Source organism: Pseudaminobacter soli (ex Li et al. 2025), assembly GCF_029892515.1.
Classification (GTDB): Bacteria; Pseudomonadota; Alphaproteobacteria; order Rhizobiales; family Rhizobiaceae; genus Pseudaminobacter; species Pseudaminobacter soli_A.
This window is the reverse complement of the sequence record NZ_JARXVF010000004.1, coordinates 173,015-230,685: the sequence shown is the minus strand read 5'-3', so window position 1 is coordinate 230,685 and position 57,671 is coordinate 173,015. Positions and strand designations below refer to the sequence as shown.

43 protein-coding genes and 3 pseudogenes (1 of these 46 cut by a window edge) are annotated in these 57,671 nt (G+C 61.3%); 26 read left to right on the top strand and 20 right to left on the bottom strand.

The window, feature by feature from the left end:
• Positions 1 to 642: 642 nt before the first annotated feature.
• Together M2281_RS18670 and M2281_RS18665 are read right to left on the bottom strand one after the other, a co-directional pair.
• Positions 643 to 768, bottom strand: a complete 126-nt coding sequence (locus tag M2281_RS18670; RefSeq protein ID WP_280822686.1) for a hypothetical protein — start codon at positions 766 to 768, stop codon at positions 643 to 645.
• A gap of 123 nt (positions 769 to 891) precedes the next feature.
• Entirely contained in the window at positions 892 to 1,272 is a 381-nt protein-coding gene (locus M2281_RS18665; RefSeq protein WP_280822685.1) for a hypothetical protein, read from the bottom strand.
• A gap of 63 nt (positions 1,273 to 1,335) precedes the next feature.
• Here M2281_RS18665 and M2281_RS18660 point away from each other — a divergent pair, with 63 nt between their 5' ends.
• Entirely contained in the window at positions 1,336 to 8,748 is a 7,413-nt protein-coding gene (locus M2281_RS18660) for an autotransporter outer membrane beta-barrel domain-containing protein (RefSeq protein ID WP_280822684.1), read from the top strand.
• A 34-nt stretch (positions 8,749 to 8,782) separates the two neighbouring features.
• Positions 8,783 to 9,376, top strand: coding sequence for an invasion associated locus B family protein (locus M2281_RS18655; RefSeq protein ID WP_280822683.1), 594 nt, complete (start codon positions 8,783 to 8,785; stop codon positions 9,374 to 9,376).
• A gap of 94 nt (positions 9,377 to 9,470) precedes the next feature.
• Here M2281_RS18655 and M2281_RS18650 read toward each other — a convergent pair.
• Positions 9,471 to 9,777, bottom strand: a pseudogene (locus M2281_RS18650) (DDE-type integrase/transposase/recombinase); the annotation flags it as partial.
• A 377-nt stretch (positions 9,778 to 10,154) separates the two neighbouring features.
• A complete protein-coding gene (locus M2281_RS18645) occupies positions 10,155 to 11,033 on the bottom strand; it encodes an ArgP/LysG family DNA-binding transcriptional regulator (RefSeq protein ID WP_280822682.1) in 879 nt (292 codons plus the stop codon).
• 101 nt (positions 11,034 to 11,134) lie between these two features.
• Between M2281_RS18645 and M2281_RS18640 the strand changes: the two genes are divergently transcribed.
• Both M2281_RS18640 and M2281_RS18635 read left to right on the top strand, forming a co-directional pair.
• The gene (locus M2281_RS18640; protein ID WP_280822681.1) at positions 11,135 to 12,097 is read left to right on the top strand and encodes an arginase family protein; all 963 of its coding nucleotides are present in this window, start codon (positions 11,135 to 11,137) and stop codon (positions 12,095 to 12,097) included.
• A gap of 32 nt (positions 12,098 to 12,129) precedes the next feature.
• Positions 12,130 to 12,882, top strand: a complete 753-nt coding sequence (locus M2281_RS18635) for an ABC transporter substrate-binding protein (protein WP_425537757.1) — start codon at positions 12,130 to 12,132, stop codon at positions 12,880 to 12,882.
• Between the two features lie 612 nt (positions 12,883 to 13,494).
• On the opposite strand, the gene M2281_RS18630 is transcribed toward M2281_RS18635, so the two are convergent.
• The 3 genes from M2281_RS18630 to M2281_RS18620 all read right to left on the bottom strand — a co-directional run bounded on the left by M2281_RS18630 (position 13,495) and on the right by M2281_RS18620 (position 16,731).
• Entirely contained in the window at positions 13,495 to 14,883 is a 1,389-nt protein-coding gene (locus M2281_RS18630) for an IS1182 family transposase (protein WP_280822679.1), read from the bottom strand.
• Positions 14,884 to 15,142: 259 nt separating this feature from the next.
• Positions 15,143 to 16,111: a quinone oxidoreductase family protein gene (locus tag M2281_RS18625; RefSeq protein ID WP_280822678.1), complete on the bottom strand. Its 969-nt coding sequence runs from the start codon at positions 16,109 to 16,111 to the stop codon at positions 15,143 to 15,145.
• A gap of 53 nt (positions 16,112 to 16,164) precedes the next feature.
• On the bottom strand, positions 16,165 to 16,731 hold the full coding sequence (locus M2281_RS18620; RefSeq protein WP_280822677.1) for a TetR/AcrR family transcriptional regulator: 567 nt from the start codon (positions 16,729 to 16,731) through the stop codon (positions 16,165 to 16,167).
• 55 nt (positions 16,732 to 16,786) lie between these two features.
• On the opposite strand from M2281_RS18620, the pseudogene M2281_RS18615 reads away from it, so the two are divergent.
• A pseudogene (locus M2281_RS18615) lies at positions 16,787 to 16,930 on the top strand (integrase); the annotation flags it as partial.
• 260 nt (positions 16,931 to 17,190) lie between these two features.
• Positions 17,191 to 17,838, top strand: coding sequence for a glutathione S-transferase family protein (locus M2281_RS18610; RefSeq protein WP_280822676.1), 648 nt, complete (start codon positions 17,191 to 17,193; stop codon positions 17,836 to 17,838).
• Positions 17,839 to 18,180: 342 nt separating this feature from the next.
• Here M2281_RS18610 and M2281_RS18605 read toward each other — a convergent pair whose 3' ends face one another.
• On the bottom strand, positions 18,181 to 20,688 hold the full coding sequence (locus M2281_RS18605) for an arylsulfatase (RefSeq protein ID WP_425537749.1): 2,508 nt from the start codon (positions 20,686 to 20,688) through the stop codon (positions 18,181 to 18,183).
• A gap of 659 nt (positions 20,689 to 21,347) precedes the next feature.
• Between M2281_RS18605 and M2281_RS18600 the strand changes: the two genes are divergently transcribed.
• Positions 21,348 to 21,980, top strand: coding sequence for a tyrosine-type recombinase/integrase (locus tag M2281_RS18600; protein WP_280822675.1), 633 nt, complete (start codon positions 21,348 to 21,350; stop codon positions 21,978 to 21,980).
• Positions 21,981 to 22,051: 71 nt separating this feature from the next.
• On the opposite strand, the gene speB is transcribed toward M2281_RS18600, so the two are convergent.
• On the bottom strand, positions 22,052 to 23,023 hold the full coding sequence (gene speB, locus M2281_RS18595) for an agmatinase (RefSeq protein WP_280822674.1): 972 nt from the start codon (positions 23,021 to 23,023) through the stop codon (positions 22,052 to 22,054).
• 648 nt (positions 23,024 to 23,671) lie between these two features.
• On the opposite strand from speB, the gene M2281_RS18590 reads away from it, so the two are divergent.
• The gene (locus tag M2281_RS18590) at positions 23,672 to 24,049 is read left to right on the top strand and encodes a RidA family protein (protein ID WP_280822673.1); all 378 of its coding nucleotides are present in this window, start codon (positions 23,672 to 23,674) and stop codon (positions 24,047 to 24,049) included.
• Positions 24,050 to 24,083: 34 nt separating this feature from the next.
• On the opposite strand, the gene M2281_RS18585 is transcribed toward M2281_RS18590, so the two are convergent.
• Positions 24,084 to 24,857, bottom strand: coding sequence for an IclR family transcriptional regulator (locus M2281_RS18585; RefSeq protein WP_280822672.1), 774 nt, complete (start codon positions 24,855 to 24,857; stop codon positions 24,084 to 24,086).
• 586 nt (positions 24,858 to 25,443) lie between these two features.
• Between M2281_RS18585 and M2281_RS18580 the strand changes: the two genes are divergently transcribed.
• From M2281_RS18580 to hisN, 5 genes are all read left to right on the top strand, one after another.
• A complete protein-coding gene (locus M2281_RS18580; RefSeq protein ID WP_280822671.1) occupies positions 25,444 to 26,532 on the top strand; it encodes an aminotransferase class V-fold PLP-dependent enzyme in 1,089 nt (362 codons plus the stop codon).
• A gap of 17 nt (positions 26,533 to 26,549) precedes the next feature.
• On the top strand, positions 26,550 to 27,416 hold the full coding sequence (locus M2281_RS18575) for an ABC transporter substrate-binding protein (protein WP_280822670.1): 867 nt from the start codon (positions 26,550 to 26,552) through the stop codon (positions 27,414 to 27,416).
• Positions 27,417 to 27,461: 45 nt separating this feature from the next.
• Entirely contained in the window at positions 27,462 to 28,427 is a 966-nt protein-coding gene (locus tag M2281_RS18570; RefSeq protein ID WP_280822669.1) for an amino acid ABC transporter permease, read from the top strand.
• Positions 28,424 to 29,200 (top strand): amino acid ABC transporter ATP-binding protein, encoded by a 777-nt coding sequence (locus M2281_RS18565; protein ID WP_280822668.1) that lies wholly within the window; start codon positions 28,424 to 28,426, stop codon positions 29,198 to 29,200. The genes M2281_RS18570 and M2281_RS18565 overlap by 4 nt, the downstream gene beginning before the upstream one ends.
• A gap of 140 nt (positions 29,201 to 29,340) precedes the next feature.
• Positions 29,341 to 30,153, top strand: a complete 813-nt coding sequence (gene hisN, locus M2281_RS18560) for a histidinol-phosphatase (protein WP_425537756.1) — start codon at positions 29,341 to 29,343, stop codon at positions 30,151 to 30,153.
• Between the two features lie 337 nt (positions 30,154 to 30,490).
• On the opposite strand, the gene M2281_RS29240 is transcribed toward hisN, so the two are convergent.
• Complete coding sequence (locus M2281_RS29240) at positions 30,491 to 30,688, bottom strand: DUF4158 domain-containing protein (protein ID WP_425537755.1); 198 nt, start codon at positions 30,686 to 30,688, stop codon at positions 30,491 to 30,493.
• 344 nt (positions 30,689 to 31,032) lie between these two features.
• Between M2281_RS29240 and M2281_RS18550 the strand changes: the two genes are divergently transcribed.
• The 3 genes from M2281_RS18550 (at position 31,033) to M2281_RS18540 (ending at position 36,583) form a co-directional block, all read left to right on the top strand.
• Complete coding sequence (locus M2281_RS18550) at positions 31,033 to 31,227, top strand: hypothetical protein (protein WP_280822665.1); 195 nt, start codon at positions 31,033 to 31,035, stop codon at positions 31,225 to 31,227.
• 63 nt (positions 31,228 to 31,290) lie between these two features.
• Positions 31,291 to 32,157 carry an ABC transporter substrate-binding protein gene (locus tag M2281_RS18545; protein WP_280822664.1) on the top strand — a complete coding sequence of 289 codons (867 nt, stop codon included), beginning with the start codon at positions 31,291 to 31,293 and terminating at the stop codon, positions 32,155 to 32,157.
• A gap of 1,363 nt (positions 32,158 to 33,520) precedes the next feature.
• The gene (locus M2281_RS18540; RefSeq protein WP_280822663.1) at positions 33,521 to 36,583 is read left to right on the top strand and encodes an autotransporter outer membrane beta-barrel domain-containing protein; all 3,063 of its coding nucleotides are present in this window, start codon (positions 33,521 to 33,523) and stop codon (positions 36,581 to 36,583) included.
• 426 nt (positions 36,584 to 37,009) lie between these two features.
• On the opposite strand, the gene M2281_RS18535 is transcribed toward M2281_RS18540, so the two are convergent.
• The 4 genes from M2281_RS18535 to M2281_RS18520 all read right to left on the bottom strand — a co-directional run bounded on the left by M2281_RS18535 (position 37,010) and on the right by M2281_RS18520 (position 39,899).
• A complete protein-coding gene (locus M2281_RS18535) occupies positions 37,010 to 38,026 on the bottom strand; it encodes an IS110 family transposase (protein WP_280822662.1) in 1,017 nt (338 codons plus the stop codon).
• Positions 38,027 to 38,150: 124 nt separating this feature from the next.
• Positions 38,151 to 38,405, bottom strand: a complete 255-nt coding sequence (locus tag M2281_RS18530) for a hypothetical protein (RefSeq protein ID WP_280822661.1) — start codon at positions 38,403 to 38,405, stop codon at positions 38,151 to 38,153.
• Positions 38,402 to 39,157, bottom strand: coding sequence for an NUDIX hydrolase (locus M2281_RS18525; RefSeq protein WP_280822660.1), 756 nt, complete (start codon positions 39,155 to 39,157; stop codon positions 38,402 to 38,404). The genes M2281_RS18530 and M2281_RS18525 overlap by 4 nt, the downstream gene beginning before the upstream one ends.
• A 7-nt stretch (positions 39,158 to 39,164) precedes the next feature.
• Positions 39,165 to 39,899, bottom strand: a complete 735-nt coding sequence (locus M2281_RS18520; protein WP_280822659.1) for a DUF4431 domain-containing protein — start codon at positions 39,897 to 39,899, stop codon at positions 39,165 to 39,167.
• Between the two features lie 785 nt (positions 39,900 to 40,684).
• On the opposite strand from M2281_RS18520, the gene M2281_RS18515 reads away from it, so the two are divergent.
• Positions 40,685 to 41,227 carry a hypothetical protein gene (locus M2281_RS18515; protein ID WP_280822658.1) on the top strand — a complete coding sequence of 181 codons (543 nt, stop codon included), beginning with the start codon at positions 40,685 to 40,687 and terminating at the stop codon, positions 41,225 to 41,227.
• 2 nt (positions 41,228 to 41,229) lie between these two features.
• A complete protein-coding gene (locus tag M2281_RS18510) occupies positions 41,230 to 41,832 on the top strand; it encodes an OmpA family protein (protein ID WP_280822657.1) in 603 nt (200 codons plus the stop codon).
• 106 nt (positions 41,833 to 41,938) lie between these two features.
• Here the strand turns inward: M2281_RS18510 and M2281_RS18505 are convergent, their stop codons facing one another.
• The gene (locus M2281_RS18505) at positions 41,939 to 42,262 is read right to left on the bottom strand and encodes a hypothetical protein (protein ID WP_280822656.1); all 324 of its coding nucleotides are present in this window, start codon (positions 42,260 to 42,262) and stop codon (positions 41,939 to 41,941) included.
• Between the two features lie 105 nt (positions 42,263 to 42,367).
• Between M2281_RS18505 and M2281_RS18500 the strand changes: the two are divergent.
• Positions 42,368 to 42,517: pseudogene (locus tag M2281_RS18500) on the top strand (integrase); the annotation flags it as partial.
• Between the two features lie 465 nt (positions 42,518 to 42,982).
• Here the strand turns inward: M2281_RS18500 and M2281_RS18495 are convergent.
• Positions 42,983 to 44,248 carry an alkyl sulfatase dimerization domain-containing protein gene (locus tag M2281_RS18495; RefSeq protein ID WP_280822655.1) on the bottom strand — a complete coding sequence of 422 codons (1,266 nt, stop codon included), beginning with the start codon at positions 44,246 to 44,248 and terminating at the stop codon, positions 42,983 to 42,985.
• Between the two features lie 334 nt (positions 44,249 to 44,582).
• On the opposite strand from M2281_RS18495, the gene M2281_RS18490 reads away from it, so the two are divergent.
• From M2281_RS18490 to M2281_RS18465, 5 genes are all read left to right on the top strand, one after another.
• Positions 44,583 to 45,203, top strand: a complete 621-nt coding sequence (locus tag M2281_RS18490) for a helix-turn-helix transcriptional regulator (RefSeq protein WP_280822654.1) — start codon at positions 44,583 to 44,585, stop codon at positions 45,201 to 45,203.
• Positions 45,204 to 45,270: 67 nt separating this feature from the next.
• Positions 45,271 to 46,404 carry an aminotransferase class I/II-fold pyridoxal phosphate-dependent enzyme gene (locus M2281_RS18485; RefSeq protein ID WP_280822653.1) on the top strand — a complete coding sequence of 378 codons (1,134 nt, stop codon included), beginning with the start codon at positions 45,271 to 45,273 and terminating at the stop codon, positions 46,402 to 46,404.
• Complete coding sequence (locus M2281_RS18480; RefSeq protein WP_280822652.1) at positions 46,404 to 47,381, top strand: ornithine cyclodeaminase family protein; 978 nt, start codon at positions 46,404 to 46,406, stop codon at positions 47,379 to 47,381. The genes M2281_RS18485 and M2281_RS18480 overlap by 1 nt, the downstream gene beginning before the upstream one ends.
• Before the next feature lie 333 nt (positions 47,382 to 47,714).
• The gene (locus tag M2281_RS18475; protein WP_280822651.1) at positions 47,715 to 48,167 is read left to right on the top strand and encodes a GNAT family N-acetyltransferase; all 453 of its coding nucleotides are present in this window, start codon (positions 47,715 to 47,717) and stop codon (positions 48,165 to 48,167) included.
• Between the two features lie 1,020 nt (positions 48,168 to 49,187).
• On the top strand, positions 49,188 to 49,448 hold the full coding sequence (locus tag M2281_RS18465) for a DUF982 domain-containing protein (RefSeq protein ID WP_342394267.1): 261 nt from the start codon (positions 49,188 to 49,190) through the stop codon (positions 49,446 to 49,448).
• Positions 49,449 to 49,707: 259 nt separating this feature from the next.
• On the opposite strand, the gene M2281_RS18460 is transcribed toward M2281_RS18465, so the two are convergent.
• The 3 genes from M2281_RS18460 to M2281_RS18450 are packed head-to-tail and all read right to left on the bottom strand — an operon-like array spanning position 49,708 to position 55,725.
• Entirely contained in the window at positions 49,708 to 51,945 is a 2,238-nt protein-coding gene (locus tag M2281_RS18460; protein ID WP_280822650.1) for a SulP family inorganic anion transporter, read from the bottom strand.
• A complete protein-coding gene (locus M2281_RS18455; protein ID WP_280822649.1) occupies positions 51,930 to 53,720 on the bottom strand; it encodes an ATP-binding cassette domain-containing protein in 1,791 nt (596 codons plus the stop codon). Before M2281_RS18455 ends, M2281_RS18460 begins: the two co-directional genes overlap by 16 nt.
• Complete coding sequence (locus M2281_RS18450; protein ID WP_280822648.1) at positions 53,710 to 55,725, bottom strand: cysteine peptidase family C39 domain-containing protein; 2,016 nt, start codon at positions 55,723 to 55,725, stop codon at positions 53,710 to 53,712. The genes M2281_RS18455 and M2281_RS18450 overlap by 11 nt, the downstream gene beginning before the upstream one ends.
• Positions 55,726 to 55,965: 240 nt before the next feature.
• Here M2281_RS18450 and M2281_RS18445 point away from each other — a divergent pair, with 240 nt between their 5' ends.
• Together M2281_RS18445 and M2281_RS18440 are read left to right on the top strand one after the other, a co-directional pair.
• On the top strand, positions 55,966 to 57,312 hold the full coding sequence (locus tag M2281_RS18445) for a tetratricopeptide repeat protein (RefSeq protein ID WP_280822647.1): 1,347 nt from the start codon (positions 55,966 to 55,968) through the stop codon (positions 57,310 to 57,312).
• 1 nt (position 57,313) lies between these two features.
• On the top strand, positions 57,314 to 57,671 hold the beginning of the coding sequence (locus M2281_RS18440; protein ID WP_280822646.1) for a FecR domain-containing protein. 2,228 nt of this gene lie beyond the right edge of the window; 358 of the gene's 2,586 nt are visible here — the first part of the coding sequence; its start codon is at positions 57,314 to 57,316; its stop codon lies off the right edge, out of view.

The following is a 57,671-nucleotide window of genomic DNA, read 5'->3' as shown; positions in this document are numbered from 1 at the left end:
TTACGGTCTCAGGGGCTTACAGTCCAATCGTTGAATGATCCGTGCACCAATGTCCCTGCTGGACCGTTCCAGGGAAACCGTCTGAGCGAACCGCGAACCGCGCGCGATTGGTGCAAGTGGCTGGCGTCCGCCCACTGACCTCTGTTGCAATTCAGTATCACCAAAGCTGTGGAATGTGGTGCCTGCCATTCGTTGGCATTGACAGTTCGAACAGTTTGCAGTGAGCTTATTCTGCTCAGATGTACGTGAGCCTTTCCTTTGGGAGGCAGTTCATCCGGCCTGAGCCTGGACGCAAGCTACAGAGCTTGCGACGGGCTCATTTGTTCTAAAACTGGCGCATGGCGTCAGCGCGCAGAGCCCTTTCCAGCCAATCAAGTCATTAGGCAACAAAAGGGCGCAAATGAAGTCGCTGCTTCTCACGACAACCGTTCTCCCTCTGGTCTCGGGCATGGCCTGCGCATGAAGCGAGCCGGAGCGGGCAATGACGAAATCGGGACCCTCCTCGACTACCGCCGCGTTGCGCGCTGTCCCGCCCGCGAAGGCTACTTGGCTCACGCGCCGCACGCCGAACGACCGAAACACTCCAAACCAAACTCGCGCCTTGTTGCGGGGCGGTTGAGCCTTCTTCTCTGTGCGAGCGCCTTAAGTGGCCTGGTCGCCTTCTGGCCTGGCGCGCTCCATGCCCAGCAACTGGTAATCGGCAGTGATGGCGGCCCAGGAGATGATGGCGCCGATGTCATCGGCAACTCGGATGCTGGGCCTGGTCATTCACCTGTCGCCTCTGCAGTCGCCACGAACCACGATCCCAGAACCACCGTCGGCCAACCGGCGGTATTGGGCAAGGCCAATGGCGGACCCGGCGGCAAGGGCGGTTCCGCCATTGAAGTTTGTCTATGCCTTCCTCCGGTCAGGTTGAGCGGCGGCAATGGCGGCGACGGTGGCAGCGGCGGCACAGTCGACGTCACCAACGCCGGTTCCCTGAAGACGACCAATGCCAACGCCTTTGAGGTTGGTGCAAACGGGGGAAAGGGCGGCGACGCAGGCTTTGCCCTTAAAGTCGGTCTCGCTCCCAGCGGCGGACATGGCGGACGTGGTGGCGATGGGGGCTCGGCGACGGGAACCAACGAGGCCGGTATCTCCATCGTAACGATTGGCAACAAAGCCAACGGCATGCAGATAACCGCAGACGGAGGCAATGGTGGCGACGGTGGCTTCGACCTTGACCTTGGCCCCGGCCATGGTCAAGGCGGCGCTGGCGGTGGCGGTGGCCAAGGCGGTTACGCCAGCGGTATCAACCGTGGAAGCATCCAGACTGGAGGCGACTTCTCGAAAGGTATGCTGATCAGGGCCGCTGGCGGGGTAGCAGGTGACGGCGCGGATGCGTTCGGGCTAAGCGCCGGCGGTGGCAATGGCGGACCTGCTACGCGCGGCGGCGAAGTATATGGCGAGAATGCCGGCAGCATTTCAACGACAGGAGATTTTGCCAGCGGCATGGTCGTGCAGTCTGTCGGCGGCGGCGGTGGTGACGGTGGCGGCTCGTTCGGTATCTTCAGCGGTGGCGGTTCCGGCGCCGACGGCAACGATGGCGGCAAAGCTACCGGCGTCAACACCGGCACGATCACTACCAGCGGCGTAGGCGCCATCGGCATGCTGGTCGAATCGGTCGGCGGCGGCGGCGGTGATGGCGGCGGCGCGGTCGGGTCGATTGCCTTGGGCGGGGCCGGCGGCGGCGGCGGCAGGGGCGGCGACGTTTTCGGACATATCGGCGGCCAGATCACGACCGGCGCCGACGGCAGCGGCGACGGCGCGCACGGCGTCGTCATCCAGTCGATCGGGGGCGGCGGCGGCAATGGCGGTTTCGCGTTCGGCGTCGGCGATGTCGTGGCCGTCGGCGTCGGTGGCTCCGGTGGCTCGGCCAGCAATGGCGGTATGGTCAACGTGCATCAGGTGGGCAGCGGCCCAATTGTATCGACGACCGGGGTCCAAGCCATAGGCATCCTGGCGCAATCGGTCGGCGGCGGCGGCGGCAATGGCGGCAGTGCCATCGCTGTTTCCGGCGTCGTATCTGCTGGCGTCGGCGGCAAGGGCGGTGCCGGCGGCGATGGCGGCAATGTCATCTACAATGTCGACCATTCGAAAGTGACCACCAACGGCACCGGATCGACCGGCATAGTGGCGCAGTCGGTTGGCGGCGGCGGCGGCAATGGCGGTTTCTCCGTGGCTATCGCAGGGGCGGCGACCGTTGGCGTCGGCGGTACCGGCGGTGCCGGCGGCAAGGGCGGCACGGTCAACATGACGACCGGCGGCACGGTCGAGACCCTCCAGGATCGCTCGGTTGGCATTATCGTCCAGTCGATCGGCGGCGGCGGCGGCAATGGCGGCGGCGCGGTGACCGGCAGCTTCGGTGTAGCGGTTGCCATTGGCAGGAAGGGCGCTGGTGGCGGCCTCGGCGATGCCGTCACCTTCGACGGCACGACGTCCAACGTCACGACGCACGGCAAGGATTCGACGGGAATTCTCGTTCAATCGGTAGGCGGTGGTGGCGGCAATGGCGGTTATTCGGTTGCCGTGTCGGGTGCCGTATCGGTCGGCATTGGCGGCAATGGCGGCGCTGCCGGCAAGGGCGGCGTCGTCGACGCCAAGTCGAATGGAAGTGTCGAGACGTGGCAGGATCGTTCCGCAGGCGTCGTTATCCAGTCGATCGGCGGCGGTGGCGGCAATGGCGGCATATCCGTCGGTCTCGGCGGCATCGCCAGTGTCGGGCTCGGCGGCGATGGCGGCGGCGGTGGCGAAGGCGATTCCGTCACGTACCGGACCGACAATTCGACGATAACCACGCATGGCGCGGATTCCGCTGGCATACTTGTTCAATCGGTGGGCGGCGGCGGCGGCAATGGCGGGTTTGAGCTAGGCCTCGCCTCGGTCGCTTCGCTGGGTATCGGCGGCAAGGGCGGCACCGGCGCCGACGGTGGCGTCGTCAAGGCCACGGTGACCGCCGGGACGATCCGCACCTATCAGGATCGCTCGAGCGGCCTCATCGCACAGTCGATCGGCGGTGGCGGCGGCAATGGCGGTGCCACGATCTCAGCCAGCACTGCGTTGAACATTGCCGTCGGCGGCAAGGGCTCGGGCGGCGGAAATTCCAAGACGGTCGACGTCACCAACGGCGCGAACATCACCACCGGCGGCGATGACGTCAATGTGGGCGTGCAGTCGCACGCAATTCTCGCCCAGTCGATAGGCGGCGGCGGCGGTTCCGGCGGTTTCGCGTTGGCGGTCGGTGGGCCGTCGCTGGCGGTCGGCGGTGACGGCAATGCCGGTGGAACGAGCGAGAAGGTGACGGTCACCAACTCCGGCACGCTCTGGACGGGTGGCAATATGTCGGTCGGCCTGCTCGCGCAGTCGATAGGGGGCAGCGGCGGCGATGGCGGCTTTGCCGGCGCGGGCGGCCTCTTCACGGCGGTGGGCGTCGGCGGCAATGGCGGCGCCGGGGGCAGCGGCGGCGAGGTCAGTGTGACCAACAACGCGAACATCACGACCAAGGGTTCCCTGGCGCATGGCATCCTGGCCCAGTCGGTGGGCGGCGGCGGCGGCAACGGCGGCAGCGCCGGTGCCCTGTCGGCGGGCGTTTTCGTGGGCGTCAGCGTCGCCGTGGGTGGCGCTGGCGGCGCCGGCCGCGATGCCAAGGGCGTCGAAGTCACGCATCACGGCGACATCAGCGTCAGCGGCGAAGGCTCGAAAGGCATCATTGCGCAATCGGTTGGCGGCGGCGGCGGCAATGGCGGCAAAGCCTATGCGGGGGCCTTTAGCGTCGGCCTCTACGGATCGGCCGGGGTTGCTGTCACTGTCGGCGGCTCGGGCGGCGACGGCGGCAGTGGCCGCAGCGTCACACTGAAGGCAGACGGCAACATCACAGCCGAGACGGACGCGGCTCAATCTGGTGGCATCTTGGCCCAGTCGATCGGCGGCGGAGGAGGCAATGGTGGCCGCGCCCTGTCGATGGCCGGCGCGGTCAGCACTGACGTAGCCGTCAATCTCGGCGTCGCGCTCGGCGGCAATGGCGGCAACGGCGGCCAAGGCGGAACGGTCAAGGTGGAGACCGGTCTGAACGGCGGCGGCTCGATCGTGACGTCCGGCTTTCAGTCCATCGGCATCATGGCGCAGTCGATCGGTGGCGGTGGCGGTAATGGGGGCGACACACTCGGCGGCGCTGGTGGCTTTGGCAACGATGTGACGGTCAGCGCCACGGTTAATATCGGCGGCCAGGGCGGCGGCTGCATCTACGTCCAGGACAAGCCTGACATCTGTAACAGCGCCGGCGACGTCCACGTCACCAACGCCATGTCGGTGACGACCGGCGGCGATTCCAGTAGCGCGATCGTCGCGCAGTCGATCGGCGGCGGCGGAGGCAATGGTGGTACGAGCGCCGGTGGCACGGCCAGCCTGGGCGGCGGCAGCGGCGTCAACATCGCGGCAAACTTCGCCATGGGCGGTGGCGGTGGCGCCGGCGCCTTCGGCAGTACGGTGGACGTAATCAATTCCGGCAACCTGATGACCACGGGCGCCTTCTCTTCGGGCATCGTGGCGCAGTCGATCGGTGGCGGCGGCGGTATCGGCGGTTCCAGCACGGCGAAGTCCTACAATGTCGGCGGCACCAGCCAGACCAGCGTTAGCGTCGAAATGGGCCTGTCCGGGCACGGCGGCACGGGCGGCTATGCCAGCAAGGTGACCGTAGACAACTCCGGCATCATCTCCACCCAGGGCTTCGGCTCGAACGGCATCATGGCGATGTCGGTCGGCGGTGGCGGCGGCGCGGCCGGCGCGGCGTCCGCGTCCGACGAGACCATCGGTGGCGGCGATAGCAACGGAGGCAGCGGCGGCGGCAGTGGAAAGACCTCGGTATCCATCGGCTTCGCTCTCGCGAGCGCAGGCGGCACGGCTGGCGATGGCGGCGCGGTCTCGGTCACCAACAGAAGCATCATCACCACCAATGGCGGCTTCTCCTATGGCATTAGCGCCAGTTCGATCGGCGGCGGCGGCGGCGTCGGCGGATCGGCCACGGCCGGCGCGCAGGCGACCTATGCGATCGGCGGCGCGATAGCCGGCAAGGGTGGCAGCGCCGGCAATGGCGAGTTGGTCGAAGTCACCAACGAGGCCTCCGGCCAGATCTGGACCAAGCAGGAGAATTCGATCGGCATCTTCGCGCAGTCGGTCGGCGGAGGTGGCGGTGTCGGCGGCGCCGGCAAGAGCACTGGCAGTGGTGACGCCACGAAGGTGGACGTCAAGTTTTCTATGGGCGGCGCTGGCGCCGGCGGCGGCAATGGAGGGGAGGTGCATGTAACCAACAGCGGTCTGATCCAGACCGACATGGCAAATTCGCATGGCATCATGGCCCAGTCGATCGGCGGCAGCGGTGGCGTGGGTGCAGCGGCGGGTTCGTCAGCGGCCGAAGCGAAGGTCACCATCGGCGCCTCGCTCGGCGGCGAGGGTGGCAGCGGCGGCAATGGCCAGTTGGTCCATGTTATCAACAACGCGTCCGGCACCATCCTTACCAACGGCGACAATTCCTACGGCATCTTTGCGCAATCGATCGGCGGCGGCGGTGGTGCGGCCGGCGCCGGCTCGACCAAGACAGGGGCCGCCAAGGAAGTGGCCGTCAACCTGTCCATCGGCGGCATCGGCGGAAACGCCAGCAGTGGCGGGGACGTCACGGTCGACAATCACGGCCAGATCACGACCTACGGCTACCTGTCGCACGGCATCTTCGCCCAGTCCGTCGGCGGTGGCGGCGGTGCTTCGGGCGCGGCGGCCAACGCGACAGAGGGAGACAGCCAGATCGGTGGCAAGGTGCTTGCGGTGGGCGTATCGCTGCCTGCCGGCGAAGGTGCCAATGGCGGCCACGTCATCGTCAACAATGACGGTGTCATCGAGACCACCAAGGCCGGCGCGATCGGCATCTTCGCGCAGTCGATTGGCGGCGGCGGCGGCTATGGCGGCACCGTCTCGACGAATGGCGCCAGCGACAACGCCTTCGCACTGCAGATCGGCGGCTTCGGCGGCAATGGTGGCGACGGCGGCAAGGTGGACGTCACCGTTTCAGGCGCCATCGTCACGCATGGCGCGCGGGCGCATGGCGTCGTTGCCCAATCGATCGGTGGCGGTGGCGGCTATGGTGGCGACGCCAACGGCAAGACGTCGAACGCGCTTGCCATTGGCGGCGTCGGCGCTGATGGCGGCAATGGCGGCGACGTCAGCGTCATTCGCACCGGCACCATCACCACCAATGGCGTCGATTCCATCGCCATCATCGCGCAGTCGATCGGCGGCGGCGGCGGCTTCGGCGGCGCCGGCTTTGGCCGCTTCGGCGCCGATGACGATGGCGGCGGTCCCAACGCCGTCGGGTTCAATTCACCGGGTGGCAGCAAGGGCGATGGCGGCAAGATCACCATCATCCAGTCCGGCGCAATTGAGACGAATGGCGACCGCTCGCATGGCATCGTGGCCCAGGCAGTCGGTGGCGGCGGCGGCGCGGGCGGCAATTCATCGCTCGACCTGAACCAGTCGGCCGCGGGCTCTCAAGGCGGCATAGGTGATGCCGCGGCAGCCGAAGCGAGCACCGACAGTCAGGTCTGGGTGAAGGGCGCCAGTTCCTACGCCATGTTCGGGCAGAGCGCGACCGGGCAGGGCAATTCGGACCTCGTACATCTGACCGCTGGCGGAAGCCTGTTTGCGCAGGGCGCCGATTCGGTCGCCGCCTATGGCGAGAGCACCGCCCGTGGCACTAAGGGCAACATCACCATCGACCTGAAAGGCCAGTACACGATCGGTGGGGCCAACACCGGCGTCGCCGTGATGCTGGTCGGCGGCGCCACGAACACGGTCAACAACAACAGCCTGCTGTATGCAACGGGAGCCAATCCCACATTCAGCGTGATGCAGTCGAGCTTCGCGGCCTTCAACGCCTCGCTGGCCGATCCCGGACCGTTCGTTCCCAAGGATGCTATTCTGCAGTCGCTGCTAGGCCAGTTCAGCCCGCTGTCGATCACTGGCACGTCCGGCGACGACACCATTAACAATGAGAAGAGCGCCATCGGGCTCGGCCGTGTCATCGGCAACATCGATCTCGGCGGCGGAACCAACGCCTTCAATAATTTCGAGAATTCCTCGATGGTCGGCCTCAAGAGCATCAATCTTGGCGGTGGACTGTTCAAGAATGCGGGCCTGATGACCAATCAGGGCATCGGTGTGGTCGCCACCGTCGACATCACCGGCGACTACACCCAGGCTTCGACAGGCGATTTCGTCACCGACATCGATCTCAACAACCAGATCACAGACAAGCTCGTGCTGACAGGCGCTGGCAGTTTTGACGGTACGGCGCCGCTCAACTTCCTGTCGATCGACAAGCTGTTCACCCACTACACGCTGGCGACGGGCGCTTCGATGACGGATTCCTACCTGACGCCGAAGACGTTGCATCCGGCGGTCGGGTTCAACTTCCTGACCCGGGTGGACAATGGGAAGGACCTCGTCATCTACGCCGACAACCCCACCTTTCTGCAATTGGCACAGAATCCGGGCTCCGGCACCACCGATCCGGGCGTGTACCAGATGGCGAAGTATCTCGACAACGTCGAAGCGTCATCCAGCCCGAACAATTCGATGGCGCGTTTGATCAACATGCTCCGCTTCTCGCAAACCGAGGCGGAGCTTGGCGCCGCCCTAACGCGGCTCACCCCGCATTATGCGGTGCACACGTTCGACATGATCAATCGTTCGGCTGACATCATGTTGGAATCGGCGCGGGAATGCACACGCGTTCCGGTATATGCCAATTCCGACGGCCGTTGCGTGTGGGCAAGTATCAGCCCGCAGGCGGAGTACAAGCGCGATACAGGCGCAGGAACGACGGACCGCGACGACGTGTTGAAGACGATGTCGTTGGGCGGCATCGGCGAGGTCGACCAGAACTGGTCGCTCGGTGCCACGCTCGGCCGCACGGAATTCGATTCCGATATCCACTTCAACCAGGACCTGCTGTCGGCCACGACGGGCGAATCCTGGCAGCTCTACGCGCTGGCGAAGTACGAGGACAAGAACTACTTCGTTGACTTCGCACTTGGTGGTGGCACCGGCTCGTTCGAAGGTAGGCGTGACACGCATGTCGATCAGGTCGGCTACATCCCGGGCGAAACGCTGGAGGGCGTCTACCTGCCCGAACTGTTGCTGGACGGAATCGGAAACAACGTCAGCTACACGCAGAAGACCGCCCAGTTCGGTGGCTCGGCGAGGCTCGGTTTCACCCAGCAGATGGGAGCCTTCTATCTTCAGCCGACGTTGCAGTTAGACGCCCGCTGGCTACGCGTTTCCGGCAGCGAGACGGGATCGGTCGCCGCCTTCACTTTCGACGGCAGCTCCAATACCTACTATTCGGCGACACCCCTAATAGAGATCGGCACCGACATCGCGCTGAGCGACATCGACAGCCTGCGTATCTACGGAAAGGCAGGCGCGGAATTCTCCAACAAGGAATGGGAGATCCAGGGACAGTTCACGGCTGCGCAGAACTTGCCCGGACGCCCCGCACTGCACTTGACGGAGGCGGTCGATTCGCCGCTTTATCGGGTCGGCGCCGGGCTGGAACTCAACGGCGTGAACGGCGTTCGCCTGTCGGTTAGGTACAACGGCTCGTTCGGGGGAACAGTCAAGCAGAACACTGTCAGCGCGGCCCTCAAGGTCAGCTTCTAGCTGCTTCGGGCCGGCTCCGGGCAAGAGGGGGCTCATGAATATCAGACACGCTTATCTCGGGCTGCTGCTGGGCGCGGCCCTTGTCATCTGGCAGCCTGCCATCGCGGCGCAGGGCAAGGGCGACAAGTCGGCGCCGGCCGCCGCCGACAACAACGTCGTCACCAGCGCCTCCCTGTTGCCGGGCGGTGCCTCGGCTCTGTCAGAGACGCATGGCGACTGGACGGTCAATTGTCAGGCCACGGTTACCACCAAGACCTGCACACTGTCGCACCAGCAGTTCAACAAGCAGAGCGGCCAGCGCCTGCTGGCGATCGAGCTGGCGTCCAAGACTGGCCAGGACGCCATGGGCATGCTGGCGCTGCCGTTCGGGTTGGCGCTGGCCAAGGGCATCACGCTCGAGGTCGACGACGAGAAGCTGGAAGGCAGCCTGGAGTTCAACACCTGCCAGGCCGTCGGTTGCCTAGTGTCGGTCACATTCACTGCCGACACAACGCCCTTGTTGCAGAACGGCAGCACGCTCAAAATCAATGCCACGGCGGCCGATACCGCGCAGCCGATCGCCTTCACAATTTCGCTCAACGGCTTCGCCGGCGCGCTCGCCCGTACCGCGGAGCTATCGGCCGATTGAACGGCTTCGATCGCGCCGCACTGTTGGAGAGGACTGACATGGGTTCCGTTGCAACGGCTGAATGAAAGCGCGAAGGTGCCTGATACAAGGTAAATCATGCGGCAAGAATTTCGAACTGCTCGGCCAGAGACGGATTCGGATTGAAGGCGTACCGCGCCCCTCGCTTGCACATCATGGCGACCAATTCGATGTCGTTGAGAATGGCACAAGCACTTGCGAACGACTTAAAGCCAACATCGGCCGAACGCGTCGCCTGATGCGCCGATGGTCCTGCTCGATGCGCTTGTTGAGGTAACGGCCCTGCCGGATCGGCTCTAACCCAAGCAGAGAGTACTTCTGCAAGCGATGTGTCGTGTCGCAGGAAACGATCGCTTCACGGCGGTCTGGCTGCCGTCGATGATGTGAGCGGCATGCGATCGACCACACTACCATCCATCGTTGGGCCGTTCGAAGGAACGTAAACGCCCCGCCGAGCGCACCCGAAAGGTGAAGGGAGCGAAACAGAGAAGGCTTAGAGCAAACGAAGGCCCGGACCGAAGCAAACCCGCCCCAAAAACCGTATCGCAACGGCTCGATCGAAGGCTTTGCGGGCGTTGCCAGCATGATCGCCGCCTTCAGGTCGAAGGTCGCGAGGACGCGATGACCAAGATGGGTCGTGAATGGAATGACCGCTTTCGCGCACTCCTGCACAGAAGCGGACCGGCAGATTTCGGCCCCCAATGCGACGTGAACTGAACCTCGATTGCCCGTCACTGGGTTCAGGCACCGGACGCACATTCTATCGAGAAATCAGGTGCTGCGCGGCAGATCGGCGAATGCAGGCGACAAGTAAGTTGAGCGTGGCGCTACCCAGCCGCCAGTAGTGCAGATACAGCGGTACCACCAACCGGGAACGGGGCGCGATGGCCACCAGGTCGCCGCTGTCAATTGTTTTCGATGCCATCAGGCCGGGAACTACGGCCCATCCCATTCCCTTTATCGCGGCCGCAAGTATGGCATTCGAATCCGGCAAATAGTGAACACGGGTCGTTCCGCCTACCGGCTTCATCTGTTCGGCAATGCGCCGGGAAAGTGAATCGGAATATTCGAACATCAGCACCGGGCAGCCGTCTCTCGGCCTTCCTGCGTCGCCAAACCATTCTTGCAGGAAGGCGGGGGTGCAGACCGCCACATATTCAAATCCCCCCAGGAAAATGACCTCGCAGCCCTGTGGCGGCTCCGATTCAGCCGAAACCGCGGCAACCGCTGATCCGGAGCGCAACAACGAAGAGGTAACGGCCTGATCGGCACAACGGATGTCTAGTGTTGTTGCCGAGCGAGCGGCGAAGTCCGTCACCGCATGGAGAAACCAGCTTGCCAACGAGTCGTGGTTGACCGCGACCGTCACCGTGGACGAAATCTCGTCGTTTGTTAGCGAGTGGATCGTATCGGCCATCACCAACTCGACCTGTTGCGCCAAGCCCAGCAAGGTCTCGCCGGCGCTGGTCAATCGAACCGGATTGGTCCGCACCACCACGATCTGGCCAAGCCTGTCTTCAAGCTGCTTAATACGCTGGGACATTGCCCCCGGCGTGATGCCCAGCGCGCGCGCGGCAGACTCGAAGCTGCCGGTGCTGGCCAATGCACGCACTGATGCGAGGTCTCGAATTTCTAGCATGACGATAGCATCGCTAAAGCGGGTTTAGGCATATTCGATTGCCTAGAGGCAAGCGCTTGACTAGCGCGAGGGGACAATAAGCAACTTTGGGAGCATAGCGCGTGTTGCAAGGCAATGTATCCACCTCGGCGCCGGTCCGGCCATTCCTGGATTGGCCCGTCATCACCGATCCGACAAAGTGGAAGAACATTGCAGCGGCTGTCATCGGCGTTCCCTACAGCGAGCCCTACTCCGGCGAACCCCTGCCCAACGATCAGGCTAATGCACCAAGCGCCATCCGTCTGCAATCGGGCCAGTTCTGCGATGGACCGGCACAGTGGGACTTCGACTGGGACGGCACGCTCGAAAGCATTCTTCCCGGCAAGGGCGTCGATGCCGGAGACTGTCCGCGTTGGTCCGGCAGCTTCGAAGACTATTTTTCTGGGACGGTCGCCCGCCTGAAAGCCCTTCTTGCCAACAGCGACATGACCTTCATCCTGGGTGGCGATCACGGCATAACCATCCCGGTCCTGCACGCCCTAGAGGTGGTCGGCAAGCCGGTACATCTGGTCCAGATCGACGCCCACATCGACTGGAGGGATGATGTCCGCGGCTCCAGGCTCGGCTACAGCAGTCCGATCCGGCGCGCGAGCGAATTGCCCTGGATAAGCGGCATCACCCAGATTGGCATGCGGAGCACCGGATCGGCCCGTGCGGCCGAGGTGGAAGCTGCGCGGAACCACGGCGCACATATCGTTACGGCGGCGCAGGTTCACGCCGAGGGAATTGGACAGGTCCTGTCGCATCTCAAGGGAAAGGGCCCCTTCTACCTCACCGTCGACGCAGACGGGCTCGACCCCTCTGTCATGCCGGCAGTGCTGGGGCCGGCCCCCGGCGGCCTTCGTTTCGAGCAGGTCCAGCCCATAATCCATCAACTGGCCGAAGAGGGGCCTTTGGTTGGAATGGACGTGGTGGAAGTCGCGCCGAGTCTCGATCTGCCAAACAAGATCACCAGCCTCACCGCAGGGAGGCTTATCCTGAATGCACTAGGTGCAGGGCTGCGCAACCGGAAATCGGAGAACTGACCGTGAAGAAGACAACAGTATCTGCGATCGTCATGTCGGTTGCGATGGCCGTTGGATGGGGCCAGGCCTATGCTCGGGACAAACTCCGTCTGGGCACCGAAGGAGCCTATCCGCCTTTCAACTTCATCGAGCCCAACGGCGCGGTCAGTGGCTTTGATGTCGAGATCGGTCTTGCGCTTTGTAAGAAGATGGATGTCGATTGCGAGGTCGTCACGCAGGACTGGGATGGCATCATCCCCGGCCTGCAGGCCAGGAAATACGACTTCATCGTCGCGTCGATGTCGATAACGGACGAGCGCAAGGAGCAGGTGGCCTTCACAGATCCTTACTATCGGTCGGGATTCGCGCTTGTCGCCCCCAAGGACAGTGACATCGTTGACGTAAGCCCCGAGGCTCTGGCGGGAAAAGTGATCGGCGCGCAGGCCGGAACAACGCAGGGAAACTACGCGGCCCAGATCTTCACCCAGTCCGATGTGAAACTCTATCCAAGCCAGGAAGAGGTCAATCTTGACTTGTTGAACGGGCGCTTGGATTTGCAAGTCAGCGACTACCTGCCGATGCTGGATTGGGTCAACAACTCGCGACAAGGTGCCTGCTGCAAGTTCATCGGCAAGCCCGTGACCGATCCCGCATTTGTCGGCGATGGCATCGCAATCGCCTTGCGCAAGGAAGACGAGGATCTTCGCAACAAGATGAACGAGGCGCTGAAGGCGATCCGATCGGACGGGACTTACGCCGCCATCAGCAACAAGTACTTCCATACGGATATTTTCACATTCGAATGACGGCTTACGCAGCCATGTCTGAGGTCCTAAGGAATCAATGTTTCGTCGCTGCTAAGCGCATATCCTGTTCGCCTTCTCGATACCGGCTTTTTTCGAATGCTCGAAACGGGCGGGCTAGCGCCTAGGTGGGGTGAAGCGGAATAGAGCTACGAGCCGTGAGTACTCATTGTTTGTCTTAGGGGAAGCCGTTGGCAGAGGCGTCGGCCTTGTTGAACACCGTCACCTCCCATTTGTTGTCCAGCCCCTTGGTATAATAGTCGTCAAGCAGTACCTCACCGCCGAGATTGTCGTGGGCGAGAATTGCTGGCGATCTTGTATCAAACTGCTATCTGAAGCAAATGTCGGTATCGGTGGTTGCGAGCCCCCGCAACCACATACAGCACGCTAGACCACTCTAATCTACGACCCGCTACTCACTTGAATCGATAGGTTCAAATCCGTTTCGGATCGCCCCTGGGCGGGCCAATCCTGTCGCAGGGATGGCCGCTTTGCGCGGATTTCGTTGAAAAACTCGACGGTGAGATCGTTCACAGCGCTGAGGCCGCCGAGGCGTCCTAGAATCTTACCGAACTGGCGATCGCTCGCGGCGGCGGCGGGAGTTCGACGCGCTCCTCACAGGGCTGCTGCCGCGGCCAAGCGGCACGGCGGCCTGAGCTTTGCCAGTCTCCTGAGGTTTTGGGCGGTTGCGGCAAGGAGGAATTCGTCGCGTGCCCCGCACTGGCCTCGCAGCCTCAGGCGAGCCATCCGCAGGATGCGCTTGAGGTGAGCGAACAGCATCTCCACCTTCTTGCGCCGGTGGCGCGAGCGCTCATAGGCCGGCGTGCCAGCAATTGCTCTGGCGACATCGCGTGCGTCTTCATGGAGATCGCGGGGCACCTTGCGCGTGGGCGCGTTCGGGCAGCAGCGTGGTTTAAGTTCGCACGCATCGCAATCCTGCTTGCGGGCTCGGTAAAGCCGGGTGCCTTCACTGGTGATGCCCGATCGAGGGGTCGCATAGCGGCGATGGAACTGCAGCAATTCCTTTCCCGCCGGGCAGACGTAACGATCGTGTTCGCCGTCCCAGACGAAGTCGGCGCGCGAGAAGGTTCCGTCGGTTCGGGTGGATTTGTCGAAGACCGGGATGTGCGGTGCGATTGTCTTGTGCTTGACGAGCCAGGCAAGATTCTCGGCCGAGCCATAGGCGCTGTCGGCCACCAGATAATCCGGCTTCAAGCCGAAGCGCTCCTCGGTTCGGTCGATCATCGTGCGGGATGCTCCGACCTCTGCCTGACGGATGGCACGCGTCGCCTCGACATCGAGGATGACGCCATGGTCAGTGTCGATCAGGTAGTTGGTTGCATAGGCAAAGAAGGCATGACCTTTATGGGCTCCGGTCCACTGGGCCGCCGGATCGGAAGCGGAGATGAACTTCGGCGTCACCGGCGAGGCCGCGCCGAAGGCCGAATCATCGAGCACTTCCAGATATTCCTGCACCGAGCGACTGGCACTGTCCTTCGCCGCATCGAGGTTCCATTCCACGCCAGGCACCGAGCGCTGCTTGTTGGCGTCGGCGGCAATCAGGCTGGCGTCGACGGCAAAGCCTTCCGCACCGACCAGCCCCTGTGCCAGGCAGCGCTCCACCACCGTCTCGAACAGATGCCGCAGGATATCACTTTGCCGGAAACGCCCATGGCGGTTCTTCGAGAAGCTCGAATGGTCGGGCACCTTGCCGTCCAGTCCCAGCCGGCAGAACCAACGGTAGGCGAGATTGAGATGGACCTCCTCACAGAGCCGTCGTTCCGATCGAATGCCCATGCTGTAACCGACGATCAGCATCCGCATCATCAGGTCAGGATCGATCGAGGGTCGACCTGTGCTGCTGTAGTACGGCTTTAACTGCGTGCGGATGCCCTCAAGGTCCAAGTGTTGGTCGATGCGGCGAAGGAGATGATCGGCCGGCACGTGCTCATCGAGACTGAAATCATAAAAGAGCTGCGCCGGAGCCGCCTGAAATCCCATCATCCGCATGATCCCCTGCAAATCACTCAGAGGATTGAATCATGCGTCCCAAGCGCCAGCAACAGCGCGTTTTTCAACAGTATCCGCCATGTCCGCCGTAGAGGCCGATTGCGTCACTGCCGGGAAGCAGACATTGCCGGAGGTCGTGCCGTAGCCCCGCCGCTGCTGCGGCTGCGCACAGATGGGTCCTGACGCCGTCGTTAACCCTGCTCGGGCAGGCGAAACGACGGCGTTGTGCCGTGTCTTTCGCGAGACCTGCTCCTTACGGCACCAAAAGAAGCTTGCCCGTGGTCGCGCGGCTCGCCATGTCGGCATGGGCGCGGGCAGCGTCGGCGAGCGGATATGTTCGGCCGATGTTCATCTTGAGCGAGCCGGCCTCGATCCAGTCGAAAAGCTGCTGCGTACGGACGCGCAGCAGTTCGGGCGTGGGGATGTGGTCCATGAACACCGCGTAGCCGAGCTTGATGCTCTTCGGCAGGCTCATGATGTCGAGCGGCCCCGGACCGCCGAGCACCGGTCCGTACCAGCAGAAGATGCCGCAGCGGCGGAGCGCTTCTAGCGATCCCTTGAAGGTCGTGGGCCCCGAGCCGTCATAGACGACATCAACGCCCTTACCGCCGGTCAAACGCAGCACCTCCTCGGCGAAGCGACCTTCGGTATCGACGATGACGTTCTCGGCGCCGGCGCACCTGGCGATCTCGGCCTTGTCCTCGGACGAGACGCGCCCGATCACGCGACCGCCCCGCAGCCGGATGATCTGCGTCAGAAGCAGGCCGAGCCCGCCGGCCGCGGCATGAACGAGAGCGATATCGCCCGGCTGCACCGGATAGAAATCGGTGGCGAAGTGGCTGGCCGTGAGCCCCTGCATCATCACGGAGGCGGCCGTCCGGTCGTCGATGGAATCGGGGATCTTCACGCAAGAAGCGGCCGGTATCGACTGCCGCTCGGCATAGCTTCCGGGCGCATAAACCCAGGCGACGCGATCGCCGACCACAAAGTCGCTGACGCCATCGCCGACGGCGAGAACGCGACCGGCACCCTCGACGCCGAGGACTTTCGGGTTCGGCGTCTCGGTCCAGGCCATGCCTTGGCGAACGCCGATATCCATGAAATTCACCCCGGCGGCGGCGATTTCGACGACGACATGCCCTGGCGTCGCGACGGGCTCGGGACGATCGACGAACTCCATGACGTCGGTGCCCCCGATGCCATTCATAACCACTGCTTTCATGTATTTCTCCTTTCTTGATTGATCATTCCAGAATTGGGCAAAAAAAATTCTTTCTACATGATCGCGCGAAGCGCCAGCCGGCCCAGGGATTGCAAATGCGTCAGGTCGGCGCCTCCACGGGCAGCAATCCGAATGCCGGCGATACTGGCGAAGAGGAAATCGGCCGCCGCCTCGGCGGATAACGACGTGTCGACGTCGCCCGCGGCCTGTGCTTCCATGATGCGGTCGCAGGCGACTCTCCTGAGCCGAAGGTCGGCGGTACGGTGCAGCGTAGACAGATCGGGCCGGCTCTGACCAAACTCGCAAATCGAATTGACGCCGAGGCAGGCTTGGCCGGCATTCTCGACGACCCGCTCCATCATCGCCCGGATACCGTCCAGGGCGCGCGGCTCCCCGCGCAACATGGCAATATGGGCATCGGTTTCCCCGGCCGAATAGCGCTCCACCGCAAGGCAATAGAGCTTCCACTTGTCGCCGAAAGTGTCATAGAGGCTCTGCCTGCCGATCTGCATCGCGCGCACGAGCATGTCCGTCGAGGTTCCCTCGAAGCCATGCTCGCGGAACACGCCGATTGCAACGTTCAGCGCCTGTTCCTTGTCGAATTCCTTGGTGCGTGCCACAGCCACCACGTAGAGATATTGGAATGATCTGTCAAGAATTGATGATCGGTGAGCCAAAGCTGCGATCATCTACAAGGCGACGGGCAATTTGCGAGCGGTGCAGATCCTGCTCGGTCACACCAAGATCGAGAATACAGTTCGCTATCTTGGCGTAGACGTCGAAGACGCGCTCACCCTCGCTGAAGGAACTGAGATCTGATCGTGATGGCCTCTCGGGCTCACCGAGAGGCCATAATTGGTGGTTAGGTCCCGGTCCGTTTTCAGGATGCTACCCACAGAAGCGGACAATTGGTGGGGAGCAGCGTCGTCTTTCTGGTCATGCGTCGACCAAGACTTCCGCCGGCGGCAGCCAATCTGTGCTTCAGCGATGTATTTCAAAGAACATGTCGGTTTCCGGCAATCTCATTCGTCACCATTCTGTGGACCAAAGCCAATGGATCAAGCATGGAGACAGACGCAATGATCAGCACCATTACCGTCTTTGAACGGTCGCCTGATGGCGGCAAAGGACTGGCGCGAGATATTCGTGTGCGCTGGGCGCTTGAAGAAGCCGGCCAGCCTTACGAAGTTCGCTTGGTTTCTTTCGCCGAGATGAAGAAGCCCGCGCATCTCGCTCTCCATCCTTTCGGCCAGATTCCCACTTATGAGGAAGGCGATCTTACCCTGTTCGAGACAGGCGCGATCGTCTTCCACATTGCGGAGCAGCATGCGCGCCTGCTGCCCGAAGATGCGAATGCCCGGGCGCGCGCTATCACGTGGATGTTTGCCGCCCTCAACACGGTAGAGCCGCCGATCCTCGACCTTGTCACTGCCAAAATAGTCGAGGGCAACAGGTCTTGGAGCCAGGAGCGCCTGCCGCTGGTTATTGACCGCATCCGTGCCCGGCTGGAACAACTGTCCACTCGCTTGGGCGATGCCGATTGGCTCGACGGTGCATTCAGCGCGGGCGACCTGTTGATGGTGTCGGTGCTGCTGCGATTGAGAATGTCGGGGATCTTGGACAAATATCTGAACCTAGCCGCTTACGTCGCTCGCGGCGAAGCCCGACCGGCCTATCGTCGAGCTTTCGCCGCGCAACTGGCGATCAATGCCCCAACAACGTGCTGAAAGGTGTCCGCACGAAATCGGACCTACGGCAGGTTTTCAGCCAGCGTCCACGCCACGCGTATGACCGACTTGCGGTCGGCAGCGGAATGGCTGCTTTCCCTACCTCTTGCCTCATAACCGGACAGTCCACTTCCGGCCCAAAGCTGCCGGGCCGCTTCGCGGCCATGTCGGCCATACAGGCACATTTTGCCTCCGCCCAGAAGCGGACGTAGCGAGTGACGATGCTGAAGGTCGTTGTCCCGCCATTCGTCGACGTTGCGGAGCTATCCAGCCGCGTACATGTCGCCGCGCACGAGCTCCGGCGGGCCTCGAGCCAAGGATGCCCGCCGGATCGCTGAGCCATCAGTTGTCTGCGCCGGCGCGGGCGTGCCGAATGGCCTGATGATCCGCGTCAGTTAGCTGCACCGGCCAGACCTGCACCGTGAGCTTGTCGAGCTTGCCGGTGAACCGGAATGGGACCTGATAGTCGTCGTCGTCAACCGGGGTACGGGTGTCGACACCCACGTCGAAGGTTTCCTCGAGGGCAATGATGAAGGGAATGGTGTGCGGGATTTCTCTTGTGGCGACCTCCTTATCGTCCACCTTCAGGATGCCCGTGCCGCCCTTGCCGAAGCCGGGTCCATCATATTTGAAGTCGAACACTATGGTGTGCTTGCCCGGCGTGAGCGCGTCCTGGCCTTCCCAGCGGAAGCGTTCGAGACCGACGAAATTGTACAGGAACACCGGCTTGCCCTTGAGCAGGTAGAGGCCATAGCCACCGAAGCGTCCCCCTTGAGTGACGAGCATCCCGTCGCCGCTACCTTGCGAACCTGCACGCCCGACGGTGCCGTCGGCGCTTGCGGGAATGTCGATCTCGGCGGTGATCGTATAGGACCTGTTCAGGATGCTGGGTGCATCGCTCTCGGGCAGGCCTGACAACTCACCCGAGTAGGTGAAGGTGTTTCGACCTGCGGTCGCGCTTGGCCTTGGTGTGATGATGCGCGCAAGGACCGAGTTATCCAGCGGAAACACGTTGTACTTTGCCGCCTCCACCATGAACAGCTCCTGCAGCTCGCGTAGCTTGTCTGGCATTGTGGCCGCGAGGTCGTTGTTCTCCGAGTAATCTTGCGCGATGTTGTAAAGTTCCCACTTGTAGCCGTTGATCAAGTCCTCGGGCAGCTTGGCCGTGCCCAGGAGCCACGGCGGCGCAGGCGGCGTGGTCGCCGCGATCCAACCGTCGTGATAGATGGCGCGGTTGCCCCACATCTCGAAATACTGCGTCGTTCGCGTGGACGGCGCGTTGGCGTTCGCCCCGTCGAAGGTGTACGCCATGCTCACCCCTTCGATCGGCTTCTGCGCGATTCCGTTGACCATCACCGGCGCGGGAATGCCGGTTGCCTCAAGAATGGTTGGCACGATATCGATCATGTGGTGGAACTGGGTGCGGATGCCGCCGGCATCCTTGATCCGGTTCGGCCAACTGATGGCCATGCCCTGACGGGTACCGCCGAAGTGCGACGCGACCTGTTTCGTCCATTTGAACGGCGTGTCGAAGGCCCATGACCAGGCCACCGCCATATGCGGGTAGGTAGCCGCCGAGCCCCAGATGTCATAGGCCTTCAACTGCTCGGCGATCGGAAGGTCCAATATACCGTTGTAGGCCGTATATTGGTTCGGTGTGCCGACCGTGGTGCCTTCCGCACTCGTGCCGTTGTCACCGCTGATATAGATGATCAGCGTGTTGTCGAGCTTGCCTTCGTCCTCGACTTCCTGGATCACGCGGCCGATCTCATGGTCGGTGTAGGCCGCATAAGCGGCGAACACCTCTGCTTGTCTGGCGAACAGCTTCTTTTCGTCGGCCGTCAAACTGTCCCACTTTTTCAGGTCGTCCGGCCAGGGTGTGAGCTGCGTGTTCGCGGGAATGACGCCCAGCCGCTTCTGATTGGCGAAAATCTGTTCGCGCAGGGCATTCCAGCCCATGTCGAACTTGCCCTTGAACTTGTCGATCCATTCCTGGGTTGGCTGATGCGGCGAGTGGGTGCCGCCGGGTACGTAATAGAGGAAGAACGGCTGATCGGGGGCTGCGGCATTGAGTTGTCGCAGGTGGGCGATCGCGTCGTCGGCCATGTCCGTGGTCAGATTATAGCCGGGCTTGCCAATCCAGGGAAAAACCTGGGTGGTGTTCCGGAACAGGTACGGCGTCCACTGGTCGGTCTCGCCACCCATGAAGCCGTAGAAGTAGTCGAATCCGATGCCGATGGGCCACTGAGTGAACGGTCCCGCCACGCCGTACTGATAGCTCGGCGTGTTGTGGTTCTTGCCGAACCACGAGGTGGCGTAGCCGTTCTGCTTCAGGATGGTGCCAATGGTGGCGCTCTCCGGTCCGATGATGCTGTCGTAACCTGGATAGCCGGTCGATTGCTCCGAAATGGTGCCGAAGCCCACCGAATGGTGGTTGCGGCCGGTGATCAGCGCGGCCCGGGTTGGCGAGCAAAGCGCTGTGGAGTGAAACTGCGTGTAGCGCAGACCCATGTGCGCAACCCGGTCCAGCGCAGGTGTCGGGATGACGCCGCCAAAGGTCCCCGAAACGCCGTAGCCCTGGTCGTCAGTCATGATCAGGAGCACGTTGGGCGCGCCCTGCGGCGGCACCACGCGGGGCGGCCAATAGGGTGTCGACTGGCTGGCCTGGAGGTTGATCTCGCCGCCGAACTTCGGCGGTGGCGGCGGGAGATACCTGCCATCGATGGTCATCGTAGCACCGGGTGAGCCCGGCGTGCCGTTGATCTGTTGCGCCGCCGCGGGCAGAACCGACATGGTCGCGACGGCAGCCGATGCCAGCAGCCCGAGCCAAACGATCCGGGTCTTGCTCATGCTCGATGCACATGACGCTCTTCCAACAACGTCGGTTGCCTCGATATTGTGGCCATCTCCTGGCTTGTCAGTCATTGCACGCTCCTTCGATTGAGATCACCAATTCGAGTTGGCGGATAGGCTCCCTCTCCTGGGCACTCCTATTTCGATCGAAATGCGCGATTGCTTGTGCTTGTCGGAGCTTCCTGTTTGGCGGCCCACCGTCTCATGTACCCGAGCTTGCTCGAGTTGATTGACCGACGGCCGGTTCTGGGACGGGTATGACTAACGTGACACGATGCCGAACACCTTGCGGACCAATCCCCGTTTTCTTCTACTTTGAGCATTTCGCTTGCCCAGCGCACGATCGGACAATTGATCGAGAGGATAGGCATGAAAGAGACTGGCGCGCATGTCGGGGATTTCATGACTGCCAAATTTCACAGGTGCGAAGTTCTCGAGATATGCGAGAACAACTACCGCGTTGTCTGGGCTGCACCTGCAGGGAAACTCGGATTGGGAAAGCCAGCAATGGCTCAGCCTCCGCCATGACGCTTTATGGCCCGAACGTCTGCTTTTTGGCCTTGTACGCCGAGAGCTTCCGGTCCGCTTCCGGCTCCACAAGGTTACTTCGATCGGTCGTTTTCCTTCCGGCCATGGTGGCCGGAAGGAGAAATACGATGGGACTCTCACAGTATGATCCTGCGGTGCAGGCCCGACGGGCCTGGAATGCGGGCAGGACAGTTGGCGCGAAACGAGCGCTGAAACCTCGGCAGATATGGGCCATCCGATTCTTCCTCGATCGAGAAGGCCGCTTGCGGGACCGTGCGTTGTTCGACCTTGCGATCGATAGCAAGTTGCGCGGCTGCGACCTCGTTAAAATCAAGATCGGGAGCCTTGTTGTGGGTCCCGAAATTCGGACGCGTGGGCTTGTGGTGCAGCAGAAGACGGGGCGCCCCGTTCAATTCGAACTGATGGCCGACGCTCGAGCGAGCTTGTTGGCATGGCTCGAACGGCGTGGCGGAACGATCGACGACTATGCCTTCCCAAGTAGGATCAATCGTTCAGCCCACATGAGCACCAGGCAGTATGCCCGATTGGTTGATGAATGGATTGAAGCGATCGGTCTTCGCGCTGAGGATTACGGCACGCATTCGCTTCGTCGTACGAAGGCCTCGATCATTTACAAGGCAACCGGCAACCTTCGAGCCGTGCAAATCCTACTCGGCCACACCAAGATTGAAAACACCGTTCGATACCTTGGCGTGGACATCAAAGATGCGCTAACCCTCGCGGAGGGAACTGAAATCTGACTACGGTGGCGGCCTGGTTCCGGCCTGGGTCGCCATGGGACCGCCACCCCAAAGGGTAGCGGTTCTTGTTCTCACGGCTGCGACGGGTGGAAATAGCTCCGGTCGATCGCACCTTTCCTGCGGGCGACACGGCACAACTGCTCATACATGATCGTGGCTGCGTTCAGTGCAGTGATCCCGGCCACGTCGAAGGGAGGAGATACCTCGACGACATCGCAGCCGACGATATCAAGGCCCGAGAGGGCGCGGAGGACACGCAGCAGCTTGAGCGGCGTGAGCCCGCCGACGACCGGCGTTCCCGTTCCGGGGGCATAAGCCGGATCAAGGCAGTCGATATCCACCGTCAGGTAGCAGGGGCCTTCACCCGCAACCTGCCGGATGATCGCCGCAATCCCCTCGGGCGTGGAGTCGTCGCAGGCAACGTTGTCGAGAATGCTAATGCCCATCGGATCATCCACCCACGTGCGGATGCCGACCTGGATCGACCTTGCAGGGTCAATGATGCCCTGCTCCACGGCGGTGCGGAACATCGTGCCATGATCCATGGCCAACTGGCCGGGGGCCACCTGAGCGTCCTGCCAGGTATCGGTGTGCGCGTCGAACTGGATCAAGGCCAGCTTTCCATGACGCGCCGCCGTCGCCTTCAGCAAGGGGAAGGAGATGAAATGGTCCCCACCAAGGCCGAATAGGGTGGCCCCGGAGGCTATCACCTCTGCCGCTGCGGCTTCGATGGCTCCGGGGATTGACCGAGAGTCGCCGTAATGGAGATGGACATCGCCGAGGTCTACGGCCTTCACATATTGAAGCGGGTCGAACCCACCGGGATAGCTCGGCAGTTCGGCAAGTTGCCCCGAGGCGCTGCGGATAGCGCCGGGCCCCAATCTCGCGCCCGGCCGGTTGGACGTGGCCAGATCGAACGGAATGCCAAGAAAAGCTACGTCAGCGCCTTCGGCAGTTCCTGCATGGGGAACTCGAAGAAATGTTCGCGCCGTCGTGAAAGTCTGCTCGGACGCAATGATCGATGATGATGCGATGCCGGACAAAGGACACCTCTCTCGCAGGTGTCGTCCGGCCGACACCGTGATGAGTGCCAGATTGGCTGCCTCCGTTTCTCGGCGGTGGAGAATTGGTTGAAAGCGGGCCGCCTGTCAACCTCAGCTTCCTTGGTGTCGTCGGTGCTGATCAGGCCATGCCTGTGAGGCAGCGAGCGGCTAGATGCGAACCGAAACCGGACAATCCGCTCTCGGCCCAACGCCAGTCAGCAACGCGCCCATGTCGGTCATTGAAGCGGCGTTGGCCAATTTCCAAAAGCGGACATTGCTTGTGACTGTTCAAATTCGGTCCTGGCCCATTTACCGCAGATTGCTTTCCATCGCTCGCTTTGCCGCCGATCGCCGTACGCCCACCAAGCGGCATGCCTTGGTCAAGTCAACTAGCGTCATCCAATCCATCGGGAGATCGCAGCATTCAAACAATCGGTTGCGTGACGGCTCCAATGCGGCTAAGGATTCCTGTGCACAGTTGTGTGTTATTATCCACTATAGTGTACTATCGCAATTGGTTAACAGTGGGATGAGCAAGTGTGGGCGGACGATGCCGGCTTTGGCTGACCGATGGCCTTTGCCTTGTCGCGACCGAAGCACACTTCGTCACTTGAGCAGCACTTACGAAGCAGTAGAAGGAGACTTGGTTTGCGGGAAACAGCGATTGTCGAGGATGCCGTCAAGCCGGCCGGTCACTATTCACATGCCGTGATCAGCAATGGCTTGGTTTTCGTATCGGCACAGGGCCCCGTGAATGCTCGCACGGGAGATATGCCCACAAGCTTCGCTGAACAGGTACGTCAGACGTTGCGCAACTTGGATGTCATCTTGCGCGGCGTCGGGACCGAACTGAGGCATGCAGTCAAGATCAATGCCTATCTGGGCGACCTCGGCAACTTCGCCGAGTTCAATGCAATCTACAAGGAGTTCTTTCCTGGCATGCCTCCGGCCAGAGCCGTCATTGGATGCCAGTTGATCGACGACATGGTGGAAATGGACTGCGTCGCGGCATTCCCGCCAAAATAGCTGGGAAGGTGGCACGCCGCCGCGAACGAACGGCCTATTCGGCTGCGCTTGGCACGGCGGCCAGGGAAAGCCGGTCGGCGCTCGCTCTGAGATGCTGCACGAGCGCCATGACCTCGCCGGCCGGCCGGTCGATCGTCACTACGGCGCAGAGCGTCGCCGTCGTCATGCCGCTTGCATCCCGGATCGGTGCGGCAAGGCACTGGGTCAAGCTATCGATGAGCCCCGACGTGATGGTGTAGCCTGCCGCGCTGGCGGCGGCCACGTCGCGGCAGAGTTCATCGACGCCGATCTCGCGGCCATTCGGCAAGATGAAATCCTCTGGCGGGATAAGATCGACGATCTCCTGACGCGACAAGCCTGCGAGAAGGAGGCGCCCGGATGCCGTCCACGGGATGGGGAGCCTGACGCCGACCTCGGAGCCGATTCGAAACATGCGTGCGCCCGTCTGCGCATACACAATTGCGTATTTGTTCCCCTGCAGGGTGCAGAATTCGAATGTTTCCCCGAGCTGCTGCGCCAAACGGTCGACTTCGTCACGTGCCCGGCGCATGAGGTCGTTCCGCCTGAGATAGTCTGCGGCATAGAAGTGGATTGCCCGGCCGAAGAAGATCCGGCCGCGCGGTCCGTAGTCTTCCAGGATGTCCGATTTTATGAAGCGCTTGACGAACTTGTAGATCGTGGAGCGCGGAGCATCGAGTCGTTGCGATATTTCCGCAATCGACAACGGTTCTCCAGCTTGATGCAGACACTCCAGAATATCGATCGCGCGGTCAATTCCGCTTTCGCGCTGCTTGTCTTTCTGCTTCACGGACGTCGTCATGCGTCTCCACGGCTATGCTTTGCGGCGCCTGGGGCGTCTCGACAGTTTCATGATACCTGACGAAACCTTCTACGCAGGAACATGGTTGGTGTCACCCCCGGGATACCAAGATATCCGCGGCCAGAGTGCCGTATTTTGCGTGGAAAATGGGATCAAGTGATACGGTCGAGCGCACCGAGAATGTCGATTTTCCGCTTGTCGACCGGAGTTCACCTTAGCTCCAGAGCGATATGAGCGCGGGTGCTTCATCGTCAAGGAGCATTTGCCGCGATCGACTTCCGATTTCCCACCCTGCTGCATCGGGAACTGGCGCTGTCTCTTGGCTGACCTCCGCGAGAGGCCAGATCGGGTGTCTTTTTGGCCAATTCCTTTGCAAACCCGCCCCATTTTGCACGTCGACCTTCGTCATATATTCGTAACAGAAATTTGCCATTGTCATATCTGTGAACATCAGTCTACTGTAGTGTACTTCTCATGGCGGCCTTGGCTGAGAGAATGTGGGGGAATTTTATGGCGAGCAAGACGCATCTGCCTTCATGGGTTGGGGTTGTCCCGGTAGGGAAGGGAGCCTGACGTGTCGCTAAACATTGATGATGCGGAGTTCGCGCAACTGGACCGCATCAGCTACCTGGATATGGCCGCCTTGGGCATTCCACCCGCTTCGGTTCGAAAAGCCGTGCTGGCTCAGTTTTCCGAATATATGACATGCGGAACCAGCGCGCGCGAAGAGTGCAGGCCCGACGATATCGTCCGGCGTGCCGAGGCTTCGGTGCAGGGCTTTCTGGGCGTATCGACCGGTCTATGCTTCGTTGGTTCCACGGCAATGGCGGCTGCGGATGCTGTCCTGCAGGCGATGCCGTTGGGGCGCGGCTCCGTCGTGTGCTGTGCTGACGATTATCCCGGCCTCGTGACGCTTGCCGGCCGCTACGCTGCCCGCACAGGCCGCGATCTGCGTCTCGTTCCCGCCGGGCGGTGGGCCGCTTCCGATCTCCTGGCGTATGTCGATGGCGAGACGTCGGTTGTCCTCGTCAGCCAGGTGCATTGGATCACCGGAGCGGTGATCGACCTGGCTCCGCTGGTCGCCGCGCGCCGCGACCTCGGCTTTACCCTTGTCGTCGATGCGTCCCAGGCGATGCCGATCGTCCCGACGGGCGCGCAGATCGAGGAGATCGATGTCCTCGTATCGGTTGCCCACAAATGGTTTTGCGGCTCTCCGGGAGCGGCAATCGTCCACCTGTCCGCGCAAATCGTCGACCGGCTCGGCAAGACGCTGGACAGCGATCTCTGGCCGGTCGTGCCCAGCAACCAGAGCTACACGTCCATGTTCGCGCTTTCGGAGATGATCGGGTGGTATGGCGAATATGGCCTGGATCGCATTCGTCAGCGCACGCTGGCGGCGGCGCGAACGGTTCGCGAGGTGGCCATGCAGCATGGCTGGTCGCTGATCGCCGGCAGCTCCGACATCCAGCAAAGCGGGATCGTCACCCTTTCCATTCCCGAAGCGCAGGCGCTTGAACTGTCGCAGCGCGTCCGCGCCGAGGGACTCTACCTTTCGGCCCGCGGGGCGGGCCTGCGCCTTTCTCCTCATTTCACCGTCTCCGGTGAGGTCATCGAACAGGCGATCAAGACTCTTTCCTCTGCCGCTCAACAACTGCAATCTTAACCTCCAGGAGAGCTTCCATGTCTGCAAGCATGTCAATCCGTTCGACTATCTCCATCGCCCTTCTCCTCTCTTTCACAAGCATTGTTCACGCGGAGGAAGTCCCTGAACTCCGGGCTATGCTGCCGGACAGCATCCAGAAGGCAGGCGTCATCCAGGTCGCATCCGAATTCCCGTTTCCGCCCTATGAATTTTTCGACGCCAAGAATGAACTGACGGGCGTGGAATACGATTTGATGCAGGAAGCCGGGGCTCTTCTCGGTGTGAAATTCAACTGGAACAAGCAGCCGTTCGACGGAATTATTCCGGGCCTGGCCGCCGGGAAGTACGATATCGCATTGTCGGCTTTCACAGACACGATCGGCAGGCAAAAGGTTGTCGATTTCATCGATTACTCCGTCAGCCAGGACGCCATGGTCGTCCCCAAGGGCTCCGATGTGAAGGGCATACTCGATATCTGCGGCCGGCGAATGTCTACCCAGCGCGGAACCAACGGTGAAAAGGCAATCGCGGATCTGAGTGCGGATTGCGTGAAAAGAGGCAAAAAACCAATCGAAGCGGTCGTATTGCCGTCTGCCAGCGATGTTCATCTTGCCATCAAGGCGGGCAAGGCAGATGCCTCCACCAATGAGGCGGCAACCGCAGCATATCTCGCCCAGACAGTCGACGGCGGCAATGCCTTCGATGTCGTGATTTACACCGACCTCGACAATCAACGGTCACCGATTGGCATTGCCGTTCCCAAGGGCAACGACCAACTGCGCGATGCGATTCAGGCAACCCTGCAGCGTCTCATAGACAATGGCACCTACAAGACGATCATGCAGAAATACAACATCGAGCCCCTGAGCGTGCAGAAGATCGAGATCAACACCGCGAAGGAATAACTGCCGGCGGTGCGCCTGCGGGATCGATCACAGGGGATAATGTCGATGGACACAGACAAGATGCGGGAACTGGCTGTGGTCGTACCGCACAAATATTGGGGGAGGCGCGTTGCCGCGTGCCTTCTCATCCTGATCGTCGCATTTGCGGGATATTCCGTCGCGACCAATCCCCGCTTCGAGTGGAATGTAGTGGGGGAATATCTTTTCCATCCCGATATTCTCAGCGGCATGGTCGTCACGATCGAATTGACGGTCCTGGCGATGGTCATCGGCACGGTGGGGGCCGTCATGCTCGCCCTGATGCGCCTGTCCGGGAACCCGGTCCTGGTGATCGCGTCATCAGCCTATACGTGGTTCTTTCGCGGCACACCGCAGCTCGTGCAGATCATCTTCTGGGGTTTCCTCGGGGCGTTGTATCCCAGGATATTTCTCGGGATTCCCGGAACGGACATCGTCTTCTTCGATGCGCCGACCAATGCGGTCATCGGCGCTTACGTCGCCGCCCTCCTGGGGCTTGGATTGAACGAGGCCGCCTATGCCTCCGAGATCGTTCGGGCAGGCATTCAGTCCGTGAACCCCGGACAGGTCGAGGCGGCGCAATCCCTCGGCCTGACGCCGTCGAGAGCTATGGTGAAGATCGTCCTGCCCCAGGCGATGCTCGTCGTGGTGCCGCCGCTGGGGAACGAGGTGATCGGCATGCTCAAGACCACCTCTCTGGTCTCGGTCATTGCCGGCAGGGACCTTCTTACGAACGCCCAGGCAATCTACAACAACACCTATCAGATCATACCACTGCTCATCGTTGCGAGCATTTGGTATCTGGTCATGACTTCGGTCCTCAGCGTTCTGCAAGTTCAACTCGAACGCCGGTTCGCCAAGGGGGCCAGACGACCCGAAAATCCCTTCGTCAGTCTTTTCAGAGCCGGCGCTCTCCGTCGCCTGCAACACCGTGCAATCCTGAACGACCGGCTAGCGAATCCGTTGAGCTACGGGATCGGAGAGGCAAAATGAACCACAACGATCCAACGCCGTTCCTTCGGATCGAGGGCGTGCACAAATTCTATGGTGCCGATCATATCCTGCGAGGAATCGATCTCTCCGTGAGGCGCGGCGAAGTCGTCTGCATCCTGGGCAGAAGCGGGTCGGGGAAGTCGACGCTGTTGCGCACCGTGAATGCATTGGAGCCGATTACAGCAGGGCGTGTCATTCTCGACGGGTCGCTTATCGGCTATATCGAGAAGGGTGGCTGTCTCTACCATCTTCCTGCGGAAGAGCTTGCGCGACAGCGAGCTCGCATTGGGATGGTGTTCCAGCATTTCAATCTCTTCCCTCATATGACTGTGCTTGAAAACATCACCATGGCGCCGCAGCTCGTCCTGAAGCAAACGCGCAAAGCCGCCGAAGCTCAGGCCATGGAGCTTCTCGAGAAAGTGGGATTGGCGGACAAGGCTTACGCCTATCCCGCCTCGCTGTCCGGTGGACAGCAGCAGCGGGTGGCGATCGCGCGCGCGCTGGCAATGCGTCCGGAATTGATCCTGTTCGACGAGCCTACGTCGGCTCTCGATCCGGAGCTCGTTGGAGAGGTGCTCGGCGTTATGCGGCAGCTCGCATCGGAAGGCATGACGATGTTGATCGTGACGCACGAGTTGCGATTTGCGCGCGATGTTTCCCACAAGGTCGTGCTCATGCATGAAGGCCGAGTTGCCGAGAGCGGCCCGACATCGAAGGTGATGTCGGCGCCTCGAACGCCGGCTGCAAAGACGTTTTTCTCAACACTGACCTGACGGTCTGGCCTGGCTGACGACCGGCTTCAGCCTCGCGATCCGGTGCTATCCGTAACGCTCCTTCAATTGCAGCAGCGATTAATATCGCTCCCATAAACCGGTAACGCGCGACATTGGAGAACCGGGTGACTAACGAAACCATTGATCGGGAAAATCCGCAGACTCTCTTTTCCGATGGGGGATTGGCAGAATTTGCGGAAACTCTGGCCAACGACGCCGCACTAATGAGCATGTCTTGGTTCCGCAAGAGGATAGATGCGGAACTCAAGGCTGATTGCAGCCCGGTCACTCAGGCCGACCGTGAGATTGAAGCGTCGATCCGAAATAAGATCGCTGAAAACTACCCGGATCACGGGATACTGGGTGAAGAGTATGGGCGCTTAAATCTGGATGCAAGGCATGTATGGGTTGTCGATCCTATCGATGGAACGAGAAGCTTCATCACAGGCTGGCCCATCTGGGGGACGCTTGTCTGTCTTCTGCAAGACGGCAAACCCGAACTCGGTATCATTGATATGCCGGCACTTGGTGAACGCTGGAAAGCCACACGGGGGAATCCAACGTGCTTCTATTCGGCCCAGGGAAACGTCGAAATCTGCCAAACAAGTGCATGTCGCAGCCTGGAGATCGCCCGGTTTTATACGACCTCACTATTTTATTTCGAGAATTCCGATCGACCGAAAATAGAGAAGATCGCCAAATCCTCCGCGACACCCCGCTTCGGTGGCGATTGCTACAGTTACGGATTGCTCGCCTCTGGACACGTGGACCTAGTCGTCGAGGCACTGCTGCAACCGTTCGATTACTTTGCTTTGGTGCCGATCATCGAAGGCGCTGGAGGTGTCATCACCGATTGGAACGGTCAGCCTCTTGCAATAGGATCAGACGGCCGCGTAGTCGCCGCTGCAACACCGCAGCTACATGCTGAAGTCCTTCAAATATTACGTGCATAAGATTCGATACCAAGAGCGTATCTGCTGAATTCCGTGGGGTGGCTCAATCTAGTGCCGCAATCCTTGGGAGCACCATCAGCGCTTGTCGGTCAGCGTCATTTCTAGCGCTTGCTCATCGGGGGGCTACTAAGTTCTCTGTGACCCAGTGATCGGACGTGAGATGCCGAAATGCGGTACTGTTGAGTACACGCGCTACGCCGGCGACATTAGCGTTGTCGATGCCGCGGAGCACGAACGGCACGATCATACCCACTGCAACAAGGCGATGCGTAACGCTGAAGAAAAGGCCACTGTCTACGGCGCCTCGAACGTCGCACAAGGGTGGGGTGCAGCCCAGTCAGAGGTCAACAGGCGGAACGGCAAGCGTACGGCGAGATGGCGGATCGGATGGAACTTCGCCCGTATGATCGACGAACGGGCCGGCGTGACGATACGTCTTCAACTGCACGGCGAAACCAAGGCTGGTCCGTGACGGCTTCGCCTCGATCAGCGCTAGCTCATCAGAATTGAGACTCCACCATCTGGAGAGTTCCACTCGGTCCCAGTCTTGTCGCACACCACGCTCCTGCGGCCAGCCCTCCGGTCGACATCCTTGCGTGTGAGCATCTTTCCTTCAAGCCTGAGCCCCAGCATTCGCATCGGTTCTTTCAGTGGGCTGCTTTCGCAGCGACATCCGCGCCGGGCCAATTCCGATAGATGTACTGGGATTCCATGCACAGCTCTTGTGGCGACCCCGCACCTGGAGATGCTGACGCACATCGCGGCGCATCCTTGTCATAAAACAGTCGCCCAATCTCACTATGAACCTCATATGTCCACCAGTACGAAACGACGTCCATTGTAGTGTACTTCTTCCGATCGTTGGTTGCGGAGAATGAGATGGGAACCTTCGTTGGCTCTATCCCCGGTAGTTCCGATGTCCAGCAAAGCGGGATCGTCACGCTTTCCATCCCTGAAGCACAGGCGATTGAATTGTCGCGGCGCGTGCGTGCCGATGGACTTTACCTCTCTGCGCGGGGTCCGGGCCTGCGCCTTTCTCCTAACTTCACCATCTCGGGTGAGGCCATCGGGTAGGCGATAAGAACGCCGTCCATTGCCGCTCAACAACTTCAATACTAATCTTTAGGAGAGCTTCCTGTGTCTGCGAACAAGTCAACCATTTCAGCGATCTTCATTTCCCTTCTTCTATCTTTCGGGAGCGCCGTTCACGCGGAGGGGAACCCAGAGTTGCGGGCAATGCTGCCGGACAGCATCCGGAATGCGGGCGTCATCCATGTCGCATCCGACTACCCGTTCCCGCCTTATGAGTATTTCAATGCCAAGAATGAGCTGACGGGCGTCGAATATGATTTGACCCAGGAGGCAGGGGCTCTTCTTGGCGTAAAGTTCGAATGGCATAAGCAGCCTTTTGACGGGATCATTCCTGGTCTGGCGGCCGGGAAGTACGACATAGCATTGTCGGCCTTTTCAGACACAATCAGCCGGCAAAAGGTTGTCGATTTCATCGACTTCTCCGTGAGCCAGGGCGCCATGGTCGTCCCCAAGGGCTCCGATGTGAAGGGCAAACTCGATATCTGCGGCCGTCGCATGTCTACCCAGCGGGGGTCCAACGGCGAAAAGTCAATCGCGGATCTGAGTGCCGAATGCGTGAAAAGAGGCAAAAAGCCAGTTGAAGCGGTCGTGTTGCCGTCCGGCAGCGATGTTCATCTGGCCATCAAGGCGGGCAAGGCAGATGCCTCCATCAATGAGGCGGCAACTGCGGCATATGTCGCCCAAACAGTTGACGGCGGCAAAGCTTTCGACTTCGTGATCTACAACGACCTCGACAATCAACAAGAACCAATTGGTATTGCTGTCCCCAAGGACAGCGAACAATTGCGCGATGCGATTCAGGCAACCCTGCAGCGTCTCATCGACAATGGGACCTATAAAACGATCATGCGCAAATACAACATCGAGCCTCTGAGCGTGAAAAAAATCGAGATCAACACCGCGAAAGAGTAGTTGCTGGCGACGCGCCTGCGGGATCGACCACAAGGGATAGCCTCGATGGACATTGACAAGATGCGGGAACTGGCTGTGGTGCGTACCGCACAAATATTGGGGGAGGCGCGCCGCGGCGTGCCTTCTCGTGCTGGTTGTCGCGATTGCCGCATACTCCGTCGCAACCAATCCCCGCTTTGAGTGGAATGTCGTGGGTCAGTATCTTTTGCACCCGGATATTCTATGCGGCATGCTTGTGACCATAGAGCTTACGGTCCTGGCGATGATCATCGAGCCCAAGGCCCTGTTGCGCACGGCTGCCAAGCATACTGTGGAATGGCTACGGCACGGGTAAGGCTCTCGACTATCTCCGCTGATAATAAGGATCAGGCGTCTGCTTATCTCGCTTTCACCCAAAAAGCAGACGGACAGCTTACGGCCCAAACCGGCCAGTCCGCAACGCGCCCCATCTCGGCCGTTGAGGTGACCTTTTTCGCTTCCTGAAAGCTGACTGCGCCTGCCGACCGTGGTGTCGCCGCTGGGCCTGGACTACGGCATGGCCACGAATCTCTCAGCCACAGGGCCGTGGCACTCAAGGAGTGCCGCATTTCACCAAGGCCGGCGGCTGTGCAAGTCTGTGCGTCGCCTACTGACCGGGCTGAACATTCCTATCACGGTGGCGCCTCATGATCTGCGCTCCTGCGATCTGCATCCCTTTAGGGGCGTGTGTCGACACTGATGTCGCCTACCATCGTCAGTTAAGCCACGTGTATGGCGCCGCTGATGCATGTAATCGGCCTTGATGCTCAGCTCTTATGAGCAGCTTTTTCTGGGATTCAACCTGGTGCAGGAATGGCGGGCAAAGCGGCTGCATTGGCCCATTACATGTTCGCAGATGTTCAATTGATTTTTTGCCGGAGGGATGCTTTAGCGCAGAGGGGAATGAAGAGCGAACCAGTTCTCACCTGCTGGAGAGGCACGTATTGCGGTGTGCTTATGAGAGGCAAAGAACGAAATTATTTGTCCCTCATGCGTCGCAACGAAATGCGGTTGGCGAGGTCTACGGAATTTAGCTCAACAGCCTACAACTACCATCCGTACACTTGAGGGTGGCCCGAGGAGGAAGCTTTTGCAGCAAACATCAGAGCTCAACCGCCGCTTGAGGAGCAGGCAACGGCTTCGCGACAGCGCATCAACCGGCAGAACAGAAGCCAAGGCCAGTTCTGCACCGCTTCCAGCGCGCGCCATGGACGGCCGATCCAACAGCAGCCATGCGCCGATGCCGCTGCGGGCGCCGCTGGGCCGGCATGTGGGCGCAGCGCGCGGGTCGGTCTCGGTTGTGGCATTGGCGCTGTCGCTCGTTCTCAGTATTGCGGAGACGCAAATGGCGCAGGCCCAACAGGCGACCGGCGGCGAGGGAAAGGTGGGCGCCAGTTTTCAAGGCGGCCATGGTGGTGGCGCCGGGGCTAGTGGCAGTAACGGTTCTGGTCTGTTGGGAGGAGTTGGCGGCGCTGCGGGGACTTTAGGGGCGCCGAATGGGAAAGTCGGCGGCGTCGGCGGCGTCGGCGGCGGTGGTGGTGGTGGCGGCGGCGGATACAGCAATGTGGCGAATGGCGATGTTGCAGCGCCACTAACAGGCGGCAATGGTGGCGATGGTGGCTTTAGCAGCATAATTGATGGTGCCGGTGGTGGTGGTGGTGGTGGTGGTGGCGATGGCGTGCGAATTGACGCCACGGGACCTGTGACCATCAACGCGGTGATCAAGGGCGGAAATGGCGGCAGAGGCGATGGCACCAGCGGCAACGGCAACGGCGGCGGCGGCGGCGGCGGTGCCGGCGTGGTCTTGCTAAAGGAGAGCAACACCACCGTGACCTCGGATGTTATCGGTGGTGCTGGTGGGGCTGCTGGTCTAGATGGTGCTGGTGCTGGTGGTGGTGGTGGCGGCGCCGGCGTTATCCTGGAAGAGGGCGGCAACCTGACCGTTAACACAGGCGCGTCGATTGCAGGCGGATCTGGCGTTGACAGCGGCACGGGCGGAGCAGGCGTCCTGCTGCAGGCAAAAGGGACTGTCACCATTGTCGGTGGGAGAGTTGCCGGCGGTGCTGGCGCGCATCTAGGCGATGGTGGCGCGGCGATCGAAGTCGCGGCCGGCAGCACGGTCGTCAATGCAGGCACCATTCAAGGTGGAATGGCCGATGGCGAAATTACGGGAGGGTGGCCTGGTCGCCAGGGCGGAACGGGCAGCGGTGGCGCCAAGGGTTTTCAGCCGAATACGCCACACACCTCCGTTGGTGGCGCCGGCATTCTTGGCGCGACCGGTGGCGGTATCACCATCATCAATTCGGGACAAATCACTGGCGGAACGACTGTTTCCCGACCGGCCAATGCGATTTCCCTCTTCGGCAGCAACAACAGCCTCGAATTGTGGAAATCCTCTGCCATCGACGGCAATGTCGTCGTGTCGGGCGGCGGTACAAACAACGTGCTCGCGCTCGGCGGCAGCGACGATGGCTCATTCGACGTCTCGCAGATCGGTTCTACGGCGCAGTATCAAGGCTTCGACACCTACAAGAAGCGGGGCACCAGCACCTGGACGCTGACGGGCAGCGGCACCCAGGATTGGATTGTTGACGAAGGCACGTTGCGGGGCGACGCCGCCAGCTTCGGCGGCAATGTAGAAATCGCCTCCGGTGCATCGCTTAACTTTGCAGGGAGCGCGCTTGCATCCTATGCCGGCGTGCTCTCGGGTTCTGGCGGCTTTAACCTGTCCGGTACCGGCACCACGGTGCTGTCAGGCAACTCCTCCGCCTTTTCCGGGGCGACGACCGTTGCCGGCGGCGCGCTGGTTGTCGGCTCAGCAACCGGCGGGACACTCGGCGGCACAATCCATGTCAAGTCGGGTGCACTCCTCGGCGGCATCGGCACGATCGGTACGGCGGGAGCGGCCGTGACCATCGACGCAGGCGGCGTGCATGCGCCCGGCAGCATCGCCGGCGGGCAGTACATCGCTGGCAACTATCTCAATCACGGCACCTTGCACATCGAGGCAACGCCGGCGGGTGCCACCAGCATCACTGTTGCCGGGGCGGTGGATATCACCGGGGCAACGCTCGATCTTGCTCTCGCGCCGAACAATGCAGCAAGTTGGAACGTCTTCAACGGCCCCTTTACCATCCTCGAAAAGCAGAGCGCCGGCGCTATCGTTGGGACCTTCAGCCCGGTGACCCAAAACCTGCTTTTTCTCGATGCTTTGCTCGACTATGCCGGTGGTGACGGCAACGACGTGACGCTAGAACTGCGCCGCAATGACCTGGCCTTCGCCAGCGTCGGCCGGACCCGCAACCAAAGCGCCACTGGCGGCGCCATTGGCACGCTCGACGACAGCCATGCCGTCTGGCGCTCGATCGCGCTCACCGTCGATCCTGATAACGTGCGCAAGAGCTTCGATGCACTCTCGGGCGAAATCCACGCCTCGGCCAAGTCCGCGCTCGTCGAGGACAGCCGCTTCGTGCGCAACGCCATCGACGAGCGTCTGCGCGCCGCCTTCGCCGCACCGGGCGCCTCGCACGCACCGGTGCTGGCCTATGGACCGGGCGACACACCCGTCGCGGTTGCCCCCGACCACGCCGGCCCGGTGGTCTGGAGCTACGGCTTCGGTTCCTGGGGCTCGATCGACAGCGACGACAATGCCGCCAGCCTTGAACGCTCCACCGGCGGCCTGCTGATCGGCGCCGATGGCCTAGTTGGCGGCTGGCGGGTTGGTCTTCTGGCCGGTTACAGCCATTCCCGCTTTGATCTAAATGACCGTTTCTCTTCCGGTTCGAGCGACAACTATCATCTCGGTCTCTATGGCGGCACCGAATGGGGCAATTTGGCCTTCAGGAGCGGCCTTGCCTATACGTGGAACGATCTCTCCACCCGCCGCACTGTCGCCATTCCCGGCATCGCCGAGAGCCTCGCTGTCGGCTACCACGCCGGCACGCTGCAAGCCTTCGGCGAGGTCGGCTATGGCATCGAGACCGGAGCAGCCCGCTTCGAGCCCTTTGCCAACCTCGCCCATGTCCGCCTGCACACCAATGGCTTTACCGAGAATGGCGGCGTGGCGGCGCTGTCCGGCTGCAGCGACACGACCGACACCACCTTCACCACGCTGGGCCTGCATGCCGAGCACAAGCTTGGCTTCGGCACGGTCGACGCCACCCTGCGCGGCGTACTCGGCTGGCGGCATGCCTTCGGCGACACCACGCCCACGGCAACGCAGGCGTTCTCGGCCGGTGACGCCTTCACCATAGCCGGCGTGCCGATCGCCAAGGACAGTGCGGTGATCGAGGCTGGGCTTGACCTTAAGCTGACCCCCGAGGCGAGCTTCGGCCTGTCTTATATCGGCCAGTTCGCCTCCGGCGCACGGGAAAACGGTTTCAAGGCAAACCTCGCGGTGAGGTTCTGAGGATGAGATGTCTTCCAGCATTACGCTCAACCGCGGCCTGCCTCTCGCCGCCATGCTGATCGCGGATGACCGTAACCGGTCGGCACCAGAAGGACCGCTTTAGCCGTGTAGCTCCCGTAACCTGACTGTCTTCTGTGGATGGCTCCCGCATTGCAAGAGGTAATTCGGCGTTTTGGCGCATTGGTCGGGTTCAGTCTTCTGTCCGGCCTGTTGATGCAGCCATTCGAGACTGCTGGCCCTGATGGGGTCGGCGAACAAGGTCCCAATCTGCTTGTCAGGCTATGATGCCTCGGACTGTCGGTGGGTTGTCCCTGTTTCCGGCCTGACCGGTCTCGCCATCACGTCGCGTCGCTCTCACAACCTCATGGAGCCGATTGATCGGCTCGATCTGTTTTCTGCGGCCGAGGTCTCAGCTTCTTCCTAACCTTACCCCGCCAGCGTCGGGATATGGCGGGATTGATAAGTCTCCCCGCGAGCCATGATCGCCCAGACGACACGGGCCATCTTGTTCGCCATGGCCACACTGGCCACGCGCACGGGCTTCCTGGCGAGCAACGCGACAAGCCGCGGATCCACGGTCTCCGGTTTGTATCGCGCCCGGCGGATCAACGATGTCGCCCCGACCACCAGCAGCTTTCGCAGATACCGGTCGCCCATCTTGGTGATGCGACCAAGCCGGTCCTTGCCTCCGCTTGAGTTTTGTGACGGTGTCAGGCCGAGCCAGGCGGCAAACTCTCGCCCCGAGCGGAACTGTCCCGGATCGGCAACAGATGCTGCCAATGCCGTGGCGCCGACCGGGCCGATGCCGGGGATCGTCGACAAACGTCGTGCGACGTCATCGGCTCGTTGCAGCGCACCGATCGAACGGTCGATCGCTTGGAGTCTGACATGCGTGTCGAGCACCTGCGCGCACAGGAGATCGAGAATCTGTATCGCCATTGCCGGGACGTCAGGCGCCGCTTCCTTCGCGGCGATCTGGCGCGCCAGCCCAAGCGCCCGCTCCAAACCTTCCGGAATGTCGATACCGAACTCGGCCAACAGGCCACGGATCATGTTCACGAGCTGCGTGCGCTGCTTGACCAGAAGATTGCGCGTGCGGTGAAGCGACAGGGCCGCCTGTTGCTCGGCCGACTTCATCGCCACGAAGCGCATGGTCGGGCGTGTCACCGCTTCGCAGATCGCTTCCGCGTCCACCGCATCGTTCTTGCCACGCTTCACATAGGGTTTGACGTAGGCTGGCGGCATCATTCGAACTTCGTGCCCAAGCATGGTCAGTTCGCGCGCCCAATGATGGGACGTTCCGCAGGCTTCCATGCCGATCAGGCAGGGCGGCAACGCGGTGAAGAACGGCAGCACTTGCGATCGCCGCAGTGCCTTGCGCACGACAACGCTACCGGCTGCAAATTTTCCTTCCGCCCGGAAGCAGACATCGCGGGTGCCCATGCCGGAGGTCGTGGTCGGGCCATCGTTCATGCGCCAATTGTGGCATCACGACGATCTGGGCTGCGATAGCAGGCATGAAAAACCGCTCCGGGGAGCGGTCAAAGCGCCTGCGACAGCGGGCTGATCATGCCAGGGCCTGCTGGGCCTTCGCAATGACGGTTTGCAGCAGGCCCCGCTCAGCCACCAGGTCGAGATAGCGCTGCTGGCCGCCGTCGTCTGCCGCTTCAACCCCGGGCCTGGCGCGCTCGATCAGGCTGGATACCTGGGTGAGCCGGGCCTCGGCTCGCTGCAGGATCGCGCGTTCGGCCTTCTCGGTCTTGTCGGCGAGCGCCCCCAGCTCTCCCAGGTTGGCTCGGATGCGTTCGATGTGCGCCTTCACTTGCGAACCTCGGCAGGGCACTCACTAAGTTGAATTTTAGGGCCTTTCTGTACATCCGGAGATGGACCTGCACCAATAATTTCCGCGACCTTGTGGTCGCTCCACATGTTCAAGTATTCGTACAGATGACCTTTCGGCACAAGGTGGACCGCCTGGCTTTCCCAGCCCATTGCCGTTGGTGTGCCGCCAACACGGCGGCCACGATAGAGCCTGGCAACTGAGGTCGTGCGGGCGAAGTCACCGACGAAACCGGTGATCTCGACTTGCAGGCCCGCCTCTTCGAAGCATTCCTTGATGGCGTTGGCCTGCAGCGACAGCGCGGGCTCGGCCGTACCCTTGGGGAAACTGGCCTTATATCCGCCGAACTGGTTCGTCGGCGCAATCAGCCAAACGCGGCCGTCCGGCTCTTCCACGACCACGCCGCTGGCGGCCTTCTTACCCCGGGGAGGGTGAAAGGGTGGTTCGTGCAAGTCCTCGTTCACGCCGTCGACGTGTCCCCAACCCTCGTTAGTGCGTGGATGGTCTCGCCACGCCAGGAAAGGCACGCCATGCAGCGACAGCGGCGCGTCTCCGTCAGGCACGAACGTGGCGACGGCATCAGGGTTGTGCCAGGTACTGGGTGCCGATGCTTGGCTTGGATTTTTGACATGGACCTGCTCGCCCTTTTCGCCCAGGCGCGGGTGGTAATAGATCGGGGCCGAGGCTGGACCCGGGCCGCCGTCACGTTCATGAGGCTTGGCTGTTGTCAACATTTTGCCGCTAACAACCGTTCTCGGCGCGGATTCGATCGATCAAGTTGAGATCGCCTTCCTGTCTGGTGGTCACCACCGATGAGCCGTCGCAAACCTTTCCGTTATGGCTCTCAAAGGTGTAACGCGCCCGAAACTGGTTTGGGGCGAGCTGGGCGACGTTTAATAGTGCAAGCGGCCGTTTCAGCGTGCCGTAGAAAGCGGATAGAGCCTTGGCAGACAGTGGGCCCTTGCCGCGCTTCTCGGGAACGATGTTCATGGCAGCCGATGCGCCATCGCCGATCTCGAGAGCGTAGTAAAAGGCCTCGACCGTGGTCATGGCGACGGATGGGTCGACGGGGTTTGAGGGGGCTGCGGCCGTGACTACAGTCATGAGGAGGGGAGCATGGTGATGTCCAGTGTGACCGCCGAACATGTTCTTTCCGACAATGCTTACGGACTTGCCGAGCCATTGGCGCAGGACCTTGCCGTCATCGATGAGATGAATGCGATCGACGTTGGCATTGTCTCCGAGAAATTCGTCCCCCGTAACGCAGATCGGTGTGTGCAGCTTCAGAATGTAGGCTGGCTCGGGCGCATCTCCTTGGCGGACATCCGTGTAGTTCGGCGGACCAGCAAAGATTGGGCGGGAGAGATCGCCCGTTACCTCGAGCTGCTGATCTTCCGAGATTTCGAGGCAGGCGGCCGATGCACTCGACATGCCGCAACCGACAAAGGCCAAAAGTAGCGGCAGCAGAAGCTTCATTGATGGGTCCCCCGACGATGGCCAGCTAATCAATATCCAGACCAAATCTGACCGCGCTGAGCCAGCAGGATATCCAAATCAACAGGTTTGTTACGCGAATCGAGGGCATGCTAGCATTTCGGGCGTCGCCAATCTGCCATCTGCCGCATCTGGAGCAGGTGGCAGGCTTGCTTCTGGCTCACGCCGACGGGGATGTCGGTGAGCCATTTATGAGCGGTATCGGCGGAAAGCGGGGGGCTGGGATTGTGGCTCCCATGCAGGGCAGTGATGCCGCCAATTGCGGTCGTGGTATGCATACGCTCCGACCTCTTTCCCCGCGATGTCCCTGCGAAGAGGTTCGCGGCCAGCCACCGAAACCCTCCCATCATAGGCGGACAGATGGTTACGTCCGAGATGGGGCGTCTGGAGAATATCTGCTTCAGCCAAATCTGTTCCGATAGCGGACTGACAGCTTCCGGCCCTAGCTTGACGGTCTGTACTGCGCCCATTGCAGACGTCGCTTGCCTTTGGGCGATCCAAAAAAAAGCGGACGTTCGGAGCAAGTCTGAAAACGTGGCGTCATTGCGTCTTGCGGCTACGCTGTCCCGCGCACCCAGTCGCCAACGGCAGTCAATGCGCCTGCCATCGCGAACATGACCTACATATAGGCGCACACCCTACGCCATCACAACGATTCTTCGGGATTAGGCTATCCATGCACGGGTGTGGTACCTCTGCGAGCTTTCGGTCGGTCCGCGATCAATCAGTGTGACACTTTGCGAGTAAATGAGATTTCCGCTTCATGATTGAAGTGGGCTACCTATCCCTTTTTTGAAATGGGGATTGGTATTGTGAATCCAATTAGAATTGCCGTCGCAACCTCGGTTTTTAGTGCTGTCCTGGCGATCACAGGACTTTCGCATACTGCATCCGCCCAGACACAGGCGGAGATCTCCGCCGCCGAGCCGTTGGCCGTTGGCATGACCAACGGAGGCGTCGCCGAGGCCCAAGTTGTTGAGGCGATCCGGCACGGCGACATTCTAACGATCAAAATGCGCTTCAGGCCTCTCGTCGCAGGCAAACTCGAAAGAATCTATGATTCAATCAGTAAAAGCGACTACGAGAACAGCTTTTATGTTCTTGCCGGCAACAAGAAACATCTGTTGCTGACGGACAGCAATGACCAGCCGCTGACAAACCCTTACCTTGTCATCAAGACAGCAAAAGATTCCCCAACCGCTGGCTCCTGGCACGGCAGATTTCCCGCTCCGCCAAAGGACATTACGGAGGTATCGCTGACGATCCCCGGTGTCGAGACACTCGACGCGATCAGAATCACTGATCGATAACAATGTCCAGGGCAAGCAAGTACGCCCTCGTGCTAGCCGTTCTAGTCGCCGGCACAGGTTTTTCATCCGCGGAGGAAGGTCCGTACAAAAGTGAAATCCGTGATCTCAAGGCCAAGGTTCTGGACCTGAAGGGCCTTCCATCAGATCTGGGCGTCACCATATCGGATTTGTCAGCGCGGGCCGATGGGCTTGCCGCCCAAAACAGTGCCCTATCGGTACGCCGAGACGAACTGGCCGTCAGGGTGTCCATGATGGGCGATGTCCTGTTCGAATTCGATAAAGCGAACATCCAGGCATCTGCCGAACCGACCCTCGGTGATATCCTCCGCTTGATCACATCAGTTCCAGCGGGGTTGATCACTATCGAGGGGCATACCGACTCCAAAGGCCCGGCCCGTTACAACAAGGAATTGTCCCTCAAACGGGCAAATGCTGTTGCGGAATGGCTAGCTGCGCATGGAACAGACAAAGCGCGACTGTCAGTCAAAGGCCTTGGTGACACACGCCCGATCGCACCAAATACACTGGAAAGCGGCGCGGACAATCCGGGTGGGCGTGCGTTGAACCGGCGCGTCGAGTTCGTATTGCCGAGACAAAATCCGTAGAACTTCAGAGGTCAGCTTGGCAGTTTTTAGCGCAACGGCCAAGATGGGTGGGAAGCGGACAGCCTGCTTCCCGCCTAGGGATGGCGCGACAGTTCGGCTTCTCGCGTTATGCCTTGGACGCGGTGACGATCCATGTTGCGGCCTTCAGGCTGACCCGTCCTGAATTCGCTCGCTCTACAAGAACCGCTCGGACCCGTGGTTCTATAAACGGGCGCACCTCCGGGGTCTTCCCAAGCGCCCCGACTTGGGTGACCACTTCCAGCGTCTTGTCGATGTCCCCGCACGAGACTTCAGCGTCGAGCGGGCCGATTTTGATTTGATCAAAGCCCGCCGTACGAAGAACTTCCTTAATGAAGCAAAGCTGCTCGAAGCTGACATGCGAGGCATCACCCGACGCCAGCCCCGCTGCTTCAAGCGGAACGAAATCCAACTCGTTTTCCCGAATTGATCGCCAGCAGACGAAGCCGGTCCGACCGCCAGGACGAAGCATGCGCCGCAGATTACTGAACGCTCGGACGGGGTCAGGAAAGAACATAAGACCAAGGCTTCGATCATCTACAAAGTGACCGGCAATCTTCGAGCCGTGCAAATCCTGCTCGGCCACACCAAGATTGAAAACACCGTTCGATACCTCGGCGTGGACATCGAAGATGCGCTGACCCTCGCAGAGGGAACTGAAATCTGACTATCGTGGCGGCCCCGGTTCCGATCTGGGCCGCCTCTTTCCTGTTTAAGCCCGCCGTTTTCCCCGACCTGACACGTGTTTTGGCTTGGACTAAACTGCCCGTGCGAATGATCCATCTTCGCCCACATGAAGGGCTCGCTCTGGTCTCCGGGGCGGGCTCTTTTGCGCATTGGGGTTTGGCAAGACGATCTGCATACCATCCTTGGCTATGAAACGATGCCACCTGCGCTAATGCGTTAGCCTAGGCAGCACAACGCACGCCTATATTAGAAGTGCGTGATGGAATTGCGTGCTGACAGCCACGAGCGCAAGATCAAGCTGGCGGTAGCGTCCGTCGGCGCTTCAGCGGTATTGAGGTCGTCACGTCGTCGTCTCGCCCGAGACGACGGGCTCTGCGTTTCAGGCCACAGCCGGCTTAGGGCTCATTCTAGATCTAGTCTCGCGCACAGGGTGGGAAGACGACGCTCAGCCCTTGGCTCGCTGCTCCGCCTCGCGTTCGTAGACGGCGAGGAAGGCTTTGCCCATCAGTGAGCTCTCGCTTTCAATGCACGTTCGGAGAACCGCGGCGCGCATGACTTGAATGCTCTGGTCGTCGGGGGCTGCCGCATGCGCGAACTCGACGAGCTGGACGGCGAGGCGAGATTGCCCGGCCTCGGACAAGGCGGCTGCTCGTTCGGCCAGTTTTCTTGCGCCGCCGACGAGACCGGCCAGTTCCAGAGCGAGATCTGTTGCCGGGGCAGGCTTGAGATGCGCCGGGTTGCCATCAAACCAGCCGGCGTAAAAGTGATAGATGCTCCGGACCAGGAATTCCGGGTCATCATATTTCGGGAGCAGGTAGGGCTTTGCGAGAAATTCGGCCGGCACCTTCACCGATCGCAGAACATCGTCGAGCGTGGCGCCCTTGTTCATCAGCGCGAGCGTCCCGCGCACCAGATGCTCGAGCGCTTCGGCGCCATCCCGCAACATCTGCGTTGCGCGCTCCTCGCCAAAAACGACCGGACCATGGCCGGGGATAAGGATTGCGGGTTTGAGCTGCTCCATCTGCCGGAGCGCGACAGCCCATTCCGCCGTGTAGCGCTGTACCTTGCGCGGATTGCCGGCGTTGGGGAACACCCAGATCACGAAATCACCACTCGCCAGAACGCGCCGTTCAGGTAGCCAAACGAAGGTGGCGTCGTCCGTTTCTCCGCGACCATGGAAGAGATCGAACCGCTCTCCACCGATGGAGAGGGCCAAGGTGTCGTCGTAGACCTCATCCGGGCGCCGCTGGCCGATTGGATAGACGTAGCCGGGCATATTGAACTGCTGGCCCTGCACGATGCTGTTGAAGCCGTGTGATGCCTCGTATCGATCCATCCGCCGTTTCAAGTTGCGGTGCGCGATGATGCGCGGTCGTGCAACCCCTCTTGCATCGGCCTCCTCGTCAATGACGGTGATGCCGCTCGTGTGGTCGATGTGACCGTGGGTGAAGATGACGGTGTGGATCGGGCTGTTGTCCCAGGAGCGCACGACATCGAGGGTCTGCCTGGCGGTCTCCGGCTTAGCGGTGTCGATTAGAACCAACCCTTCGGAGGTTCGGATGGCTGTCACGCTGCCGCAGAAGTAGGTGGTATGGACCGTAATGATGTTCTCGGCGACATGGGTAATGGCGCCGTGCGAAACCGCAGCGGTCCATTCTTCCATCTGGGCACTGCCATTCCAGAGCCGCTCGAAAAACGGGTCCTGACTCATATGCAATCCTCGGCCGCAACTGTGCCGAGCGCACTTAGCACTGCTGTACGCCGATGCAAGTCAGCATAGGGCGGTATGCTGACAGATGAAGTCGGCTATGGGTCGTAGCGGCCCGGCAGCATTCTGGCAGCACTGCCCCAGAACCGGACGGTCCGCACACGGCCCAATCGTGACGTCTGAATAGCGCGATGACGGCTCTTGGCACTTCCTGCTCGATCCGGCAGGCAGTCAGATCCAGCATGCACTAAACCCGGATCACTCGTCGGGCAGACCAAGATGCCTTGACGAATTGTCAAATATTGACAAATTGTCTCTAGCGCGCGATAAGCGCCTTATGCCCCACGCACTTGAATCCTATGTCGCGATTGCAGACGCGCTTGCCTTGTTGCTCAAACCCCATGCGGAGGTCGTGCTGCACGACCTGGAGCGCGGCACGATATTTCATATGTCAGGTGGGCTCTCGCTTCGTCAGCCAGGTGATCCGTCGCTGACGGAAATCGAAGACGTCGTTTCGTCTAATCGCCGAATCTTCGGTCCTTATGCGAAAACAAACTTCGACGGCCGAAAAATGCGCTCCGTTTCCGCGGCGATCTCCGACCGCTCCGGTTTCCCGATAGGGCTGTTCTGCATCAACCTGGACGTATCGGTCTTTGAGGCCATGCGGACCTTGTCGCGTGATTTCCTGTGTTTTGCCGACACCGAGGCAAAACCATCCGTTCTTTTCGAAACGGACTGGCAGGAAGAGGTCAACGACATCGTCGGACAGTTTCTCTCAGATCACCGCCTGTCGCTGAACTCGATGACGGCGGAGCATCGGGCGAGCCTCGCGGCGCTTCTCGATGCTCGTGGCCTCTTCGAGATCCGAAACGCCGTTCCCTATATTGCCAGGGTCCTGAACCTGTCGCGCGCAACGCTCTACAAAACGCTGAAGACCGTTCGGGCGCCTCGGCCTTAGCTCGACTGCCGTCAATCACAACAATTAACAGCCGCGCTTGAAAGCCGCTGATGAGAGGACCACAACGATGCCAAGTCTTCCCGACTTCAAGCTCGAAACCCACTTTTCCCGCTGGGAATTCAAAGCCCGGCATCATCTGACGGCCTCCGATGCACAGAGCCTTTCGCTGAAGGAATTGCTGGCGATGGCGACGGAAGCAGAGCGTGGCGCGTTCGAAAATCTTTGGCTCGGTTATACGGAGACGCACGGCGCGCCCGAACTGCGCGAGGCGATCGCTGAAACCTATCAAAGGCAGAGCGCCAAGAACATACTCTGCTTCGCCGGGGCCGAGGAAGGCATCTACATTGCCAATCACGTGCTGCTCGAAAAGACCGATCACGCGATAGTCGTGACACCAAACTATCAAGCCGCCGAGACAATCCCGCTGGCCATATGCGATGTGAGCGGCGTGGGCCTTGATCCCGACAATGATTGGGATCTGGACCTTGATAGGATAGCGGCGGCCATTCGCCCGAATACGAAGCTCATTCATATCAACTTCCCACACAATCCGACCGGAAAGATCATTGCCAGGGAAACGTTGGAGGGCCTGATCGATCTTTGCCGACGCCACGGGATTTGGCTGTTCAGCGATGAAGTGTATCGCTCACTTGGCCCCAAACCCGAACGCCAATTGCCTCAAGTCGCCGATCTTTACGAACGGGGGCTGTCGTTGAATGTCATGTCGAAGGCCTACGGCCTTCCCGGTCTACGGATCGGCTGGATCGCTACCACCGACGAGCGCTTGCTCGGCAAGATGGAGCGGATGAAGCACTATTTGTCGATCTGCAACTCCGCACCGAGCGAACGGCTTGCCATCATCGCGCTACGCAACCGGGAGCAGATCCTGGCGCGCAACAATATGCTGGTGCGCTCGAACCTCGTTCTGCTCAAGGAGTTCTTCGACGAGTTTCCGGCCTTGTTTGAATGGCGCGAACCCGATGGCGGATGCGTTGGCTATCCTCGCTACGTTGGAGAGGGCTCGGTGGACGAATTCACTACCGACCTGGTCGAGCAGGCTGGCGTGCTGTTGCTGCCATCAGGCATCTACAAATCGGACCTCGGACAGGTGCCAACCGACCGATTCCGCATCGGGTTCGGCAGAGCCAACCTGGCCGAGGGGCTTGCTGCGTTCCGCAACCATCTGTTCAGGAACCAATAATGGCGACGGGTTTTCCTATCCTCACCTTGGAGGATATTGTTCCTCTTTGCGATCCATCGGAAATCACGAAGGCGGTGCAAGACGCCTTGATCCGCCACGCGCAAGGAAAAACCGTTTCGCCGCCACCTGTGCAATTGGAATTTCCCGAGGCGCAGGGAGATTGCCATATCAAGACAGGATACTTCCGCGGAGATCGCTATTTTGCAGTGAAAGTCGCGACTGGCTTCTATGCGAACCCGTCGCGCGGTTTGCCCGTCAATGACGGCGTGACAATGGTATTCGATACGCACACCGGAACCCCGGTGGCATTGCTGCGAGACGCCGGCTGGCTGACGAGTTGGCGGACAGCCGCCGCCGGCGCGCTCGCGGCTGCGGCCGGCGCACCGCCGGGCGCTTGCACGTTGGGCATAGTTGGAACCGGCCATCAAGCCCAACTACAGGCCGAGTGGATTGCCGAGCACCTCAACATGGAGCGCATTGTCGTCTGGGGCCGGTCGGCTGATCGTGCGGAAGCCCTTGCGTCTGCCTTATGCGCCAAGGGCCTGACTGCCGTGGCGGTCGCATCCATACAGGAACTTTGCGCGGAGACGCGTCTGATCGTTACGTGCACCCCTTCAGCAAGTGCGGTTGTGCCGACCCAGGCGGTACAGGCCGGAACTCACATCGTGGCGGTGGGGGCGGATAGTCCGGGCAAGCAGGAGCTTGAGCCCTCGCTGTTCGCCAGAGCGAGCGTCATTGCGGTGGATGATCGCGAGCAGTGTTTGCACCATGGCGAAACGTCACACGCGCTCCGGGAGAGATTGCTGGTTGCCTCCGACGTCGTCCTCCTTGGAGATATTCTTGCTGGTCGAGCCAAAGGGCGCTTGTCTGCCGACGAGGTCACGATCACGGATCTCACAGGGATTGCGGCGCAAGATGTCGCCATGGCGTCGCTGGTGCTCGAAAAAATGCAGTGTCGACGTGACCTGGATAGATGACGGCAAACAGGTGATCTCCGCGCACTGCTCTGCCGGGATGTATCTGGTCGAAGGAAAGCCGGCGCGGGTCATTCGTTCGATTGGCGACGGCTAGAGGCGCATTCGCAAGGGATCGTTTGGCGAATGTCCGCTTCAGCCAAATATGTTCCAAAAGCGGACTGACTGCTTCCGGCCCAAAGCCGCCATTGACGCCATGATCCGAAGGGCCTAGATGCCACATATCTGCAGAAGGAGATTTATGCGCAGAGGCTTCGATTGAACCGCGTGTAGCGGTATCGCTCGGCACCATGAAGGTGCTGATCCTCTTTGCATGACTTATTCTGCGGAGTTCTCATGAAGAACCAGAATGTGGTGATCCGGCCCTTTGAAGTGGCGACGGACACCGAAAAACTGTCGGGCATCTGGCTCGACGCTTCCCTTATGGCTCATCCTTTCATCGGCGAGCGGCGGCTCATCGAGCAGCGGCAGTTGATTGAGGAGAAATACCTGCCCAATGCCGAGACCTGGGTGGCCTGCCGCATGGGTGAACCTGTTGGCTTCATTAGCTTGCTGGACACGTTCATCGGGGCGATTTTTGTCGCCCCGGACCTGCAAGGGCAGGGAATAGGACGCAAGCTGATTGCCCACGCAATGGTCCGGAAGGGTGAGCTTTCACTGGAGGTTTACACCCAGAACCAACAAGCCGTCCGGTTCTACACGGCGCTTGGTTTCCTCGAGGTGTCGCGAAGATCGACTGACGATGAAGGCTTGCCGTTCGAGAACGCACATTTGCGATTGAACGGCTGAAGAAGCGGCCGGGCAGCGCCATTTCGCTGTCCGGTCACACACACCGCAAATCAGGCGCTCCGGTCACACGGTTGGAACTACGCTCCGGCGACGGTCGCTCCCTCGGGTGGTATGGCCGATCCTGCTCGCCGCTGCTTCCGCTCTTCTTGCTCCTGTTCAGCGGTCTGTACATGTTCGCGCTTCCCTATGCCGCCGGTTGGCAACCGGACCGATGCTGCCCGCCAGGGAGGTATATGGAAGATGACGGGCGCGCTTTTCCTTGACTAGAGCCAGATCGGCACGATGGATGCCGCAAGCAAGGGCCCAACGAAAAGTTGAGCGCTCGCCATTGCCCATCGGTGCGTAGGAGCTGCGAGAGCATCAGCCCGGTAACGCACCACGTGGACAGCGAGACAATCGCGAAAATGCCGAATGTCGCAGCGAGCAATAGTCCGAGTTGAACGGGTTTGTCCGCGAGCGAGGCAAACGAAGCCGCTGCGCTGACCGTTATGGCCCAGCCCTTTGGATTGTGCCAAAGCATCCAGACGCCGGCAATGAACCCCAGAGGTCTGGGGCCCTGCGCCTTCATCGCAGCGGCGGCTGAACACCGCAACGTGACGGCGGCAAGCCAGGTCTGGCATGGCGGACGGTCTTCGAGAACGGCACGCTCGACGCGACCATGGCGACGGTCCGGACCGATCTTGCGGTTTCGGCCCGGATCGTCCGCTGAGCCCGGCGGCGCGTGAACTTGTCCGGCATATCCGCCATGCCATGGCGCGGCCACACCAGACTACCTGATCCTGATCTGTTGCCACGATCCTCGCCGGCGGTGCGAGCTGTCCAAGACGACCCCCAGAGATGGATAGATTAACGGGGCTCCACCAGGCCGCTGGCCGCGATAGGTCAGAGCAGCCTCCCTGCCGCCGGCTATGGTCTCCAGATGAGGGCAATTCCTGTGGATTTGCGTGCGGTGAAGCCTTGTCCGCAACTCAAGGGTGACCGATCCTGACCACGGGCATTGTTGGATACGGAGCACCGTGCATGGGGATGAGGCGTTTCCACAAACCAGTGCGCATTCAAATTGGTCGAATTGATCGCGACCGCATTGTGTGCGGCACGGAAGATGCCGCCAAAATTCTGCTGCGCGCTTGGCCGTCTACCCACAATGAAAAAAGGCAAGCGGCCATGAGAGCTTGCCTTGAGGTCCTCAAGGGCCAGAAGCCTCCCAGCGTCGCTCGGAGGGCATTCATCGAAGCCGCACAGGAGGCCCGCGTTCTTCTCGACGAGGACACTCGCGCCTGATCTCATGCCGGAACGGAACGCAGGGACGACAAAATCGCCGCGATTTCCATAAGTCTCCGATAGAAGCGGTGATGTTAGGTAAACACTTTTGGCCTGAGGGCTCGTTCCGGTAATGGCATTCCAAGGTGCCGCGTGAAGGCGATGTAGGTGTATGGCGATAGCTGAGTTTTTCGACCGAGGCTGAACACAGATATTTCTCGCCTCTACTTGCTGATCTTCCTGAGAAATGGAAGGCGAGACCCCGGAAATGCCCGGCCGTTCAGCCGTTCACGAGCATGGTCAGACGGTTTGCGATCGTCAGGCGTTCGGCGAGGGCGCGGGCGAAGAGGCGGTGTGCCAGGACGGCGAGTTCGGGATCTTGCGTTTCCAGTTTCTCCAGAACGTAGCGCGTCAACTTGAACAAGGTCGCGTGCCGTTCGACGATGACATCGGCGGTACGGGCGCCGCCCAAATAGAAGGCGACCTCGCCCAGCACGGCGCCGGCCGTCATGCCACGCAGTCGCAGCGGGCGGCCATTGGCAAGCGTGACCTGGACTTTGACGCTGCCGGAGCCGACAACGAAAATGTCGTCGGCTTCCTCGCCGGCGCTGATAAATTTCTCACCAGCACGGCACTCCACGCGCTCCATAACAGACACGAGGTCAGCCAGCCGAGGGTGCGGCCCTAGCGCCCGCCCGAGTTGCAGCGCGATGTCTTCGGGCTCGTGGGTGCTTTTGCTTGCCCCGAGCAACTGCTCCTCGCAAGCCTCGAGCGCATGGTCGAGATCGACGGCAACGGAAATGGCTCCGCAGTGGCAGCTGTCCTCAATCGCGGGTTTCAGAAGATGCCTGACGGCCGGCGGCAGGGCTGACAGCGTGATTTCAACCCGTTCGACGGCCGCCATGTTGAAGATCTTCGAGAAGCCCGCGACGGCGGCGGAGTCCGCGCCGCTGACATTGCGGAAATCGAGGATCAGGAAACGCGGTGCGCCGCCCTCTGCAAACCGTCGCCGCACAGCGCCGACGATCTGCTCCATTGTGCCGAAGAAAAGGTAGTTCTGAAGCTCCAGGATATGGATCCGGTGGCCATTTTCATTGAGCAGATGGCTTGCGGCAGCGGAACGGTCGTTGCTGCTGCGTCGGTTGTGGCCGCTTGCGGCGAGGCGGATGACGGGTAGGCGCGCATAGTTGAAGACGAAGGTGACGACAGAGCAGATCAGTCCGGCAGCCATGCCGGTCATGAAACCGAAGGCCATCATGGACAGCACGATCGCAAGCACCACCGCCCATTCGAGGCGTGGTAGGGTCCTTCGCGTGGCAAGGGCCCAGTCATACAGCAATTCTCCGCCCAGCATCATCATAAGTCCTGCGGCAAGCAAGAGCGGGACGCCTGCGGCGAGTGCGGTGGCGAAGGGCAGGGCCATAGCCATCACCGCGGCGGTGGCGATGCCAGTCGAGCGGCCGGTAACGCCGAGCCTGCGGGCGAGCAGGGTGATGCTGAGGCCGGTGAAGCCCGAGGCTCCGCCGAGAAGACCGACCACGATGTTGGCCTGCCCGGTTGTCTTCAGCTCAGCATTCGCATCTATGTCGCGGCCCGCCGCCAGTTCCAGCGCGCTCGTGTTGAGCAGCAGCCCGGCCATGGCGATCAGCGGAACCGAGACAAGCATCGGCAGGACGGAAAGTACCGCCATCCAATCGGCCTCTCTGATGATCGCGAGCGGGGAGGGCAGCTGCAGTCCGCCGGGACCCGAAAGATCGGGCAGCCAGCCCGATGCACGCGCCGTTTCGACCGGTAGATCGGCTGCCCACAGGCAGAGATAGAACAAGGCAATCGAAACGAGCATGAGGATGGGCGGGGCAAGCGGGCTCGGCGAGAGGCGCACGCTGGCGGCCATGGCCAGCGCGAAAAGGATGGACGGCAGCATAAGGCCGAGAACGGCGGGATCGCGGAATGATTGCGCCATGTCGAACGGTGTATCGGCGTTGGTGACCATCATCAGGGCACCTTCGAGCAGCAGCCAGCCAGAACCGGCGAGGAAGCCCGCAACGACGGGATAGGGAAGGAAGCGCACGAGGGCACCAAGGCGAAATCGGCCCGACAGATAGCAGAAGACCCCCGTCGCCAAGGTGCTCGCACCGAGGATGGCGAAGGCCGTGCTGACCTTCTCGTCGGCGTTCGCGGCGGCCATCGCGCCGGTCGCAGCTGTGACGGCGGAGGCAAGGATCGCGATCGTGGTTTCCTGTACCTGGGCGACGCTGGTCGCATAGCGGCTGCGAAGCGAGACGTATACCGCGAGAATGACGGAACTGAGCAGCATGACGCTGACCCCGGTGCCAAAACCTTGCGACAGGCCACCGGAGAAGATGAGGGCCGCGAAGGCGACGCTGGTGCCGAGGCCATCGATGCCGGCGATCAGCCCGAACATGGCGGCGTGCAAGGAGTTGCGGGTCAACAGGGGAAACCCGGTAGTGCTTGCAGATGCGTCGGCGGATTGAGGCGAGGTCATGTGCTCGGGCATCGCAACTCCTTCGAAGTTGGGTCGAGGTTGACAGTTCGATCCGCCAGCAAGGCCAGGTCCGCCCGATGCGTGGCAAAGAGGAGGGCGATGCCGCGCCTGCGCACCGCTGCGAGGATGCCCGCAACGACATCCTGGTCTAGGTTGGAAAAGGTCTCGTCGAGGACGAGGAGGTCTGGCGCCTGGGCGAGTGCGCGCGCGATCAGCAATTGCTGGCCGATGCTCTGCGGAAAGCCGCCTTCCACAACTAGCGTCTGCAAGCCCATGGGGAGGGTAGCGATTGCCTGGGCAAGGCCCGCATCGGCCGCGGCCTGGAGGACGTCCGCTTCCCGAGCCATGGGTGCGTTCTGGCTGATGATGCCGCGAATGGTGACGAAGCCGATGGGCGTGTCCTGGAATATGCCGGCGATGCGGGTGCGATAGGTAGAGAGCGCCGGCCAGTCACGCCACTGGCCATTGACAGCGATGCGCCCGGCTTGCGGGGTCTTTAGCCCCATCAGTATAGCCATGAGCGTCGATTTCCCGCTGCCGGAAGGCCCTGTGAGGGCCACGACTTCGCCGCAGGAAATCGCGAGCGAGAAGGCAGTGAAGAGGGAGGTGGAGGCCGGGTCGTGGTGGAAATGGATGTCGTCCAGCCGGACGGTCCGGATGCGAGCGACCGGGCATTCTTCCGCGGTAGGGCACGGCCGGTCGAGCAGCAATGGCCGTATTGCCCCGGTCCGCCGCCATGCGTCGAGCAGTTGGGCGAGGCGCTGGCCAATATCGGCCGCGCAATAGGTGGCCGGCACCAGCAGAAGCAACCCAGCAAGCCCGGCGGCATCGAGGGGTTGGCGCATGGCAAGAACCATCGCCAAACTCGCTGCGGTGAGCCAGAAGGGAGCAGCCCCAGCAGCGGCGCCCAGCATGCGCAACGCGCGCCGGTGTTCCGCGGTTTCTTGCTGCCGGGTTACCAGCTCGAAAAGGCGTTGTGGCGCAAGCCCCAGTTGCCGAAGGTTCGGCATCGCCCGCGCCAGTCGAATTTCAAGTCTCGTTACGCGATGCCGGCTGAAGGCGACGCGGTTGCTCAATGCGAGCTGACGTCCACCCAGCAAGAAGGTGAAGCTTAGTGCAAGCGGAAGGATGATCGCCAGTAGTGCGTGGAGCGTCGTGTCCGGCAATGAAACGATCAAGACCGCCGCGGCAATGGTCACCGCGGCGGGGGCAAACAGATTCCTGCCTTCGGCGGCAAGGGTGAGCACGCCTTCCAGGCCGCGTCGGAGCAGGAAGGCCCGCTGCAGGGAATCGTCGCTCGTATCGTCGGGATCGGCAGCGGGGAGCGTGGATTCGATGATCCGGTCCCAGAAGCGAGCGTGAATGCGGACGCTTTCGTCGCGTTCCAGTCGCTGACGGGCGGGGGAGGACGCCGAAAACAGGCAGGTGGCGGCAACGATGAGACCAGCTCGGATGAGGTCATTCGGGGCCTGCAACAGCAGATAGGGCAGGAGCAGCGTCATGATCGGAAAGCCGGCAAGCACCGCATCCGCCAGCACCGCTGCACGGGAGCGAGAGAGAGGCCAGCGCGCGACCCAACTGCGAAGGGAAAGCCGGCCTGCCGGAACCGTTGGATAGGGCATGTCCACGCGATCCCCCGCGTCGACGGCGATGCGCCGCAGCCAAGCCTTGCGGTCGTGGTCGTGAACGAGGAGCGGGCCGGCGTTATGCGACGGTTTCAAGGCCGCTGCGAAGCGTACCCGCCGAAACCGCAGGCGATCCCGTCCCTCCATGCCCTCAGGCCGCATTGGCGACTCCAAGGTCCAGCCGCTGGTCGCCGGCGGCAAGCAGATCGGCGTTCTTCGTCGTGACGACCAGGATCATGCCGAGCGCCCGCAACCGGGAGAGAATGGTCTTGGCCAGAGAGGTCTCGACGTTGTCCAGTGCCTCGTCGAGCACCAGAAGGCGAGGCGAGCGGCAGAGAGCGCGGGCGATGGCGATGCGTCGCAACTGGCCGCCGCTCAGTCGCGGCTGATCAGCCTTCAAGATGAGGGAAAGGCCGCCGCGTGGCGCTAGAACGTCGTCGAGCCCGACGAGGCGGAGCGCGGCCAGCATGGTGGTATCGCCGATGCCTGACGCGCCGAAACTGAGATTTTCCCGCAGCGTCCCCGGCACAATCGGGACAAAATGGTCGACGAGGATGGCGACGGTCGGGGGATGTTCCGCAAGGGGAATGCCGCCGAGGGTCACGATACCTTCCGTGGGGTCCAGCATGCCGGAAGCCAGCCGGGCGAAGGTCGTCGCCCCGGCGCCGGAGGCGCCATTAACGACAAGAACCTCTCCGCGCGAGAGGGAAACCGAGACACTCTCGATGGGCGGGCGATTGATGCCGCCCGGATACCAGCCGGCATTTTCCATGCGGAATTTCCCGCCTGCTGACCGCGGCGACGCAGGCGGATCCTTCACGACCTCGACCGGCAGGTCGCCAAGCCGGTGCAAGGCGTTCTTCAGTGGCTGGAAGTGGATGTCCCTGCCGATACGTCGGAGCATGACGCTGCCGGCCGCGGCAACGCTTAGCGCAAGGACAAGGCCGGCAATCTCCCCTTGGGCGGCGGCGATAGAAAAGGGCGCAGCAATCTTCACCATGTCTAGGCCGAAGAGCGTCGTGTCCATGCGCCGTCGTTCGTTAGCCGTCTTGAAGAATTCGGACGCGACCAGAGCATGATGCCCTGCCACGCGGGAGAAGAGGCCGTCGCTGGCCTGGCCAATCCTGTACCAATCGGAATCGGCGAGGTGTTCAGCATCGATGCCATGCGCGGAAAGTTCCGCATGGCCGTTTCGTGCGATCCGGCTGCCGCGGCGAGTCGCAGCCCAGCCGAGGAGGCCTATCTGAAGGAGGCTGATAAGAGCTACCGGCAGAACCGGACCGAGCGCCAGCGCCGTGCCCGAGGCGAGTGCGGCCAGCAGCCAGAGCACCGTCAGCAGGGCACGGAGAATGTTCGAGTTCTGAACGTGATCGAGGGCCGAAAACTGAGCGAGCGTCTGCTCCGGCTTGCTGAAGAGATAATGTTCGTTGCCGGCCTTGCCGAGCGCCGCGTATAAGTCGGAGCTCCACCGGCGCCGTGCATCGAGTCCAACCTGTTCCACAAGGAGGATCGCGAGCCAGCTAGTGCAAAGCGATGCCGCCAGGAGAAGGAAGTCCATCCCGAGGCTGGCAGGTCCGTGCGATGCCAGTCGCCAGATGCCTGCCGTGGCGGCGATGCCGCCCGTAACGGAGGCAACGCCGGCCAGGGCCAGCTTCGCCCACTGCGGCTTCCATGTGTCCAACAGGGCGGTCGCGAAGGAGAAGGGCCTGCCGCGCCGCGCCACCGTTTCCGGCTTCACCGAAAGGACGATGCCGGTGAAATCCCGGTCGAATTCCGCCCGGTCCAGAACGACCGGTCCGCAGGACGGATCGTTGACATGCACGACCGCGCTGCCGATGCACTCGACCACCACGAAATGGATGAAGCGCATATGCGCGATCAGCGGCAGGCCGATGACTGACATGTCTTTCGGTTCGGTGCGGTGGGCCTTGGCCTCAAAGCCGTAGCTGCGGGCGATGTCTCGCAATTGCCGGATCGTTGAGCCGAACAGGGTGGTGCCCGCCTGCTGGCGCAGCTCCGCCATCGGTACATGCAGGCCATGGTGGCCGAGGACGATGGAGAGCGCGGCCAAGCCGCATTCGGCATGCTCGCCCTGCCGTACTTCCGGCGTCCGGACGCGTATTCCTCCTGCCGGCAGCCTGCCGTTCTCTTTCGTCAAATTGCCCATGGCCGCACTGGTTGAAACGCGCCGTCCGTTGCCCAACCGATAGCGGAACACGCGGGCATGCGATGGTGCAAAACGTTGCCTGGGACAAAAAGCAACTATTTTGGGACGGAAAGGCTCCAATCCTAAGCCATTGATTTGTCGTCATCTCTTTGCTCGCCGTGCTAATTGGGCGCTGGAATTGGTTGGGGTCTCGGGCGACATATGACTTTTGGCAAAACGCTATCCAGGTGGATCTGTGGCGTGGCTGCCTGCGCGTTCCTGTCGTTGGGCGGCGTATCTGCAACCGAAGCTGCTCCGCGTGATCTTAACCGCCCGCCCCGCGCCGCCGCGGGCGACATCCAGCGGATTGAGGCGCGGCGGACAGCCTTGTTCCAGGTGATGCTGGACGACCCCAGCAATCTCGATGCCGCGTTCGAATATGCTGCGCTCTCCTCGCAGGTAGGCGATCTAGAAGGGGCGATCGCCACGCTGGAGCGCATGCTGATCTTCGCGCCAGGCCTTCCGCGGCTGCAACTCGAACTGGGCGTGCTATATTTTCGCCTCGGGGCCTATAGCACTGCAGGCACCTATTTCGATGCCGCGGTTTCCAATGGTGACGTGCCCGAGGAGGTGCGCAACAAGGTTTCCCAATACCAGGCGGCGATTGCCAGCCGAAACGGTGCCTCGTCCTATTCGGGTTCGTTCAGCATCGGCACGCGCTATCAGACCAACGCCAACGGTGGCCCGGCATCGGCCTTTGTCAATCTGAATGGCCTCGACTACTTGCTCTCGGAAGATGCTCGCAAGGCACCCGACCTAAGTGGGTTTATCTCGGGCAATGTCCTGGGTGTGTTCGACCTGCCGGCCCAGGGCGTCGAATTCAAGGCAAGCCTGCGGACCTACGGCGAAGGCTATGCGAAGCGCGAGGAGCTAAACCTTGCCTATGCGGAACTGGCCGCCGGCCCGTCTTTCGACCTGAACCGGTTTGGCCTCGAGAACTATACGCTCGATGTCTACGGCATTGCGAGTGGCGGCATCCTGTCGGGTGATCCGCTGACATCGAGCCTGGGCAGCGGGGTGTTCCTCGGCGCGCGCCCGACCACGGATTGGTTCTACGGCGTTCGCGGTGAATATCGCCATGAGCGCTACCACGATTCCGATGCGCATCCGCAGATGAGTGACAAGAGTGGCGATCGGTTCCAGGGCCAACTCGTTTCCTCGTATCGCCTGTCGGATAGTCTGACCCTCGACCTCGCAGGCACCGTCGACCGCTTCGAGGCTGACATCGCACGAAATGCCTATTGGCAGGCGAGTGGCTTTGCCGGCCTTACGATCCAGTACGGATCGCCGCTTGCGGGCCTGCCGGAGCCCTGGAGCATATCGATCACCAATCAGATCTCCCGCCGCAAGAACGATGCGGCCGATCCGATGATCAGTTCTGCCGCGCAGCGCACGACGATGTGGACCCTTGGCCTGACTCAGACCATTCCGCTGACGACGGAATGGGCCGCCCTGCTGCAGACCGGTTACCAGAAGTCGTGGTCCAACTACGACACGGGAACATTCGACAATGCCACCCTCGGCATCAGCCTGACGAAGGTTTTCTGAGATGGGACGATCGAGAACAGCACTTCTTGCCGCAACCGCTCTGACGGCACTCATCGTGGCGACCAATTGCTCGGTTGCCGAGGCGGCCCGCGTGGGTGTTGCAACGGCGGTCAATCAGGATGCCCAGGCTCGAATCCCGGGTCAGGGCGTAAAGACCATCGCCATCGGCGACGATGTGATCCACAACCAGGTGATCGACACCAACGAGGGTGGTCTTGTCCAGATCCTGCTTGCCGACGGCACGGCGTTCACGGTCGGCCCGAACTCAAGCCTGACGATCGACAGCTTCGTCTACGATCCCGACGCTGGAACGGCCAAGGTCGTGGCAAGCCTCTCCAAGGGCTTTATGCGCTTCGTAG

Bases quoted from the DNA above. Each gene is read 5' to 3' on its own strand.
- M2281_RS18490 (WP_280822654.1), top strand. From the start codon at position 44,583: ATGCCCCACGCACTTGAATCCTATGTCGCGATTGCAGACGCGCTTGCC.
- M2281_RS18540 (WP_280822663.1), top strand. From the start codon at position 33,521: ATGGCGCAGGCCCAACAGGCGACCGGCGGCGAGGGAAAGGTGGGCGCC.
- M2281_RS18450 (WP_280822648.1), bottom strand. From the start codon at position 55,725: ATGGGCAATTTGACGAAAGAGAACGGCAGGCTGCCGGCAGGAGGAATA.
- M2281_RS18565 (WP_280822668.1), top strand. From the start codon at position 28,424: ATGAACCACAACGATCCAACGCCGTTCCTTCGGATCGAGGGCGTGCAC.
- M2281_RS18635 (WP_425537757.1), top strand. From the start codon at position 12,130: ATGTCGGTTGCGATGGCCGTTGGATGGGGCCAGGCCTATGCTCGGGAC.
- M2281_RS18645 (WP_280822682.1), bottom strand. From the start codon at position 11,033: ATGCTAGAAATTCGAGACCTCGCATCAGTGCGTGCATTGGCCAGCACC.
- M2281_RS18525 (WP_280822660.1), bottom strand. From the start codon at position 39,157: ATGTTGACAACAGCCAAGCCTCATGAACGTGACGGCGGCCCGGGTCCA.
- M2281_RS18570 (WP_280822669.1), top strand. From the start codon at position 27,462: ATGGACACAGACAAGATGCGGGAACTGGCTGTGGTCGTACCGCACAAA.
- M2281_RS18510 (WP_280822657.1), top strand. From the start codon at position 41,230: ATGTCCAGGGCAAGCAAGTACGCCCTCGTGCTAGCCGTTCTAGTCGCC.
- M2281_RS18460 (WP_280822650.1), bottom strand. From the start codon at position 51,945: ATGCCCGAGCACATGACCTCGCCTCAATCCGCCGACGCATCTGCAAGC.
- M2281_RS18495 (WP_280822655.1), bottom strand. From the start codon at position 44,248: ATGAGTCAGGACCCGTTTTTCGAGCGGCTCTGGAATGGCAGTGCCCAG.
- M2281_RS18630 (WP_280822679.1), bottom strand. From the start codon at position 14,883: ATGATGGGATTTCAGGCGGCTCCGGCGCAGCTCTTTTATGATTTCAGT.
- M2281_RS18625 (WP_280822678.1), bottom strand. From the start codon at position 16,111: ATGAAAGCAGTGGTTATGAATGGCATCGGGGGCACCGACGTCATGGAG.
- M2281_RS18575 (WP_280822670.1), top strand. From the start codon at position 26,550: ATGTCTGCAAGCATGTCAATCCGTTCGACTATCTCCATCGCCCTTCTC.
- M2281_RS18670 (WP_280822686.1), bottom strand. From the start codon at position 768: ATGACCAGGCCCAGCATCCGAGTTGCCGATGACATCGGCGCCATCATC.
- M2281_RS18475 (WP_280822651.1), top strand. From the start codon at position 47,715: ATGAAGAACCAGAATGTGGTGATCCGGCCCTTTGAAGTGGCGACGGAC.
- M2281_RS18535 (WP_280822662.1), bottom strand. From the start codon at position 38,026: ATGGGCACCCGCGATGTCTGCTTCCGGGCGGAAGGAAAATTTGCAGCC.
- M2281_RS18480 (WP_280822652.1), top strand. From the start codon at position 46,404: ATGGCGACGGGTTTTCCTATCCTCACCTTGGAGGATATTGTTCCTCTT.
- M2281_RS18485 (WP_280822653.1), top strand. From the start codon at position 45,271: ATGCCAAGTCTTCCCGACTTCAAGCTCGAAACCCACTTTTCCCGCTGG.
- M2281_RS18465 (WP_342394267.1), top strand. From the start codon at position 49,188: ATGGGGATGAGGCGTTTCCACAAACCAGTGCGCATTCAAATTGGTCGA.
- M2281_RS18660 (WP_280822684.1), top strand. From the start codon at position 1,336: ATGCTGATCAGGGCCGCTGGCGGGGTAGCAGGTGACGGCGCGGATGCG.
- M2281_RS18655 (WP_280822683.1), top strand. From the start codon at position 8,783: ATGAATATCAGACACGCTTATCTCGGGCTGCTGCTGGGCGCGGCCCTT.
- M2281_RS18600 (WP_280822675.1), top strand. From the start codon at position 21,348: ATGGGACTCTCACAGTATGATCCTGCGGTGCAGGCCCGACGGGCCTGG.
- M2281_RS18550 (WP_280822665.1), top strand. From the start codon at position 31,033: ATGGGAACCTTCGTTGGCTCTATCCCCGGTAGTTCCGATGTCCAGCAA.
- M2281_RS18520 (WP_280822659.1), bottom strand. From the start codon at position 39,899: ATGAAGCTTCTGCTGCCGCTACTTTTGGCCTTTGTCGGTTGCGGCATG.
- M2281_RS18455 (WP_280822649.1), bottom strand. From the start codon at position 53,720: ATGCGGCCTGAGGGCATGGAGGGACGGGATCGCCTGCGGTTTCGGCGG.
- M2281_RS18605 (WP_425537749.1), bottom strand. From the start codon at position 20,688: ATGAGCAAGACCCGGATCGTTTGGCTCGGGCTGCTGGCATCGGCTGCC.
- M2281_RS18610 (WP_280822676.1), top strand. From the start codon at position 17,191: ATGATCAGCACCATTACCGTCTTTGAACGGTCGCCTGATGGCGGCAAA.